Origin of the sequence: Streptomyces sp. NPDC093801, assembly GCF_040701585.1 — a bacterium.
Taxonomy (GTDB): domain Bacteria; phylum Actinomycetota; class Actinomycetes; order Streptomycetales; family Streptomycetaceae; genus Streptomyces.
Window position 1 is genome coordinate 56,393 of the sequence record NZ_JBFBDP010000029.1, and the last position, 54,736, is coordinate 111,128.

Genomic DNA, 54,736 nt, shown 5'->3' on the forward strand with positions numbered 1-54,736 from the left:
CACCCACCTCGCGTACGCTCCGGAGATCGCCTCCGCGATGCTCCAGCGCCAGCAGGCCGGTGCGGTCGTGGCGGCCCGCAAGCAGATCGTCGAGGGTGCGGTGGGCATGGTGGAGCTCGCCCTGACCCGGCTGGCCGAGGAGGAGATCGTGGACCTGGACCCGGAGCGCAAGGCCGCCATGGTCTCCAACCTGATGGTGGTCCTCTGCGGCGACCGCGCGGCCCAGCCGGTCGTCAACACGGGCACCCTCTACCAGTGACCCCCGTCGGCGGCCCCCGGCCCGAGGACGCGGACCCGGCGGGCGAGCCCAAGCCCGCCCGGGCCGGGCGGCAGGCGCGCAAGCAGGTGCTGCTGCGGCTCGACCCGCAGGTGTACGACGCCCTGGCGCGCTGGGCCGGCGAGGAGCTGCGCAGCGCGAACGCGCAGATCGAGTTCCTGCTCCGCCGGGCCCTGTCCGAGTCCGGCCGCCTCCCGGGCGGCGCCGCCCCGATCCCGCCCCGCGGCCGCCCCCGCACCAACCGGGACGCCTGACCGTCCCACCCCGGCTCCGGGCCCGGGCGCGACCCCGCGCCCGGGCCCCTTTACGTCCACCCTCGCCCCCACCTGCGGAAACGAATCGGCCCGAGATCTATACACCATGCGTATACACCCCGTGTATAGTCGCCGCCATGTCCATCGGCCACACCCTGCTCGGCCTCCTGGAGGCCGGCCCGCGCCACGGCTACGACCTCAAGCGCGCCTTCGACGAAACCTTCGGCCACGACCGGCCCCTCGCCTACGGGCAGGTCTACTCGACCATGTCCCGCCTCCTGAAGAACGGCCTCGTGGAGGTCGACGGGATCGAGAGCGGCGGCGGTCCCGACCGCAAGCGGTACGCCATCACCGACGCCGGGATCACCGACGTCGAGCACTGGCTCGCCGAACCCGAGAAGCCCGAGCCCTACCTCCAGTCCACGCTCTACACGAAGGTGGTCCTCGCGCTGCTCACCGGCCGCAGCGCGAACGGCCTGCTGGACACCCAGCGCGCCGAACACCTGCGCCTGATGCGCATCCTGACGCAGCGCAAGCGCAAGGGCGACCTCGCCGACCAGCTGGTCTGCGACCACGCCCTGTTCCACCTGGAGGCCGACCTGCGCTGGCTCGAACTCACCTCGGCCCGCCTGGACCAGCTCGCCCGGGAGGTGCGCCGATGACCCCGGCGGGATCCCTCCTCATAGGCACCGGCCTGCGCAAGGCGTACGGCACCGCCAAGGCCCTCGACGGCGCCGACTTCTCCATCCACCCCGGCGAGGTCGTCGCCGTCATGGGCCCCTCCGGCTCCGGCAAGTCCACGCTCCTGCACTGCCTCGCCGGGATCGTCGCGCCCGACTCCGGAACCGTCACCTACGACGGCCGCGACCTGACCGCGATGGGCGACGCCGAGCGCAGCGCCCTGCGCCGCAGCCAGTTCGGCTTCGTCTTCCAGTTCGGTCAGCTCGTCCCCGAGCTGACCTGCGTGGAGAACGTCGCCCTGCCGCTGCGCCTGGCCGGCGTCCGGCGCAGGGAGGCCGAGGCGACCGCCCTGGGCTGGATGGAGCGGCTCCAGGTCGAGGACATCGGCGCCCAGCGCCCCGGCGAGGTCAGCGGCGGCCAGGGCCAGCGCGTGGCCGTGGCCCGCGCCCTGGTCACCCGGCCCCGGGTGGTCTTCGCGGACGAGCCCACCGGCGCCCTGGACTCCCTCAACGGCGAACTGGTGATGCAGCTGCTCACCGAGGCCGCCCGGGCCGCGAGCGCCGCCGTCGTCCTGGTGACCCACGAGACGCGGGTGGCCGCCTATTCCGACCGGGAGATCGTCGTGCGCGACGGACGGTCGCGGGACATGGAGCACGCCCTGTGAACATCCTCCGGACCTGGGCCCGGGACCTCGCGCTCGGGGCCCGCTTCGCCTTCGGCGGCGGACGCCGGGGCTGGACCCGCACGCTGCTCACCGGCGTGGGCGTGGGCCTCGGCGTCGCACTGCTGCTGATCGGCACCGCCGTGCCGGGGGCGCTGACCGCCCGCCACGAGCGCGAGGACGCCCGCTCCCTCCTGGGCGCCACCACGGCCGACGCCCCCGGCCGGGGCACCCTGCTGGTCGCCCGCGTCGACCAGACGTACCAGCGGCAGGAGATCAGCGGCCTGATGCTGCGCGCGGAGGGCCCCGACGCGCCCGTCCCGCCGGGGCTGAAGTCCCTCCCGAAGGCCGGCGAGATGGCGGTCTCCCCCGCCCTGGAGAGGCTGCTGGCCTCCTCCGAGGGGGCGGAGCTGCGCGAGCGCCTCGGCGCCCGGATCACCGCGACCGTCGCCGACCGGGGCCTGACCGGCCCGGCCGAACTCCTCTTCTACCTGGGCGGCGACTCCCTCCGGAAGGGGGGACCGGGCGAGCACCGGGTCCAGCGGATCACCGCCTTCGCGGGGGATCCGGAGCCCCGGGACCCCGACCCGGTGCTGATGCTGCTGGTCGTCCTGGCCTTCGTGGCGCTGCTGGCGCCCGTCGCCGTCTTCATCGCCGCCGCCGTCCGCTTCGGCGGGGAGCGGCGCGACCAGCGGCTCGCCGCGCTGCGCCTGGTGGGCGCCGACGGCCGCACGGTCCGCCGGATCGCGGCCGGCGAGGCCCTGTCCGGGGCGCTGGTCGGGCTGGTGCTCGGCGCCGGCTTCTTCCTGGCCGGCCGCGGCCTCGTGGGATCCCTGTCCTTCCGGGAGCGCAGCGTCTTCCCGCAGGACCTGCACCCCTCGCCGTGGCTGCTCCTGCTCGTGGCGCTGGCCGTCCCGGCGGCCGCCGTGGCCGTCACCGTCCCCGCCCTGCGGCGGGTGGTCATCGAGCCGCTGGGCGTCGCACGGACGGCCGCGCCGCGCCGGCGCCGCGTCTGGTGGCGGCTGCTGCTGCCCCTGGCCGGGCTCGGCCTGCTCATCCCGCTGGGCAGGAGGAGCGAAGGGCACCGCGGGTTCGACCGGTGGCAGGCCGGCGGCGGCGTACTGCTGCTGCTGGTCGCCGTCACCGTCCTGCTGCCGTGGCTGCTGGAACGGGTCGTCGGCCGGCTCTCGGGCGGACCGGTCTCCTGGCAGCTGGCCGTCCGCCGGCTCCAGGTCGACAGCGGCGGCGCCGCGCGCATGGTCAACGGGATCGCGGTGGCGGTGGCCGGGGCCATCGCCCTCCAGATGGTCTTCACGGGCGTCGAAGAGGACTACGAGCGGCCCACCGGTCAGGACCCCGGCCGCGCGGCCGTGTCCGTCGTGATGCACATGGGCACCGAATCCCGCCTCGAAGCGCTCGCCGGGGAGCTCGCCGCGGCTCCGGGCGTCGTCCGCGCCGTCCCGCTGACCGACTTCCAGGCGGCGCGCAGCACACCGGCCGACGGCGAGACCATCCGCGGGACCGTCGGCACCTGCGACGCGCTGCGGGAGGTCGCCGACATCGGGGCCTGCGCCGAGGGCGACGCCTTCGTCCTGTCGGGCGGCGGCCTGTCCCCCACCGGTGAACCGCTGGCCCCCGCACCCGGCGAGCGGCTCTACGCGGGCAACATCACCTCGTACGGCGCCCGGGAACTGCCCGAGCAGAAGCCCGTCGAGTGGACCGTCCCCGCGGGCGCCCGCACGGTGCGGCCCGTCCCGGACCCGGCGGGCAACCTCCGCGAGGGACTGCTCGTCACCCCTTCGGCCGCCCCCCGCGACATGGGCAGCTGGCCGTCCGCCCAGGTCTACCTCCAGACCGACGGGTCCCGGCCCGACGCCCTCGACCGGATCCGCACCGCGGTGTTCAGGGCGGAGCCCCTCGCGACGGCGACGACCCTGAGCGGGAGTACGGAGGACACCTCGTACGCGACGATCCGGACCGGGCTCTTCTTCGGCGCCGCGGGTCTGCTGGCGCTCATCGGCACGAGCCTGCTGGTGTCGCAGCTGGAGCAGCTGCGCGAGCGGCGGCGCCTGCTGGCCGCGCTGGTCGCCTTCGGCACCCCGCGGGGCACACTGGGGCTGTCCGTGCTGTGGCAGACGGCCCTGCCGATCGCGCTCGGGCTGTCGCTGGCGACCGGTACGGGCCTCGCCCTCGGATCGGCCCTGCTGTGGGTCGCGGGCCGGCCGGTGCACGTGGACTGGGTCTCCGTGCTGTCCCTGGCCGGGGCCGGCGCGGGCGTGGTCGCCCTGGTCACCCTGCTGAGCCTGCCGCCCCTGCTGCGCCTGATGCGTCCGGACGGCCTGCGCACGGAGTGACCCCCGCACCCGTGCGGGGGGGGGGGCGACCCCACCCGTGCGGGCGCGGCCGCGCCCGCTCCCTCCGGGGCCCGCCGCTCAGTCGGTGGGCCACACCGGGAGCGGGCGCACCGCCTCGCGCAGGGCGCCCGCGATGGCCCGGAACTCCTCCTGGCGGGCGGTCCCGGTCCGCATGGCCAGCGCGATCCGCCGCGAGGGGGCCGGCTCGGCGAAGTACCCCGTGGCCAAGGCCTCGTTGCGGGCCGTCTCCAGCCGCAGCGCGGTGCGCGGCAGCAGCGTCACCCCGAGTCCGCCGGCGACCAGCTGGACCAGCGTGGAGAGCCCGGCGGCGGTGGTGGTGACGTCCGCGCCGGCGGTGCGCCCGGCCTCCCGGCAGATGTCCAGGGCCTGGTCGCGCAGGCAGTGCCCCTCGTCCAGCAACAGCAGCTGGAGCCCCCGCAGTTCCTCGCGCGGGATGTCCCTGCGGCCGGCCAGCGGGTGCTCGCGGGGGGCCAGCAGCACGAAGTCCTCGTCGAAGAGGGGCAGTTCGCTCACACCCGGCACGCCCAGCGGCACCGCGAGCAGCAGCAGGTCCAGGCGTCCGGCGGCCAGCCCCTCCAGCAGGGAGGCCGTCTGCTCCTCGTGGACCTGGAGGTCCATGCGCGGGTAGCGCCGGTGGAAGAGCCCGAGCACGGTCGGCAGCAGGTACGGGGCCACGGTCGGGATGACCCCGAGGCGCAGCACGCCGGTGAAGGGGGCCCGGACCGCCTCGGCCTCCTCCAGCAGCCCGCCCAGCGCGTCGAGCACGCCCCGCGCCCGGACCGCGATCCGCTCGCCCGCCGGGGAGAGCAGCACCTTGCGGGTGGTGCGCTCCAGCAGCTGCACCCCGAGGGCCTCCTCCAGCGCGGAGACGGCCCCGGAGAGCGCGGGCTGGCTCATCCCGATCGCCGCGGCGGCGTCCCGGAAGTGCAGGTGCTCCGCGACCGCCGCGAAGGCGCGCAGCTGCGCCAGCGTCGGCTGCTTCTGTCCTCTACTACTCACAGCCACTGATAGGTACCTCCGATCACCCACCACAAGACTAGCTATTTCCCTAATCAATGCAGCTGTGCCAGCATGTGAGATCAGTCCAACCCCCTCGGAAAGCCCCCAAAAGGGTCACTTTCCATTCCGCAAGGAGAGTTCGTGCTCACTGTCGGTGACAAGTTCCCCAGCTACGACCTGACCGCCTGCGTCTCGCTCGAAGCCGGCAAGGAGTTCGCGCAGATCGACCAGAAGACCTACGAGGGCAAGTGGCGCGTCGTCTTCTTCTGGCCTGCTGACTTCACCTTCGTGTGCCCCACCGAGATCGCCGCGTTCGGCAAGCTGAACGACGAGTTCCTCGACCGCGACGCCCAGATCCTCGGCGTCTCCGGCGACTCCGAGTACGTCCACCACGCCTGGCGCAAGGACCACGCCGACCTGCGCGACCTGCCCTTCCCGATGCTGGCCGACTCCAAGCACGAGCTGATGCAGGCCTGCGGCATCCAGGGCGAGGACGGCTTCGCGCAGCGCGCCGTGTTCGTCGTGGACCCGAACAACGAGATCCAGTTCTCGATGGTGACCGCCGGTTCCGTGGGCCGTAACCCCAAGGAGGTCCTGCGGGTCCTCGACGCCCTGCAGACCGACGAGCTGTGCCCCTGCAACTGGAACAAGGGCGACGACACCCTGAACGCCGGCGCCCTGCTGGCCGGTGAGTGACGGATGTCCCTCGACACCCTCAAGTCCGCCATACCGGACTTCGCCAAGGACCTGAAGCTGAACCTCGGCTCGGTCATCGGCAACCAGGACACCCTCACCCAGCAGCAGCTGTGGGGCACCGTCCTGTCCTGCGCGATCGCCGCCCGCTCCCCGCGCGTCCTGCGTGAGCTGGAGCCCGAGGCGAAGGCCGCACTGTCCCCGGAGGCGTACGCCGCCGCCAAGTCCGCCGCCGCGGTCATGGCGATGAACAACGTCTTCTACCGGACCCGGCACCTGCTCTCCGACCCGGAGTACGGCACGCTGCGCGCGGGCCTGCGGATGAACGTCATCGGCAACCCGGGCGTGGAGAAGGTGGACTTCGAGCTCTGGTCGCTCGCGGTCTCCGCCATCAACGGCTGCGGCCAGTGCCTGGACTCGCACGAGCAGGTCCTGCGCAAGGCGGGCGTGGACCGCGAGACGGTCCAGGAGGCCTTCAAGATCGCCTCGGTGATCCAGGCCGTCGCCGTCACCCTCGACGCCGAAGCGGCCCTGGCCGCCGAGTAGTCGCCCGTACGGGTGGACCCCGTGCGCCCCTCCGCGCCCCCGCGGCCTTCCCGGCCGCGGGGGCGCGGTGCGTGCGCGGGGGCTACGTCCCGAGCCGGGCCATCAGGGCCCGCGCGTCCTCGACCATCGCCGCCTTGACGGCGTCCCCGTCGACGTCACTGGCGCCGCCGTCCCGGCGGCCCCACCAGTGGACGGTGACGGTGAAGACCGCCCCGCCGTCGAGCACCTGGAGCCGGGGCGCCTGCACCCCGCCCGAGAACAGCGCCCGCTCGCCCAGCCCGGACACCCGCTCGGCCTCGGTGGACGGCGAGCTCCCGAACGGGTCCAGCATCGGATCCGCGCCGAACTCCGTCTCGGGGTCGGCCTTCTTGTGCAGCTCGACCAGCACCTCGGCCTCATGGCTGAACTCCTGCTCGCCCCTGGCCCCGGCGGCGAAGCAGTACGACCAGTCCAGCGCGGGCCCCTCCCCATGGCTGGGCATGCCCACGCCCAGGCTGCCGAGGGCGGCACCGACCGCCTTCAGCGGGGTCTCCGTGCACAGCTGCTCGCTGTGCCGGTAGCGGATCGGGGGCCCGGCCACGACGTAACGTTCCTGCACGACCAGGGCGCCGGCGAACACCGCCGAGGCCGCGACCGCCCCGCCCAGCGCCCAGCGCCAGGGGGCCGCCCGTAAGGACCGGGCGGGCACGTCCCGCTCGGCGCTGCCGGCGGTGCCGGCGGGCACGTCCGCAGCCCACGCTCCTTCGAGCTCGGGCTCGCCGATCACTCCCCGCCCTCCCACGGGGACGACAGCGCCGCCGTGGAGCCGTGCGGTCCGGGACCGGCCGCGCCGGGGGTGAGGCGGCGTTCGCGGGAGTACGCGCGCAGGTAGACGACCACGGTGTTGGTGACGGCGACCAGCGGCACGGCAACCACCGCGCCCCCGATGCCGGCGATCATCCCGCCGGCCGCGACCGACAGCACCACGGCGAGCGGGTGGACCCGTACGGCCCGGCCCAGGATGAAGGGCTGGAGCACGTGCCCCTCGATCTGCTGTACGGCCAGGACCACGAGCAGCACCATCAGCGCGGTGAAGGGTCCCTGGGTCACCAGGGCCACGACCACCGCGAGGGCGCCGGAGACCACCGCGCCGACGAGCGGGATGAAGGCGAAGAGGAAGATGAACACGGCCAGCGGGACCGCCATCGGCACCTTGAGGAAGTACAGGCCGAGGCCGATGAAGACGGCGTCGATCAGCGCGACGAGGACCGTGCCGCGCACGTACGCGGTCAGCGTGCGCCAGGCCCGCGGACCGGCGCCGGCGACGCCGGGGCGGGCGGGGGACGGGACCAGGCCGAGCACCCAGTTCCAGATCTTCTGGCCGTCGTAGAGCAGGAACAGCGTCGAGAACATCGCGAGGAGCATGCCCGTGAGTACCTCGACGAGCACCGTCACGCCCTGGAGGCCGGCAGAGGTGATCTCCTCGGTGTTGGTGCCGATGGTCTCGCTGAGGTTCTTCGCGATGTCGTTGATCTGCTTCTCGGTCACGTGGAACGGACTGTCCAGTGCCCAGCTCTTGAGTTCGTTGATGCCCTCGCGCAGCCGGTTGGAGAGGTCGTCGAGGTTCTCCATGACCTGCCAGACCACGAACCAGCCGACCAGCCCGATGACGACGAAGCCGAGGATCGCGGTGACGGCGGTGGCCAGGCCGCGCGGCAGGCCGATCCGGCGCAGCCGGACCACGAACGGCTGGAGCAGGGCGGTGACGAGCAGGGCGGCGGCGAAGGCGAGGACGACCAGGCGGACCTCGCTGATCACCTTCATCAGCACCCAGACCATCCCGGCGAGCAGGAGCAGCCGCCAGCTGGCCTCGGCGGCGACGCGCACCCCCCACGGGATGACGGCCGCGGGGTCGGGCCGCACCGGCGGCGGGAGCTCCTCGAACGGGGCCGCGGCGGGGGCCTGCGCCTCGGAGTCCGGGACCGCCTGCGGCTCGACGTCGACCGAGGCCTCCGCCTCGACCTCCGCCCGCCGCTCGTCCAGGCGCGCCTCCATCCTGCTCAGCCCTCTGCCGAGCCGGCCGAGCCAGCCCGTCCTCTTCGCCATGTCGTTCCTTTCCCCCCGCCCTGCGGTCAGACCTCGCACGACCGTACACGCGCGGAACCCCACACCGTAGGACGGTGTGGGGTTCCCCGAGGTTGTGCGCGGGCGTCTCCGCCCGGCCTCTAGTACCAGCCGTTGGCCTGGTGGAAGCTCCAGGCGCTGCAGGGGCTGCCGTAGCGCTCGTTCATGTAGCCCAGGCCCCACTTGATCTGCGTGGCCGGGTTGGTACGCCAGTCCGAGCCGGCCGAGGCCATCTTCGAACCGGGGAGCGCCTGGACCAGGCCGTAGGCGCCCGAAGAGGAGTTCACGGCCTGGTAGTTCCAGGTCGATTCCTCGTTGATGATGTTGGAGAAGCACTGGAACTGGCCCGAGGGGACCAGCTGCCGGGCGATGTCCTTGACCTGGGCGATCGTGTAGGAGCCCTGGACCGGGAAGTCGCCGGCGTCGCGCGTGGCCGAGCGGCTGGCGATGCCCTCGGCGGCGTCGCGCTCGTCCTTGAGCTTCTTGGCGTCCGCGTCCTTCTTTTCCTGCTCCGCCTTCTCGGCGTCGGCCTTCTTGGACTTGGCGTCCTCGGCGGCCTGGATGCGGGCGGCCTCCTCCGCCGAGCGCTTGGCGTCGGCGTCGGCGGCGTGGGCGATGGCGTCGGCCTGCTGGGTCAGGGACCCGCTCTGGACCTGGGCCTGCTCGCCGACCGGAATGTCCTGGAGGAGCGTCGCTCCGGACGCGGTCGTCTCGAGGTCGTTCGAGGTGGCGGCATCGCCAGTGGCGACGCCGACGACTGCGCCGACGGTGGTGACCGCGGTGGCCGAAGCCACTGCGAACCCCCGGACCGAGATCCGGCTCACACGGTGTCCTTCCAGCAGCGTCCGCAGTGACCGCGCGGGCGCAAGAGTGCCCCTTCGACACTGGACTCCGTGGTGTTCTGGTCACTGGAGACACGGGCCCGTGGGCAACTCCCTTGCGGGGGCTGCCGCGTGAAACCGGGCGGCATACGGTCAACGGCTGTGGAGTTGTGGTGCTGCGCGCATCCCCAACTGGAGATACAGATGTGCCGTATGCGGGGCCTGACGGAAAACAGACTCTGCCGGACCTCGACGCCGCAAGGCAATTCCACGTTGCGTGGGAAACGTCACACCAGGCATGTCGCCGCTGATTTCGACAAAGACCTGTGCGGAAGGGCGCCGTCCGGCTAGGCTCCTGCACCTTTGCCGGACGGCGCCAACTCACCGTCCCGTTCTGGGGGATTTGACCCTTGCGGGCCCTCCTCGCACCCCCTGGGCGATCAGAGCGATTCGAGCATCTCCGTGACGAGCGCGGCGATCGGGGAGCGCTCGGAGCGGGTGAGCGTGACGTGGGCGAAGAGCGGATGCCCCTTCAGCTTCTCAACGACGGCGACCACTCCGTCGTACCGGCCGACCCGGAGATTGTCCCGCTGGGCCACGTCATGGGTCAGAACGACCCGCGAATTGGACCCGATACGGGACAGAACGGTCAGCAGGACGTTGCGTTCCAGGGACTGCGCCTCGTCCACGATGACGAAGGCGTCGTGGAGCGAGCGGCCGCGGATGTGCGTGAGCGGCAGGACCTCCAGCATCCCGCGGTTCAGCACCTCCTCGATGACCTCGCGCCCGGCCACCGACGAGAGGGTGTCGAACACCGCCTGCGCCCAGGGGCTCATCTTCTCGGAGGCGTCCCCGGGCAGGTAGCCGAGGTCCTGGCCGCCCACCGCGTACAGCGGCCGGAAGACCATCACCTTCTGGTGCTGGCGGCGCTCCAGGACCGCCTCCAGGCCCGCGCACAGCGCCAGCGCCGACTTGCCGGTGCCGGCCCGGCCGCCCATCGAGATGATGCCGATCTCCGGGTCGAGCAGGAGGTCCAGGGCGATGCGCTGTTCGGCGCTGCGGCCGTGCAGCCCGAAGGCGTCGCGGTCGCCCCGTACGAGCCTGACGTTGCCGTCGGCGGTGACCCGGCCCAGGGCCTTGCCGCGCTCGGACTGGAGGATCAGGCCGGTGTGCACCGGCAGTTCCGCCGCCTCCGGCACGTAGAGGCGCTCCTCGGAGTAGAGGAGGTCCACCTGCTCCCCGGAGAGGGCCAGCTCGCTCATGCCGGTCCAGCCGGCGTCGGTGATGGCGAGCTCCGCCCGGTACTCCTCGGCGAGCAGACCCACGGACGAGGCCTTGATGCGCAGCGGGAGGTCCTTGGAGACGACCGTGACGTCGTAGCCCTCGGCCTGGAGGTTGCGGGCGACCGCCAGGATGCGCGAGTCGTTGTCCCCCTGCCTGAATCCCGCCGGCAGGACGCCGGGGTCGGAGTGGTTGAGCTCGACGCGCAGGGTTCCGCCCAGATCGCCCAGCGGGATGGGGGCGTCGAGGCGGCCGTGGCGAACCCGGAAGTCGTCGAGCAGGCGCAGGGCCTGACGGGCGAAGTAGCCGAGCTCGGGATGGTGCCTCTTCGCCTCCAGCTCGGTGATCACCACGATCGGGAGCACGACCTCGTGCTCGTCGAAGCGGGAGATCGCGTTGGGGTCTGCCAGCAGGACGCTGGTGTCGAGGACGTAGGTCCGCCTGTCGGACAGGCGGCGCTTTGTGCTGGTCACCACGGAAGGACGTACCCCCTCGGAAGAGGTCGGGCCATGAAGACCGGACCGGTCAACGGCGCCTGTGCCAGGGCCGCTTTCCGGCCCTCCATTCCGTCCGTGCGAACCGCACGCTCGTCCTGGTGCAAAGGGCCTCCCGGGCGGACGGCCCTGTGCCGTCCGCTGAGACTCGACACCCGTGGATCGGGCGTCGACCTGCAAGGCTTATGCCCTTGAACGGGGGCGCCCATGCCATGGCATATGACGGACGCTCGGTGAACCCCAGGTGAAGGCCTGACGAGGGGGAAGGGTGGGACCGGAGGGGTTCCGAGGGGGTTTCGGCCGCCGGGGTCAGGTGCCGTAGCGCCGGTGGCGGGCCGCGTAGTCGCGCAGGGCGCGCAGGAAGTCGACCTTGCGGAAGGCCGGCCAGAACACCTCGCAGAAGTAGTACTCCGAGTGCGCGCTCTGCCAGAGCATGAACCCGGAGAGCCGCTGCTCGCCGCTGGTGCGGATCACCAGGTCGGGGTCGGGCTGGCCGCGCGTGTAGAGGTGCTCGGCGATGTGGTCGATGTCCAGGACCTCGGCGAGCTCCTCGAAGGAGGTGCCCTTCTCGGCGTGCTCCAGCAGCAGCGAGCGGACCGCGTCCGCGATCTCCTGGCGGCCGCCGTAGCCCACGGCGACGTTGACCAGTATCCCGCCGATGTCGTGCGTGGCCTGCTCGGCCTCCTTCAGCACGGTCTGCGTCCGGGACGGCAGGATGTCCAGGTTGCCGACGTGGTGGACGCGCCAGCGGCCGTCCTCGGCCAGGCCCCGGACGGTGTTCTCGATGATGTTGAGCAGCGGACGGAGCTCGGCCTCGGGCCGGTCCAGGTTGTCCGTGGAGAGCATCCACAGCGTGACGACCTCGACGTCCGTCTCGGTGCACCAGCCCAGCAGCTCGGAGATCTTGTCGGCGCCGGCCTGGTGGCCCTGCTCCGTCGTACCTCCGGACGCCTTGGCCCAGCGCCTGTTCCCGTCCAGGATGACGCCGATGTGCTTGGGCGACGCGTCATGGTCGAGGCGACCTTCCACCCGGCGTGCATAGAGCTTGTACACCAGGTCGCGCAGCTTCACGATCTTCCAGCCCCTCCGTGCAGTGCCCCCGTACGAATTGCGGTCTCCCCCGAGTCCCCGCCACATTACTGCGCGGTGGGATCGGGTACCCAACTCGGTAGGTCACAAGTCCGTGATAGCAAGGACAACGTGACTGATACCAATCCCTATCGGGCAGACCACTCCCGCTACGACTCCATGCCCTACCGGCGCACGGGCCGCAGCGGCCTCAAGCTCCCCGCCATCTCCCTCGGCCTCTGGCACAACTTCGGCGACGACAAGTCCCTGGAGTCCCAGCGGTCGATCCTGCGCCGCGCCTTCGACCTCGGTGTGACCCACTTCGACCTGGCCAACAACTACGGCCCGCCGCCCGGCTCCGCCGAGCTGAACTTCGGCAAGATCTTCGCCCAGGACTTCGCGTCCTACCGCGAGGAGCTGGTCCTCTCGACCAAGGCCGGCTACCTGATGCACCCCGGTCCGTACGGCGAGTGGGGCAGCCGCAAGTACCTCCTCGGGTCGCTGGACGCCTCGCTGAAGCGGATGGGCGTCGACTACGTCGACATCTTCTACTCGCACCGCTTCGACCCGGAGACCCCGCTGGAGGAGACCATGGGCGCCCTCGCGTCCGCGGTCCAGCAGGGCAAGGCGCTGTACGTCGGCGTCTCCTCGTACACGGCGGAGCAGACCGCCGAGGCCGTCCGGATCCTGCGCGACATGGGCGTCCGGCCGCTGATCCACCAGCCCTCGTACTCCATGATCAACCGCTGGACGGAGGAGGACGGGCTGCTGGACACCCTGGAGGAGGCCGGCATGGGCTGCATCGCCTTCGCGCCGCTCGCGCAGGGCCTGCTGACCGGCAAGTACCTCCGGGGCATCCCGGAGGACTCCCGGGCCGCCGCCGGCAAGTCGCTCAACCCGGCGCTGCTCTCGGAGGACGTGGTGCGGCGCCTGGGCGGCCTCAACGACATCGCGGCCCGGCGCGGCCAGTCGCTGGCCCAGCTCGCGCTGAACTGGGTGCTGCGGGACGACCGGATGACCTCGGCCCTGATCGGCGCGTCGAGCGTCCGGCAGCTGGAGGAGAACGTGGCCGCGCTGACCGGGGCACCCCTGTCGGAGCAGGAGCTGAAGGACATCGACTCCTTCGCCGTCTCCACCCCCGGCACCAACATCTGGGCCCAGCGCGGCTGACCTGCGCTTTTGCCCGCGAGGGCGGGGAAAAGAAAAACGGGCCGGTCCGTGGGGGGGATACGGACCGGCCCGAGGGGGGGGTTCCACCATAACCCTTCGTAAAGCGTCCTGCGTGCATTGGCGCAGAATGATTACGCTCCGAATCCGCCCAGCAGCACTCCGCTGAGGGTTCCGGCGGCCATGAAGGGTCCGAAGGCGAAGCCCGTCTTCCGGGTCGCGCGGCTGGTCAGCAGTGCGCCGAGGCCGTACACGGCCCCGTAGAACAGCCCGAGGAACGCCCCGGCGGCCCATACCCCCCACCCGTACCACCCAAGAGCGACCCCGAGGGGAAGCGCGAGCTTGACGTCGCCGAGGCCCATGCCGGCGGGGTTGATCAGGAACAGCGCGAGGTACGCCGCCCCGAGCGCGGCCCCGCCGAGCAGGGCCCCGCGCCAGCTGCCCGCGGCGCCGGGCAGGAGGGCGGCCACGCCGAGCAGGGCGGCGGTGGCCGCGGCCAGCGGCAGGGTGAGCACGTCGGGCAGCCGGTGCACGGCGAGGTCGACCATCCCGAGCAGCACGCACACGGGCGCCGCCCCGACGAACACCGCCGCCTCGGGCCGCACCCCGCCGGCGGCCCCGAGCACCCCGCACACGGCCGCACAGACAGCCGCGGGGGGCCACCGGGAGCCGCCGTACGCCGCCGGCCGGCCGTCGGGGCCCTGCGGCCCGCAGCGGGCGGCGCCGAACCAGCCGCCGACGGGGTGGCCGTCGGGGCAGAGCGTCCGCCACGGCTCGCCGGGCTCCACCGAGAGGCGGTACGCGGCGCGCGGCAGCCCGAACCCGACGGCCGCGCCGTACACGGCGGCGAGGATGATCACGACTACGCCCATCCGCCGACGGTAGCCCCCGCACCGCCCGACGGCACGGGCCTGTGGACCCGGCGCGTTCCGCCGCCGCGGTCGGGGGCCGGATCCCGGCGGCGGCCGGGGAGAAGCCCGGCGCGGCGGGACCGGCGGAGCCCAGGGCCTGTCGCCAAAGTCCCGCCGTCGCCCGGAGGGCGGCCCGGAGTGTGACGACAGGCCCTAGGGTGGGCCCATGGCCTACCAGGACGGCACCGGGATCCTCCGCGTCGGGCACGACACCACCGTCCCCCTGGAGGTCGCCGCCTCCTACCGCGCCCGCACCCGCGGCCTCCTGGGGCGGGACGGGGTCGAGGGGGCGATGCTCCTCACCCCCGCGGCGAGCGTGCACACGTTCCGCATGCGGTTCCCCATCGACGTCGCCTACCTCGACCGCCGCCTGCGGGTCGTCGCCGTCACCACGATGCCCCCGAACCGCCTCGGCCTCCCCCGCCCCCGCGCCCGGCACGTCCTGGAGGCGCGGGCCGGGGCGATGGCGGGCTGGGGGCTGCGCCCCGGCGCCACAGTCGCGCTGGAGCGTCTCGTCCAGCCCTAGGTCACGGCGCGCCCGGGCGGTAGGTTGGGGCGGTTGACGTGGGGTGTCAGGGGAGCGGCGGGCATGACGGAGAACGCGCGGGTCAAGGCGCTGGAGCAGATCATGCCGGCGACGCACGGCGCCGACGAGGACGTCGACTGGCAGACGGCCGAGGCCGTCTGGGGCACCCGCTTCCCGTCGGACTTCGTCGCCTTCATGGGCCGGTTCGGCGCCGGCTCGATCAACGGCGAGGCCGGCATCCTGCTGCCCCTGCCCAAGCCCGGGCTCCAGTGGGACCCCGCCGAGATGGCCGAGGAGACCGCCAACGCCCGGCAGGCCTGGGAGGCGGGGGGCGGCCGGGCCGCCTTCGACGCGGACCCGGAGTCGATCATCGCCTGGGGGGTCACCGCCGGCTCCGACATCCTGTGCTGGCTCACCACCGACCCCGACCCGGACCGGTGGCCGGTCCTCGTCGTCGGGCGGCACACGGCCGAGGCCTTCGCGGTGTACCCGTACGGCATGGCCGAGTTCCTGCTGCGGATGTGCTCCGACGAGTTCGACGTGAGCCCCGTCGGCATCACCTTCTGGGACGCCGGCCACCTCAGCTTCGTGCACTGGCGCAAGGCCCAGCGCCGCTGGCAGGAGGGGCGCAACCCCGAGACGGGCGAGCCCGACCCGTACGCCGGCGAGTTCGCCGACTAACCCGGCCGACGCCCCCGCCCCCTCAGCCCGTTTTCCGGAAGGAAACGGGCTTTTCGGCATGTCTACGCGCGTCCCATTTGAGGGGCGCATATTCGAAAACACAAACAGGGAAAAGTGTTTTTGGAGCATTGGACACAAGTGCCGACCCAATGGAAACAACTCCGCCGCCCTCAGGAGAGAATTCCGGCCATGACGGGCCGCGGCAGGACACCCCAGCCCGGAACAACTCATAAGTAATAACGGGACTCAAAAGAAAATCAGGGGTATCCACCCGTGCGACGAAAAATGTTCGGCGCGGCCGCCACGGCGACCGTGTTCGGCCTGCTCCTACCGCTGTCCGGCTGCGGTTCTTCCGACAGCAGTGCAGGTGACAGCGGTACGCTGCGCCTGGTGGCCGCCGAATACGGCGATACCGCGGCCAACAGCTCCAAGGGTTTCTGGGACAAGGTGACGAAGGATTTCACCGCCGCGAACCCCGGTATCAAGGTCCAGGTGCAGCTCCTGCCCTGGGCCGACATCGACCGCGAGGTCTCCCGTATGGTCAAGGCCGGCAATGCGCCGGACATGGCCCTCATGGGCTCCTACTCGGACTTCGCGGCCGAGGGAAAGCTGTATTCCGCGGAAGAGCTGCTCTCGATCAGCGCCGAGGCGAACTTCCTCCAGCCGCTCGCCGAGGCCGGCTCCGTCGGCAACACCCTCTACGGCCTGCCGTTCGTGGCCTCCAGCCGCCTGCTCTTCTACAACGACACCCTGTTCAGGCAGGCGGGCATCACCTCCGCCCCGAAGACCTGGTCGGACCTCACGGCCGACGCCAAGGCGCTCAAGGACAAGGGCGTGAAGTACCCGATCGCCCTGCCGCTGGGCCCCGAGGAGGCGCACGCCGAGGCGATGATCTGGGAACTGAGCAACGGCGGCGGGTACGCCGACAGCAGCGGCAACTACAGCCTGGCCTCCGACCAGAACATCGCGACCTTCCGCTGGCTCAAGGACAAGCTGGTCACCCCGGGCCTCACCGGCCCGACCCCGCCGTCGCAGTTCAACCGCGCCGACGCCTTCGCCGCGTTCCTGCGCGGTGAGGTCGGCATGGTGAACGGCTACCCCTCGCTGCTGCACGAGGCCCGCGCCAAGGGCATCACCGTCAACGCGGTCCCCATGCCCATCTCGGACAGCCTCGGCTCGGGCGAGACCCCGCCCACCGTCGGCGTGGCCGACTGGATGATGGCGTTCAAGCAGAACGGGAAGGGCGAGGAGATCGGCAAGTTCCTGGACTTCGTCTACCAGGACAAGAACCTCTCGGACTTCGCCGGCCGCTACCACCTGCTGCCCTCCACGGTCTCGGCCTCCCGCACCCCCTCGGGCGGCGGCCTCGACCGCAACGACGAGCAGTTCCTGACCGCCCTGCGCGGCGCGCAGCTCTACCCCGTCAACGACCCGTCCTGGGTGACCGTCAGCGACACGATCAAGCGCAGCATCGGCCACGCCGTCGACCCGAACGGCGACGCCAAGGCCGTGCTGGAGGGCATCGCCGCGAAGGCGGGCGAGGCCCGCCGGAAGAACGGCTGACATCCGGCCGAGACGGGACCTCGACCTCCCGTCCCGCCCCTTCCCGTACGGCAGAATGGCTCGCGGCACCTGATCCAAGGGCCGTGGCCCGGTCGCCCGACGAGCGCCCACAAGGTGCGCAGGGCGGCAAGGCCTTCCCTCCTCCCCCGCGGCTACTTGCCGCCGTTCTCCGCGGAGAACGCCTTGCGGTACTGCTCGCAGCCGGAGTCCCAGCGCAGCGTGCCGCCGACCTTCGCGTATCCGGGACGCTCCAGCGTCCACTCCACCGTGTACTCGCCGGTGTCGCACGCGATCCGCCTGTTCCCGGGCACCTTCTGACTGCCCGTCGCGGCCTGCCCGGACAGCTTCTTGTCCACCTCCCCGACCACGGCGTGCCGCGGGTCGCGCAGCACGGCGTGCAGGCCGAGGGCGTGCTTGCCGTTCTTCGTGGTCAGGCCCTTGTTCACCAGGACGTCGGAGACCGTCCAGGTGAACTCGTACGAGGGCATCCAGGCCAGCGTGTTCGGGTCGCCGACCTTGCGCTCCCACTCCGGGGCGGCTTCGGGACCGGGGCGGGTGACGGTCTCGTACTGCACGCCCGGGTGGAAGCGGACCTGCCCCTCCACCTTGTGCTTCTGGTCCTTGCTCCACGCCTTCCCGCTCCCGACCGGGTCCTGGGGGAGGTTCCCCTTGCCGTCGGCGGCGGTGGCGGCCGCCTGGCCGAGGGCGGGGGTGAGGGCCGCGACGGCGGCGGCGACGGTGAGAGCGGCGGTACGGGTGCGCTTCATACGCGGTCCAACGGGCCCCCGCGGCGCGCTGGAACGTCGTCGTGCGCGCGTTCACCCGTACGGGGGCGGGGCGCACGGCCACAGGTGACAGATTCCGGCCACGGCGGGCATATGAGCCGACCGGCTCTGGTTGTCTGTGCGCGAACGACCAAATGATCTACGGATGGTTACGGGGGATGTCATGGCAGTGACGGTGAACGGCACGGTGGAAGCGGGCTGGGAGCCGGTCCGGGAGGAGTTCGAGGCCTTCGTGGCCGCGGAGCCCCACTCCCCGGAGGCGCAGCTGGCGGTCCGTCACCACGGCCGGACCGTGGTGGACCTGTGGGGCGGCGAGGAGACCGACGGGGACACCCTGAGCGGCGTCTTCTCGATCACCAAGGGCGCCGCCCACCTGGTGGTGGCGCTGCTGGCGCAGGAGGGCGTACTGGACCTGGACGCTCCGGTGGTGGAGTACTGGCCGGAGTTCACGGGCGACGGCAAGGAGCGGCTGACGGTGCGGCAGCTGGTCGCGCACGGCTCCGGGCTGATCGCCGTGGACACGTTCTCGTACGAGCTGATGGCGGACGACGCGCTGGTCGCGGCCGCGCTGGTCGGGCAGAAGCCGCACTGGGAGCCGGGGACGGCGTACGGCTACCACGCCTTCGTGATCGGCGCGCTGACCGGCGAGGTGGTGCGCCGGGTGACGGGCCGCTCGATCCAGGAGCTGTACGAGGAGCGGGTGCGGGCGCCGTACGGGGTGGACCTGTACATGGGGCTGCCGGCCGCTCTGGAGGGCCGCTGGAAGCCGGTGCTGGAGATGCTGCCGACGCCGGCGCAGCTGGAGCTGCTGACCTCGGGCGGGCCGATGCCGGAGCTGATGCGGGTGGCCTTCAACATGCACCACGAGCCGCCGATGGACACGGTCGCGTACGCCAACCACCCGAAGGTGAAGGCGCTCGGCCCGGCCTCGGCGGGCGGCATCGGTACGGCGCGCGGCGTGGCGGCCCTGTACGCCGCCGCGATCAGCGGGCTGGAGGGGCTGCCCGCGCTGCTGAAGCCGGAGACGGCTGCCGAGGTCGCGCGGCTGCACACGCCGGGCCAGGACGCGGTCGTGGCGGAGGCGGACCACTTCGGGCTGGGCTTCGAGAAGCAGCCCGCGGTGGGCCCGGAGGCCTTCGGGCACTGCGGTGCGGCGGGCGCCAACGGCTTCGCCGACCCGGTGACGGGGATCGCGTACGGGTACACGCGCCGCCGCTTCGGCTTCCCGGGCGGGCTGGCCCCGGAGAACGGGCCCCTGACGGCGGCGGTGCTGAAGGTGGCGCGGGGGCTGTAGGGCCCGGCCGGCGGACGGGCCCGGCGACGGTCAGGCGCGGCGGCGGTAGGGCCTGGCGGTCGGGCGCGCGGCGGCGGTAGGGCCTGGCGGTCCGGCGCGCGGCGGCGGTAGGGCCTGACGGTCGGGCCAGGCAGCCGTCATGCGCGGCGGCGGTCGGGCCTGGCGGTGATCGTGCGGGCCCCGGTCGGGCGCGCGGTGGGTCGGGCGCGCGGCGGCGGTCAGGCCTGGCCGGTCTCGAAGCGGCTGACGCGGCCGTCGGAGACGGTGAACCGCCAGGCGGTGCGCATCTCGCCCCAGGTGTCGTTGCGGTAGCTGGCGACCAGGGCCCGGCCGCCGTCCGACTCGGACTCGACGTCCATGTGGCCGCCGGAGGAGAAGACCTCCCGCTCGGCCCAGTCCTGCAGGTCGCGGTCGCTGCCGTCGTCGGACATGGTCGCGCCGGGCGTCAGGGCCGCGGCGAAGGCCTGCTGGTCGCCGGCGTTGACGGCGGTGACGAAGGCGCGGACGGCGGGGTCGGTGAGCTGGTTCACGGGGATCACGGGGGCCTCCCGGTCGGGTGCGTGCGTACGGGCTGCGTGCGCGACCAGGGAACACCGTGGGCGGGGGCGGGACGCCGACCTTCACCCGTTCGCCGTGCGGCGGGCGTGTCAGGGGGCGGTGCGGACGGGGAAGCCGGTCGGCCGCCCCTGCTCCCCCAGCCAGGCCAGGACCTGGTCGAGGGCGGCGACGGTCTGGCGGCGGTCGCCGCCCCCGTCGTGGAAGAGGACCGTGGGGCCGTTGCCGATCTCGCGCTTGACGTTGGCGACGATGGCGGCGGTGCCGGGCCTGCCGAAGTCCTTGGTGTCGACGTTCCAGCCGAGCGGACGCATCCCGGCGGCCGCGGCGATGCGCCGGCTGTCGGGCGTGAAGGCCCCGCCCGGGGCGCGGTAGTACTCGACCTTCGCGCCGCCGCCCGCCGCCTCCTCGATCAGCCTCTTCGCGTCGAGGATCTGCGCCTCCTGGTAGGCGACGGGCTTGCGGGCCATGGCCGTGTCGTGGTCCATGGTGTGGTCGCAGAGCCGGTGCCCGGCGGCGACGACCTTCCTGACGAGGTCCGGGTGGGCCCGGGCCTGCGGTCCGATCATGCAGAAGACGGCCTTCACGTCGTACTTGGCCAGGACGTCGAGGACCTGTGGGGTCCAGCGGGGGTCGGGGCCGTCGTCGATGGTGATGTCGACGGCGTTCCCGCCGGCCTCCGAGGCGTGGGCGATGCCGTCGGGCACGGCGGTGGAGGGCGTCGCGCCCGGGCCGCCCGGCTTCCCGTCGGCCGGTGCGGAGCCGTGGTCCGACGCGTTCTCGTGACGGGCGGCGTGGTGGTCCTCGTCGGCGGGGAGCAGGGTGGTGACCCCCCAGACGGTGGCGGCGACGGCGGCGGCCGAGGCCGCGACGGCTATCCGGGCTCGGCGGCTGTGCTTCTGCGTGCGCGTCATGTGGATCAGGACGCCTTCGAACCTGAGAAGGTTCCTCGCAATTGCCCTATAAATTCCAGGTAATGAGGACTTTAGTCCTTTATCGCCACGGTCGGCGCGGGTGCCCCGCGGGCCCCTGGAGACACACGGAGAGGCGGGTGGGGTCCGGGAAAACCCGGGCCCCACCCGCCTCTTGGGCCGTGCGCGGTCAGTGGGCGAACGAATCCGCCGGGGAGGCCGCGGCCTTGGCGCCGCCGCCGGCCTGGGCCGGGCCCGCGCCCCGCAGCGGGACTTCCTTGACGAACCAGGCGAGCGCGAAGCCGAGGACGGCGATCGCCGCGCCGAGCAGGAACGCCGAGTGCGTACCGGCCGCCACCGCGTGCTGGTAGGCGTCGCGGACGGCCTCGGGCAGCTTGGCCAGGCTGGCCGCGTCGAGCTGGGCGGAGCCGGCGGCCTGGGCGGCCTGCGGGCCGAGGCGCTCGGACATGGTGTCCGTCACCCGGGAGGTGAACAGGGAGCCCATCAGGGCCACGCCGAAGGAGCCGCCGAGGGTGCGGAAGAGCGTGGCCGAGGAGGAGGCGACGCCCATGTCCTTCATCTGCACGCTGTTCTGGGCGACCAGCATGGTGATCTGCATCAGGAAGCCGAGGCCGGCGCCGAGGACGGCCATGTACACGCCGGAGATCAGGCGGGAGGTGCCGGTGTCCATGGTGGCGAGCAGGAACAGCCCGACGACCATGAGGGCGCCGCCGACGATCGGGAACAGCTTGTACTTGCCGGAGCTGGTGGTGATGCGGCCGACGACGAGCGAGACGACCATCATCGAGAGCAGCATCGGCAGGAGCAGCAGGCCGGAGTTGGTGGCCGAGGCACCCTGGACCGCCTGCTGGAAGAGCGGGAGGTAGAGCACGCCGCCGAACATGGCGAAGCCGACGAGGAAGCCGATGACGGACATCAGGGTGAAGTTGCGGCTGCGGAAGATGTGCAGCGGCATGACCGGCTCGGCGGCCTTGGTCTCGGCGTAGAGGAAGGCGGCGATGGCGAGGACGCCGACCACGATCAGGCCGATGATCTCGCCGGAACCCCAGGCGTACTCGGTGCCGCCCCAGGTCGTCACGAGGACGGTCGAGGTGATGGCCACGGTCAGCAGGGCCGCACCCAGGTAGTCGATCTTGCCTTGGGCCTTCTTCTTGGGCAGGTGCAGCACGGCGCTGACCATCGCGAGGGCGACGGCGCCGAGCGGGAGGTTGATGTAGAAGGACCAGCGCCAGCCCATGTGGTCGGTGATGGTGCCGCCGACCAGCGGGCCGCCGATCATGGCGAGGGCCATCACGCCGGCCATCATGCCCTGGTACTTGCCGCGCTCCCGGGGCGGGATCAGGTCGCCGATGATCGCCATGACGCCGACCATCAGGCCGCCGGCGCCCAGGCCCTGGATGGCGCGGAAGCCGATCAGCTGGCCCATGTCCTGGGCCATGCCGCTGAGCGCGGAGCCGACGAGGAAGATGACGATCGAGGTGAGGAAGGAGCCCTTGCGCCCGTACATGTCGCCGACCTTGCCCCAGATCGGGGTGGAGGCGGCGGTGGCCAGGGTGTAGGCGGTGACCACCCAGGAGAGGTGTTCGAGGCCGCCGAGCTCGCCGACGATGGTCGGCATCGCAGTACCGATGATCATGTTGTCGAGCATGGCGAGCAACATGGCGATCATGAGCGCCATCAGGACGACGCGGACGCTGCGCGGCTTCACCTCCTCCGGGGTTCCGGCCTGCTTCACTGCGTCGCTCATGTCCACTCCCCGTGACACCGAATTCTTCTCAGCCCTGCGCGGACACTTACTTGCCGCCCGGCTAGTTCACTACACTGGGGAAGGTAGACCCGTCACTAGCCGGGCGTCAAGTAAGTTCGTGGGGAGACACATGTCCAGCAGCTCCAGCGGCACCGGACCGCAGGCCAAGCGCGGGAACACGCGCCAGCGCATCCAGGACGTCGCGCTGGAGCTCTTCGCCGAGCAGGGGTACGAGAAGACCTCGCTCCGCGAGATCGCGGAGCGGCTGGAGGTCACGAAGGCGGCGCTGTACTACCACTTCAAGACCAAGGAAGACATCATCATCAGCGTCTTCGAGGACCGGACGCGGCCCATCGACGAGCTGATCGAGTGGGCGCAGGAGCAGCCCCGGACGCTGGAGACCAAGCGCGAGGTGCTGCGCCGCTACAGCGAGGCGATGGTGGCGGGCACCCAGCTGTACCGCTTCATGCACGAGAACCAGGCGACGATGCGGGAGCTCAGCATCGGGGAGATCGTCAAGCGGCGGATCTTCACCCTGGTCGAGCTGCTGCGCACGGAGGACGGCCCGCTGGCGGACCAGGTGCGCTGCGTGAGCGCCCTCTTCACCCTGCACGCGGGGATGATGTTCCTCCAGCACGTGGACGAGGCCGACCCGGAGGCGACCCGGCTGGCCGCCCTGGAGGTCGCGACCGACCTCATCACCCGCGCCCACGGCGGGGAGTAGCCCCCGGGCCCCCGCGGCCCACGAAGATCACCCCCGGGGGTGGTTTACGCCCCGATCCACTACTCTCCGTAATCACACACGCTACGTTACGTCATATCCGCCGGTCGAGAGGGTCGCCCGGCGTCTGACGGAAGGACGTAGCCGTGCACGCCACCACGCGGGTCGCACTCGCCGCCGCCACCGCCCTCGCCGCGGCGGCCGCGGCACTCGCCCCGGCCTCGGCCGCCCCCGCGGCGGCCGCCCCGGCCCGGACGCTGAACTACGTGGCGCTCGGGGACTCCTACAGCGCGGGCGCCTTCGTCCGGCCCTGGGCCGAGGACGACGGCTGCGGCCGCTCGGCGCTGAACTACCCCCGCCAGGCGGCCGGACGGCTGAAGGTGCGGCTCACCGACGTCACCTGCTCGGCCGCCGAGGTCAGAGCCGGCGCGCTGGAGCCGCAGACCGACCCGGCGGGTCCGCCGTCCGTCCCGCCCAAGGGCGGCTGGGCGCCCCGGCCGGCCCAGGTCCGGGCCGTGTCCGCCGCCACCGACCTCGTCACCGTCGGCCTCGGGGGCAACTCCGTCGGCTTCGCCGAGATCGTCCAGAAGTGCGTCGAGCGGGGGCTCGCCTCCCTCGGACTGGGCCACCCCTGCTCCTCCGCCTACTCCGGCGGCGCGGCCGCCACCGCCCTGGAGGGGCGGTTCACCGCACTGCGGGCCGACTTCACCACCCTGCTGAAGGAGATCCGCAGGCGCGCCCCGCACGCCAAGGTGGCGGTGGTCGGCTACCCGGCCGTCGTCGACGAGGCGGCCGGCTGCCGCTGGGGCAGCTGGCCCCAGCTGGGCACGGTCGCCAAGGGCGACATGCCCTGGCTGGACTCCCTGGAGCGACGGGTCAACACCCTCCTGCGCGAACAGGCCGAACGGGCCGGCGCGCTCTACGTGGACACCTACACCGGCAGCACCGGGCACGGCGTGTGCGCGGCCGGCGGGCGGCGCTGGATGTACGGGATCAAGGACGACCTGACCGGCGAGGGCCGCCAGAAGGACACCCCCTCCGACCTCTGCCGGCTGATCCCGGCCCGGGGCGAGGCCTGCACGGTCCTCCACCCGAACCTCGCCGGGGTCGGCCACCTGACCACCCGGGTCACCCGAGCCCTGACCACCATGGGAGCGGCCCGACGCTGAACCGCGGCGGCACCCGTCGCCCTCAGTCCCGCAGGCGGCGTTCGGACTCCTCGATCGGGACGTCGTTGATGCTGGCCTCGCGGCGGCGCATCAGGCCGTCGTCGTCGAACTCCCACTGCTCGTTGCCGTGGCTGCGCCACCACTGGCCGTCGGCGTCGTGCCACTCGTACACGAAGCGGACGGAGATGCGGTTGCCGGTGTAGGCCCAGAGTTCCTTGCGGAGGCGGTAGTCGAGCTCGCGCTGCCACTTCTCGGTGAGGAAGGCGCGGATCTCGGCGCGGCCGGTGAGGAAGCGGTCGCGGTTGCGCCAGACGGAGTCCTCGCTGTAGGCGAGCGCGATCCGCTCGGGGTCGCGGGTGTTCCAGGCATCCTCGGCGGCCTGCACCTTGGCGCGGGCGGTCTCTTCGGTGAACGGCGGGACCAGCATGGGAAGTTCCTCTCGCGACGACAATTCAGAGAACGCTCGTTCTCAACATAGAGAACGAACGTTCTCAAAGCAAGCCGGTCTGGACTACCCTTCACGCCATGGACGACGACGAAGCCCGCACCCGCCTCCTCGACGCGGCCGAGGCGCTGTTCTACGCCGAGGGCGTCCAGGCCGTCGGCATGGACCGCATCCGCGCGGAGTCGGGCGTACCGCTCAAGCGGCTCTACCGGCTCTTCCCCGCGAAGGACGCCCTGGTCGCCGCCTACCTGGAGCGCCGCGACCGCCGCTGGATCGGCGGCCTGCGGGAGGCGGTGGCCGCCGCCCCGGAGCCCGTACCGGCGGTGTTCGACTGGCTGGCGGCCTGGTTCTCCGAGCCGGACTTCCGCGGCTGTGCCTTCCTGAACGCCTACGGGGAGCTGGGCACGGGCCCGGCCGCCGTCCTGGACGTCGTGCGCCGCCACAAGGCGGAGCTGCGCGCCCTCCTGGCGGACCTCGCCCCCACGCCGGAGCTCGCGGAACAGCTCCTGATCCTGGCCGAGGGCGCGACGGTGGTGGCCGCCCTCGACCCCGGCCCGGCTCCGGCCCTGCACGCCCGCGCGGCGGCGGCGCGGCTCCTGGAGGCCGCCGCGCATCCGGCCGGGTGAGCGTCCGCACGGCCGGGGGCCCGGCTCAGGCCAGGGCGTCCGCGGTCAGTTCCAGGACCTGGGCCGGCCCCGCGCGGAAGGCGGGGGCGGCCGCGTCGGCCTCGATCATGTGCGGGGTGGCGTCGTGGGCGGCCAGGGCGGCCTTCGACGTCCACTCCTCGATCAGGACGAAGCGGTCCGGGTCGCCCGCCACCCCGTGGAGGTCGTACCGCAGGCACCCCTCCTCCGCGCGGACCAGCGGCGCGAGGCGCTCGTACGCGGCCTCCTGCTCCCGGCCCCGGCCGGGGAGGGTGGTGATCAGGACGACCAGCTTCACGGGCGGCTGGGGCTGGTGCGGCTGCTGCGACATGCGGTGCAGCCTAGGCGTCCAAGATCGGCCGCGGCAGGCCGATTTCGCCCTGTGAGATGGTGGACCGCGTGAACCTGGAGGACCTCGTCCGGCTGCGCCGGGCCCGTGACGCGATGGACCGCGACTACGCGCAGCCGCTGGACGTCCCCGCCCTGGCGCGCATCGCGCTGATGTCGGTCGGCCACTTCCAGCGCAGCTTCCGCGCCGCCTACGGCGAGACCCCGTACGGCTACCTCATGACCCGCCGCATCGAGCGGGCCAAGGCCCTGCTGCGGCGCGGCGACCTGTCGGTGACGGAAGTCTGCTTCGAGGTCGGCTGTACCTCGCTCGGGTCGTTCAGCTCCCGCTTCACCGAGCTGGTCGGCGAGACCCCGAGCGCCTACCGGGCCCGCGACCACGGCGACAGCGCCGCCATCCCCGCCTGCATCGTGAAGATCCACACGCGACCGGTCAGGAACGGAGAAGCCAAACCCGACGCCCCCGCGTAGCGTCGGAGCCATGGGAATCAAGCTTTCGCAGTGCTTCATCGCCGTCGACGACCACGACAAGGCCATCCCCTTCTACCGGGACGTCCTGGGCCTGGAGGTCCGCAACGACGTCGGGTACGAGAACATGCGCTGGGTGACCGTCGGCTCACCCGCGCAGCCGGACGTGGAGATCGTCCTCGAACCCCCGCTGGCCGACCCGAACGCCACCCCCGCCGACCGCCAGGCCGTCGCGGAGCTGATGGCCAAGGGGATGCTGCGCGGGGTCATCTTCACCACGGACGACGTCGACGCCACCTTCGAGCGGATCCGCGCGGCCGGCGCCGACGTGCTCCAGGAGCCGATGGACCAGCCGTACGGGGTCCGCGACTGCGCCTTCCGCGACCCGGCCGGCAACATGCTCCGCTTCAACCAGCCCCGCAAGGCCTGACCACCCGGCCCCGTACCGCCCCGGGCCTCAGGGCCGGCAGAGCCGGCCCTCCAGGGCGGCGGGCAGCGGGTAGACCCGTTCGGCGGGCAGCAGCCGCCGCGCCCTGGCGGCCTGCCCGCCCTGGATCAGCGCGGCGGCCTTGCGGACCTGCGGGGTGAGGTCCGTGATGCCGGTGATCCACTCGTCGGTGAAGGTCCGGACGAGGTGCCGGCCGACGCCGACCTGGATGCTGTAGTGGTTCAGCGCCGCCCCGCGCGCGGAGCGCTCGGGGTCCCGGCGGCCCGTCGACATCCTGTCCCGAGTGGTGTCCTTCCCCACGGACGGCGCTCCCACCGGAGTCGTGCGCAACGACGGGGACGACTTCGAGTTCGGCGACTCCGGGAGGACCGGTCCCGCGCGCTTCCTCTTCGCGGGGGAGCACGGTGACCTCTTCGCGTACAACCCGGAGGTGAACCGGACGCAGGCGATCCGGGTCGCGCACGAGGGCAGCGGCGGCGAAACCGCCATCTTCAAGGGCTTGGAGCTGGTCCGCGGGAAGAAGGACGACCACGGCCGCGAGCACGGGGAGCCGAGGGTGCTCGTCGCCAACTTCCGCGATGCGCGCGTCGACGTGTTCGACGAGGACTTCCGCCTCCTGCCACCCGGCGGAGCGTTCCGGGACCCCTCCCTTCCCGCCGGCTACGCGCCGTTCAACATCAAGGAGATCGACTCCAAGGTGTTCGTCACCTACGCCTTGCAGGACGAGGAGAAGGAGGACGACGTACCCGGCGCGGGCCACGGCTTCATCGACGTGTACAGCAAGAAGGGGCGGCTGCTGGAGCGCTTCGCGAGCCGGGGCGTCCTCAACTCGCCCTGGGGCCTGGAAGTGGCGCCCAAGGGATTCGGGAAGTTCTCCGGCGACCTGCTCGTCGGCAACTTCGGCGACGGCCGCATCAACGCCTTCGACCTGCGCACCGGAGAGTTCGAGGGCACCATCGAGGACCGGAACGGACACCCGATCTCGATCCCCGGCCTGTGGGGGCTCAAGCGCGGCACCGACAAGTCCGGCGGCCGGGAGGCCGTCTGGTTCGCCGCGGGGATCAACGACGAGGAGAACGGCCTCCTCGGCGTCCTGCGCGCGGAACGCTGACCGGCCCCTGCCGCGGCCCCGGCCCCGCCGTCCCTCCGGCGGGGCCGCCCTGTCCGGCGCGACGGGGCAGGCGGCGGGGGCGCCGTGGAAGGGCGCGGTGAAGGGGGCGGGCACCTTCGGCTCCCACGTCGTCTGGATGGACGTCGGTCTGGCGAGGGAAGCTCGACGCGCGCGGATGGCTCACACGGGGCGGCGAAGGCGCCAGCTGCCACCGGATCGGCGTGGACGCGGACGGGAACAGCTGCATCGCCGTCGCGGGACACGAGGACACTCCCCTCACCGACGGCCGCGAGGCCCTGTCCGCACTGATCCGGGACATCAAGGCGGGCAAGGCCGACCACCTGCCGGACGGCCTGCAGCGGCGCTGACCCGGGGCCGGCCCGGCCTGCCGTGAGCACTGCTCGGCCGACCCCCCAACGTCACCGGCACCCGGCCGGACCGACCGCACCGAGACACCATCGGACGAAGAGGACAGTCGGTCGGGTCGCCGACCGGGACTCGGCAGGCTGCCGTGCAGTATTCCGGGCGGGTGAGGCCGGGGGCGGGTTCGGCGTGGTCGAGCGCGTTCCAGGGCCGAAACCGGATAGGGGTCTGCCGTGACCGCCTTCCCTTCGCGCCGACGCCCGACCCTCCTCGCTCTCGCCGCAGCCGTCCTGCTGGCCGCACCGACGGCGACGGCAGCCACGCCACGGAACCCCTCTGCACACCCCCTCTCCGAAGCACCGGCCCCTGCCCGAGGGAACCCCGCTCCGCCTGCCGGCACACGTCGGCAGGTGGAGCGGTTCAAGCACCAGCTGGCCGAATCGGGCTATGTCTCGCAATCGGGGACCGAAGCCGTCTTCGACCTGAACCGCCGATTCTGCGAGGGCGCCGTCTTCAGCGCCATGTGGCCCAACTCCCAGTCGCCCTACATCGTCAGCGGCATGCCGGAGGTCCCGGGGCAGGCGCCCAACACCAACCCGCCTGCGACATGGCGTCTGCGCCAGGACGAGGCCGTCGTCCTGATCGGCACCACACCGCCGCCCGAGGAGTACTTCTCCTTCGATCTGACCAGGCTGAAGGGATCCCTGCCCACCGGCCCCCTCGTGTGGACTTCGGTGGGCGACCCCGTCAACAACGCGACCGTCCGCACACAGGGCCCGACGCCGTACAGCCGGCCGTTCGCCCTGGTGATCACCGGCAACGCCCGCACGCAAGGGGAGGTGAACAGGATGCTGGAAGCCTCCGGGCTCGGCGGGGCGACGAACAACCTCACGATCCCTCCCGCCATGTACCGGCTGGGCCTCGACCGGAAGGCCGACCAGTTCCTGCTCGGCATCCGGACCGCCGTGGCCGAGCCCGGCTTCGAGAAGGCACTCGCCGACTACCGCGCCACGCCGCCCCTCCAGATCCTGCGGGTACGTCCGCGGAGCAGCTCCGGCGACGAGGCGAAGCCCGTGTACGGCCCTGACCCCCTGCCCGTTCCTCCGCTGCGGGTGTCCGGGACCGGAGCCACCGAACTCGACCTCAATCCCACGCTGCGACTGCTGCGTCGGCGCATTATCGATGCCCACCCCGGCTACGAGGCGCGCGACGAAGTGGTGGAGCGCGGCTTCGAGGAGTCGAACCCGGGGCTGCAGGACAACCTGGTGATCGATCCGCCCGTCACGGGAGTGGGCGCCCTGTCCAACGACGCCGACGACCCCATCACGCGGAACTTCAAGCTCCCGGACGGCTCGTTCGCGGTCGCCTACGGCACCAACCACGCGGCCACCCGCCAGGCGACCTATTCGAGCATCTCCATGTACGCCGACGCCAAGGCGGCCGTCGCCCTGGCCGCTCAGGACAACCGCGCACTCCAGGGCAGCGCGCAGGACTTCATCCCCGACCAACACCACGCCGACAAGCTCTACGCCTGGACCTTCAGCCGAGCCGGCGACGCCGGACCGACCGGCCCGCACGTCACCGAACTCCCTCCCACCGGTTCCGACTTCTGCGCCCAGTACGGCACGCACCGGCCCGTCGACATGAGCACACTGCGCTTCGTCGCCCGCGCCTACATGCAACCCGCGACCCTCACCCGGCCGGCCCTCTCCGCACTCCTCCTGGACCGGCTGCTCATCTTCACACCGAAGAAGTAGGACCCCGCCCGAAGAAGTAGGACCCCGCCGAAGACCGACGACACGTGACCACCGCAGCCTCGCGGGGGGCGGGGCGGCGGGGGTACCCCCACCGCCTTCACGCGCCGGCCGGGGTCCGCGGCGGCGCTCGCGCCTCATGACGGCCGGCCGGGCGGGCCGAGCGCGGGCGGGCGGGTCGCGTCGGCGGCGGCCGAGCCGCGTAGGAGTTCGGCCAGGTCGTGGGGCTGGGCCGGCTCGCCGGTCGGGGTCGCCGCCGTGATCCGGTCCAGGCGGAAACCGCGCCCGGCCCGCCGCGTACGGCACCAGCCGATCAGGTACCAGCGGCCCTCGGCGGTGAGCAGGCCGGCCGGTTCGACGACGCGCTCGCTCGCCCGGCCCGCCGCGTCGACGTACGCGAGCCGCAGCACGGTCCCGTCGGTCAGGGCCCGCTCCACCGCGTCGCGGACCGTCCGCTCCGTCCGGGACGGCAGTGCGACGATCCGGGCGGCCAGCCCCTCGGCCGCGGCCGCGGCGGGGCCGGTCATCGACGCCACCAGCTTCTGGTAGGCCGTACGGGCCGCGCCCGCGAAGGGGGTCTCGGCGGCTGCGAGGGCGGCGGCCAGGGCCGCGGCCTCGTCGGCGGTGAAGTGGACCGGGGGCAGGGTCATGGCCGGGTCGACGGTCCAGCCCCCGCCCCGTCCGAGGGCGGCGCGGACGGGGACGCCGGAGTCCATCAGCGCCTGGAGGTCGCGCTGCACCGTCCGCGTGCTGACCTCGAACCGCTCGGCGAGCACCGCGACCGAGCGCGGCCGCGGCGCCGCCGCGCGCAGTTCCTCCACGAGGGCGTAGAGCCGGGTCGTACGGTCCATGGGCCCGACGCTACCGGCCCGCGGCGGCCAGGAACTCCCGCTCGCGCGCGAACTCCCGCTCGGTGACGGTCAGCGGGAAGAGGGTGAAGCCGTGCATCGCGCCCGCGACGACCCCGAGTTCCACGGGCGCGCCCGCCGCCCGCCAGCGCTGCGCGAGGAACAGCGAGTCGTCCAGCAGCGGGTCCTCCGTGCCGACGACGATCCGGGCGGGCGGCAGGCCGGCCAGGTCGGCGTAGAGCGGCGAGAGCTCCGGCGAGCGGCGCTCCTCCGTGCCGGTGCCGGGCGAGAAGGACTCGTAACTGCCGAGCAGTGCGTCGGTGTTGCTGAGCAGCGGACGGGAGCCGAACGCGCGCTGGCTCGGGGTCATGGACAGGTCGTACGGGCCGAAGAGGAGGTGGGCCGCCCGGAAGGCACCGTCGATGCCGTGGCGGTCGCGCAGGCGCAGCAGGGTCAGCACGCTGAGGTGCGCGCCCGCCGACTCGCCGCCGATCAGCAGCCGTTCGGTGCCGAACTCGGCGGCGGCGTGGTCGACGAGCCACCGGGCGGCGGCCTCGCAGTCGTCGGGGCCGGCGGGGAAGGGGTGCTCGGGCGCGAGGCGGTAGTCCACGCTCACGACGGCCAGCCGTACCTCCTCGGCGATCCGCCACAGCCGTTCGTCCTGGCCGTCGGCGGAGCCGAACGACCAGCCGCCGCCGTGGATGTGCAGGTACACCCCGTCGACCGGGCCGGCCGGGACGAAGGTCCGCACCCGTACCCCGCCGGCGACGACCCGGTCCCGGCCCTGCGGCAGCCGCACGGGCGGCGCGTCCCCGGCGAGCCGGTTGCGCCGCAGCCGCGCGACGAGGTCGGGGTCCAGGGCCCGCCCGCGGGCGGGGCGGTTCGCGGCGGCGGCTTCGAACTGCCGGTTGAAGGCGAGGGTCTCGGCGAGGCAGTCCTGGTCGGTGAGCGGCATCGGGGTCTTCGTCGTCATCGTCATGGGGAGAGGTTCGCAACGCCTCGCGACAGCCCCGTGTCACCCTTTTCCGGTGACCCGCGTCACATCCGTGCCGGCTGCCGGTCGCCGGTCGACGGGCCCGGTCGCGGCCGGGCGACGCGGGCGGCGATGGTCCGGGCGCAGGCCAGGGATTCGGCGCGGGTCGTGTCGACCTCCAGGTCGTAGTCGACGCCCCGGTGGACGGCCTCGGCCTGAGCGGCGGCCATCCCCCGCGGGCGGTCGCCCCGGGCGATCTCGCGGGCCGCGGCGACCTCGCCGTCGCACCGCACGCCGACCCAGAGCACGCCCAGCCCGTGCAGGGCCTTCCGCCACCGCTGCTGGGACTGCGGGCCGCCGAGGAAGACGTCGTCGACGACGATCCGGGCCCCGGCGCGGGCCATGGCGGCGATCCCCTCGGCCCAGGCGGCGTCGAGGGTGCGGAAGGCTTCGCCGACCACGACCTCACCGCCGGGCTCGAACCCGATCCCGGCGTCGGAGGCCCGCAGGGACGGCGGCATGGCGTCGACCAGCGTGTCCACCCCGAACGCCAGCCAGGGCTCCGGCAGGACGGCCTGCAGACACCGCACGATCCCGGACTTCCCGGAACTGGAACCACCGTTGAGGACGATCACCCGGATCTCGGACGTCACCGCGGTCCGGCGGGGGTCCGCGCCGCGGGGAGCGGTCGTGGGGAAGCGCAGCTCGGGGCGCTCCCAGGTCACCTTCGGCGGCGCAGGGGGGACCGTGCCCACGCGCACGGCACCCAGGCGCCGGTAGAACCGCTCGGCCGGCGGGTGCGACACGACCCGTACATGGGCCAGGCCCGCTTCCCGGGCCCGGTCGAGCATGTCCTCGATGAGGCGTCGGCCGATGCCCGCCCCCTGCGTCTCGTCCGACACGAAGGCCAGGTCGAGTTCGGCCTGTTCCGGCACCAGGGCGTAGAAGCCGAGGATCCGGCCGTCGGTGTCGTCGACGGCCGTGAAGACCTGGTTGCGGGCGATGTAGTCGGCCGTCACCCGGTAGCCGTCGATGATCGTGGCGTACGGGCCGGCGTACGCGCCCGACCCCTGGACGAGTGCGGTGAGTTCGTCGGCGTCGTGTGCGGTGGCTCGTCTGATCGTCAGGGACCGTGGCTGCATGTGCCGGAGCATAGGAGTACGCCTGCGGGACCGGCCACGACCCGGTCCGTCGTTCTCCGGAGCGGCTCGACCGTCCTTCTGGTACGCCGCCGGGCGGACTACCCGCGGCGGGGCTCGGTGAGGAGGTCCGCGAGGCGGTCGAGGAAGGCGGTGAGCCAGTCCAGGCGGGGGCCGGTGCGGGCGGTGCGGAAGCCGTGGCGGCGGCCCCAGAGGGCCGACTGGACGGCGTGGAACTGGGCCCAGCGCTGCACGCGTTCGCGGTCGAGCTCCGCGGTCTCGGCGAAGACGTCCAGGATGCGGTGGACCGCCCGGCTCGGGTCGTCCGCCTCGATGAGGGTCAGCCCGCGGGACTTCAGCAGCGTGCCGCCGTCGTACGCGGGGTCCCCCGCGCAGCCCTTGGGGTCGACGGCCAGCCAGGGCTCGCGGCCCGCGCGCAGGATGTTCCGGGCGTGGAGGTCGCCGTGGACGAGGGTGTCGGGCTGGCTGCGGCCCAGCTCGCGGACGGTCGCCACGGCGGCGTCCACGGCCCGTCGCGGCAGGCCGTGCGGCAGCTCGGCGGCGTCCTTGCGCAGCCCCTCCTCCCAGGCGCCGGCCCGCTCGCGCAGCCGGGGCAGGCCGGGCGGCGCGGGCACGGCGAGGCGGCGGTTGAGCCGGCCGGCGACGGTGACGACCTCGTCGCCGTCCTCGACCTCGGCGAGGGTCGACGGCTCGACCCGCTCCAGCAGCATCGCGAACCGCTCGTCGTCGCGCTCCAGCAGGAGGACGGCGCCGCGGCCGCGCCAGGCGGCGAACGCGTCGGGCTCGTGGACGTTGCCGGGGTGCGGGAACGACACCTTCAGCACGGCGGGCTGCGGCCGGCCCCGCACGGGGACGACGAGGCCGACGCCGCCGTGCAGGACGTCGCCGTCGGGGACGCAGCCCCAGCGCCCGAGCAGCTCCTCCACGATCCCGGGCAGCTCCCCGAGCCACCGCTCCCCGGACTCCCCCTCGCGCTCGACGGTGCTCCGTACGAATGCCTCCGGCGTCACGATCATCCCGGCACAGTACGCGGTGGCGGCGGCCCGAGGGTGCTAGCCGGGCGCTCCGCGGGGGAAGGTGATCTCGACGCGGCGGTTCTTCTTGCGGCCTTCCTCCGTGCTGTTGTCGGCGATCGGGTAGTCCTCGCTGTAGCCGCGGACGTCGTAGGTGACGCCGGGGCTGGTGACGGTCTTGGCGAGTTCCGCCTGGACGGCGTCGGCGCGCTGCTTGGAGAGCTCCTTGCCGTGTTCGTAGCTGCCCTGGTCGTCGGTGAAGCCGAAGACGCGGATGCGGGTGGCCTTCTGAGTGTTGATCTCCTGCGCGATGGCCTGGATGCGGGCGGCGGCCTGGGCGTTGAAGACGGCGCTGTTCTCGGGGAAGAGGACCTCGGACTGGAGGGCCATCATGACGTTCTGGTTGGTCTCCTGACGCCGCTGCTCACCGCCGAGGTCCTCGACGACCTCGGCGATGTCGAGGACCTTGACGGGGGCGAGGGTGCCGCCCTGGGGGATCTTGAGGCCGGGGGCGTTGGAGTCGATGGGCACGGGGGCGGCGGGAGCCGGCTCGGTGCCGGGGGGAACGGAGGGCTTGGGCTCGTCGGCGTGGGCGCTCGTCGCGCCGAGGAGGTGGGCACCGGCGATGACGAGACCGGCGACGGCTGTCGCGGCGGCGGCGCGGTGGCGTTTGGTCATGGGGTCACCCGGAGATCTTGACGGTGGCCGTGGCGAAGGTGGGCATGTTGAAGTCCACCTGGTTGGTGCCGGCAGGCGGCACGGGGAACTGGGCGAAGAAGGGCACCGACTGACCGGCTTCGATCACTGTCAGCCCTGTCGTGCACAGGCAACGCCCGTCGGTGTCCCGCAGTACGTAGTACCGCTTCTTCCCGGCCTTGTCGACGAGCGTCACACCTGCGACCGAGGCTCCACTGCTGGTGAGTTCATTGCCGCGCCAGGCGGCGGTACTGGCAAACGCCTGGCTTCCGGTGTTCTTGAACTGCCCGCTGACGGTGAGGAAGCCACCTGCGTCCCGCACGGCCGAATTGATGGTGAGGGTCATGCCCCCCTCTCCGTTGACCGAGGCCAGCACCTCGGTCGGCGTGGGCGTCGGGATGGTGCTCGGCGCCTGCTGCTTGGACGTCTGCCCTTGGGATTTCGCAGATGTCGAATCCTGTTCCGACGTGGGCTTGTTGTCGCTTCCCGTGCCGCAACCCGCCACCGTGATCGCCAGAACGACCGCAGCCACGGCAGCCGCTCCCCCGCGAACCTTCGCCGAGTGCCGAGTGCTCATCTATGCAGCTTCCTTAATCTCGCGTGCTTGTCAGTCGACCAGTCGAACCGTGAAGAGCGCCCTCGCCAGCTTGCGCAGCGGACCCGGCTTCCCCAGATCCAGAGTCAGCGGGTGACCGTCGCAGACGAACGTGACGCTTCCCGGCCCTGGCGTGGAGCTGGGACTCGGAGCAGGCGTCGGCTCGGGCGTTTGGGCCGGGGAAGTGGGAGCCGGGCTCGGGGCCGACCGCAAAGAGCACCTGGGTTTGACGGCCGCCCTGGCCGTGGCCTTGCCATGAACACCCTCGGTGCCCGGCACGACGGACTTCCCGACCGTCCCGTTCGTGGTCACCGTGACGGTGACCAGCGGGATGGCCGCCTCGCACTCGGCGGTGGCATCGTTCAGCGCGGCAAACTCGGTGGCCTTCGCACATGCCCCCCGTCCGCTCAGAAGGTCGCCGTCAACGAGCTTCTCCCAGTCGACGGGTTTGAGGCTCAGCAGGTCGAGCCCCAGAAATGCGTCGTCCCTGGCTTCACCGGCCGCCGCGAGGGCAGCCGCGTCTGCGGCGCCCTGCGCGTTGCTACGTGTCACGCCCGCCTGGCCCACCACGAAGAAGACCAGTGCGGCGAAGAGCAGTCCGACAATCGCGACGATGTAGATCGGAAAGGCCTGCCCTCGATCGTCATGCAGGTCCTGCGGTCTCACTTCCCCGCGGTGATGCTGGTGACGGCCGTGGCGATCCTGTTGGTGATGGCCTGCCCGATGCCCGTGCCGACGATCGCCCCGATGATCACCACGACCACCAGGATGATCCCCAGGTACTCGAACGCCGTCTGGCCGCGGTCGCGGCCGGGACGGGTCGCGTAGCGCTTCCGCAGCCGAGCCAGGGTGCTCTGCTTCATCAGGGGTACCTCCGCGTCCGGTGCCGCTGTCGATTTGCGGACCGTACGGGGAGTCAGCTCTCGTCACCAAGGGTCCCGGGGCCCAATTACGGACCCACTGCGCACCGCGTCTACCCATGTCCACTCACCCCCGGGCGGGCGGTTCCCAGCCAGTGGGCAATCGCTTCGCTGCGGGTCGTGCTCTGGAGTTTGGCGAAGATGCGGTTGATGTGGTTCTTCACCGTCTTCTCGCTGATGAAGCACGCCGCCGCGATCCGCTGGTTGCTCATCCCGGACGCGATCAGGTCCATGATCTCCACCTCCCTCGAACTCAGCCCGAAGAGCACGGAGTTGTGCAGCCGCTCCGGAGACTGTGCCACAGTTCGTTGCGGTTGCGAAGAGGTGCGGAGTTCCGTGAGGAGGGTGTCGGCCGCGGTTGGCGTGAAGTGGGGGCGGCCCTCGCGGACGTCGTGGACCGCTCTCACCAGGTCGTCCGGCGTGAACTCGCCGTGGACCAGGTAGCCGCCCGCGCCCAGCAGCAGCGATTCCCGGACGATTTCCGACTCCCTGCTGTACGTGAGCATCAGGACCGGCGCCAGGCGGACCAGGTGCGGCAGGGCCGAGATGCCGTCCACGCCCGGCATGCGGACGTCCAGCAGGACCACGTCCGGGGCGTGCCGGCGGGTCAGGCTGAGGGCCTCGCGGCCGTCCGATGCCTGGGCGGTCACCGTGATGTCGCCCGCCGCCTCCAGGAGGGCGGCCAGGCCGGCCCGTACGACCGGGTTGTCGTCGGCGATCAGGACGCGGAGGCCGGGCATCAGGGGCTCCCTTCCAGGGGGAGGGTCAGGTGGATCCGGGTGCCCGGGTGGCCGTCCGGGTGGGGGCCCACGCGCAGGAGGGCTCCGAGCGTCGTGGCGCGTTCCCGCATGCCGAGCAGGCCGTAGCGGCCCGGGGAGGACGCGGCTCCGGGCGGCAGGCCCCGGCCGTCGTCGGTGACCTCCAGGGTGAGGTGCGTGGGGGTGGCCGTCGCCGTGAGGGTCACCCGGGTCGCGGAGGCGTGCCGGCGGGCGTTCTCCAGGGCTTCCGAGGCGATGGAGAGGACGTGGTGGGCCGCCTCGGAGGGGAGCGCGGGGAGCGGGCCCGGGGCGTGGACGGTCGTGCCGGGGCCCGCCAGGCGGTGCAGGGCCGGCAGGAGGGGGACGTCCGCGGGGGGCTCGCGGAGGTCGGTGAGCAGGGCGCGGGACTCCTCCACCGCCCGGCGGGCCGCCACCGCCAGGAGGGCGGAGCGGGTGCGGATCGCCGCCGGGTCGTCGGTGAGGGCCAGGGCGTCCGCCGTCAGGGCCAGGCCGTGCAGGGTCTTGGAGACCGAGTCGTGCATCTCCCGGGCCAGGCGGTCGCGTTCGGCGCGGACCGCCTCGGCCACCGCCAGCTGCGCGCGGGCCTCCGTCAGCCGGACGAGGAAGTCGCGGACCGAGGAGCCGGCCGCGCCCGACAGGACGCAGAGCAGGGACAGGACCAGGCCGCCGCCCAGCGCCGCCACCACCGCGGTCTGCACCGCCGCGTACACCGCCGAGCCGCGCCAGCCGTGGACGAGGCCCGCCAGCAGCGGCGTGCCGAGGGCCACCAGGCCCAGCGGGGAGGAGGGGGTGGCGGTGATCAGCAGCAGGGTGCCCAGGGCCATGTCCGCCGCCAGCAGCCAGGGGTGGCGCAGGAGAAGGGGGCCGAAGCGCTCCCAGTCGCGGAAGAGGACGTACGAGAGCATGAAGGTGACGAGGACCGCCCCGGCCACGAGGCAGGTCGGGGCGCCGTGCGCCGTGCGGGAGAGGGCCGGCGGGGCGCCCAGGGGAATCATCACCAGGCGCAGGGCGAAGACCTGGCGGCAGAGGGACTGGAGGGCGTTCGCCCGCAGGCGCAGCGGGGAGCCGGCGGCGGGCACCGGTGCGGGGAGGGTCAGGGCGGCCATCGTCAGTCACCGCCCAGCAGGGCGCCGAAGTCCACGTTCGCTCCGTAGACGAAGCCGCAGACCAGCAGGATCAGGGTTCCGGGCAGCATGAACACGGTCACCGCGAACGTGGCCTTGGGGACGGCGCGGGCGGCGCGGCGCCGGGCGTTCTGGGCGTCCGTGCGGCGCATGTCCTCGGCGATGGCGATCAGGGTGTCGACGATGGGCGATCCGAGCTCCTCGCCCTGCTGGAGGGCCGTGACGAACTGGGCGACCTGTTCGCTGTCGTTGCGGCGGCGCAGGTCGTCGAAGGCCTGGCGGCGGCTGACGCCCATGTCCATCTGCTGGAGGGTGATGCGGACCTCGTCCGCCCAGGGGCCCTCGTACTTGGCGGCCACGCGCTCCAGCGCCTGCCGGAAGCCGAGTCCCGCGCTGACGACGACCGCGAGGACGTCGAGGAAGTCGGGGAGGGTGCGCTCGATGTCGTCGCGGCGGACCCGGATCGCGGACCACAGGCCCGCCTCGATCCAGAACAGCCCGAACGCGACCATGAGCAGGGCGACGACCAGCTGGCCGTTGAGGAGCATCGCGAAGGCGCCGAGCCCGCCGAGGAAGCCGTAGACCGCGCGCCGGGCCGCGTACCGGTCGATGGTCAGGCCGGCCGGGTTGCCCGCCCGGTCGATCTGGGCGCGCTTGCGCGCCACGCGCCGGGGGCCCATCAGCCGCAGCACCAGCGGCGCCCAGCGGATGCCGAGGCGGTCGACGAGCGAGCCGACGGCCGTCGTACGGGAGGAGCCGACCTCCAGGGCGAGGGCGAGGTCGGTCGGGAGGGCCACGTCGGCGCGGTAGAGGCGGATGCCGTGGAGGATGCCGAAGACCGAGAGGGCCGTCACGGCGGCCAGCAGGATCGGGAGGTAGGGGCTCATGGGTCTCGTCGTCCTCCCGTCAGACGTCGATCTTCGACAGGCGGCGGATGAGGACGAAGCCGAGCGTGAACAGGCCCAGGGCGATCAGGACCGCCGTCTGGCCGATCAGGGCGCCGGTCATCCGGTCCAGGGCGCCCGGCATCATCGCGTCGACCAGCAGCAGCGAGCCGAGCCCGATCGCCGGGACCAGGTAGGCCGTGACGGTGACCTGCGAGAGCTGCGTACGGATCTCCCTGCGCGTCTCCTTGCGCTGCTCCAGGGTGACCACCAGGTTGCGCAGGCTCCCGACGATGGCACCGCCCGCGCGCGCCGACAGGACGAGGGTGGAGACGAGGACGACCAGCTCCCGCGACGGCAGCCGGTCCACGATCTCCCCGAGCGACTCCTCGACGGAGTGCCCCACCGCGAGCCGGTCCGCGACCCGGGACAGCTCCTCCCCCGCCGGGGCCTCCAGCTCCTCGGCCGCGATCCCGATGGCCGTGCGCAGGGCGAGCCCGGCCTGGGTGGCGTTCGCGAGGATCCGGGCCAGCTCCGGCAGCTGGTTGACGAAGCGCTCGGTGCGCCGGGCCCGCTGCCAGGCGAGGAAGGCGTTCGCGGCCCACAGGCCGATCAGGCCGGCGACCGGGCCGAAGAAGGGCGCGAGGAGGGAGGCCGACAGCAGCCAGACCCCGGCGACCGCCATCAGCACGTAGACGAGGAACTCGCCGGGAGTGAGGTCCAGTCCGGTGGTCGCCAGCTTCAGCTCGATGCGCCGGCCGAGCCGGGTCCTGCGCAGGCGCCGGTCGACGCCCGGGAAGCGGCGCCGGCGGCCGGCCTGCTCCGGGGCGCCGTCGGAGGCGAGGCGTTCGACGAGGGCGGCGCGCTGGGCGAGGCCGGCGGAGTAGGCGTGCACCCCGAGGGAGACGAACAGGCCGGCCAGCAGGGTGGCGCCGAGGGTGAGGAGGACGAGGTGGGTCACAGGACGGTCCGTGGGGTCAGCGGGTCGAGGTGGTCCTCGGGCGGGGCGACCCCGAAGGCCTGGGGGATCGGCTGGTTGTTCATGTAGAGGCGCTCCGCGGTCCGGCGCGGCAGGGGGGCGTAGGCGAAGTAGCCGTGGACGCGCCCGTCGGCGGCCACGGGCTGGGCGACGTAGCGGCAGACGGTGGTGATCCGGAACGGTTCGCGGCCGTGCGAGTCGAGGACGGAGATCTCGGTGACGCGGCGCGAGCCGTCCCCGAAGCGGGTGAGCTGCACGATGACGTTGACGGCGCTGTTGATCTGGTCCTGGAGCGCCTCGAAGGGGATCTCGACCTCCGACATGGAGGCGAGGGTCTGGAGGCGCATCAGCGCGTCCTGGGAGCTGTTGGCGTGGACGGTGGCGAGGGAGCCGTCGTGGCCGGTGGACATCGCCTGGAGCATGTCGAGGGTCTCGCCGCCGCGCACCTCGCCGACGATGATGCGGTCGGGGCGCATGCGCAGGGAGTTGCGCACGAGGTCGCGGATGGTGATCTGGCCCTTGCCCTCGACGTTGGGCGGGCGGGATTCGAGCCGGATGACGTGCGCCTGCTGGAGCTGGAGCTCGGCGGAGTCCTCGATGGTGATGACGCGCTCGCCCTCCGGGATCAGGCCGGAGAGGGCGTTGAGGAGGGTGGTCTTCCCGGTGCCGGTGGCACCCGAGACGATCACGTTCATGCGCGCCTGGACCATCCCGGAGAGCAGGAGCAGCATCTGCTCGTCGAGCGACCCGAGGGCGATCATCTCGTGCAGGGTGAAGGCGCGCGGGAAGCGGCGGATGGTGAGGGTCGCGCCGGTGAGGGACAGCGGCGGGATGATGACGTTGACGCGCTCGCCGCTGGGCAGGCGCGCGTCGACCATCGGGTTGGACTCGTCCACGCGGCGGTTGACGGTGGAGACGATGCGTTCGATGGTCTGCATCAGCTGCTCGTGCGAGGCGAAGCGGAGGGGCAGCTGTTCGACCCGGCCGGCGCGCTCGACGAAGATCTGGTCGGGGCCGTTGACCATGATCTCGGAGATGGAGGCGTCCTCCAGGAGCGGTTCGAGCACGCCGAGGCCGAGGGCCTCGTCCACGACGCGGCGGATCAGCTGGGCGCGTTCGGCGGTGGAGAGGACGGGGCCCTCGCGGCTGATGATGTGGCCGAGCACGCGCTCCAGGCGGGCCCGGCGCTCGGCGGGCGCGAGCGCGGACATCTCGGCGAGGTCGATCTCCTCCAGCAGCTTGGCGCGGTAGGAGGGGACGAGCCGGCCGTCCTCGCGGGGTCCGTGGCGGTCGTCCGGGGTGTTGACCCGGGAACGCAGGCTCATGGGCGGGCTCCGGTCGGGTCGTCGTTGGGCATCACGGCGGTGGCCTTCGCCGGGTCCACGGAGAGGCCGGGGACGATCGAGCTGATGGGGATCGTCACGGTGGCGGTGACCGCGTCGGCGGTCTTGGTCAGGCTCACGTCGGCGGTGAGGCCGCCGCGGACGGCGGCCTGTCCGGCCGCCTTCCCGCCCGAGCCCTTGCGGGCCTCCACGCGGGCGGCGGTGCGGGCGGCGGTGTCGGCCTGTTCGTGGACGTACGCGATCCAGCCCAGCTGGATGCCGCAGAGGGCGACGAAGAGGAGGATCGGGACGAAGCCGATGTACTCCAGGGCCACCTGACCCCGGTCCCGGTCCCGGTCCCCGAACCGGAGCCGGAGCCGGAGCCGGCCGCGGCCTCCCTGCCCGTTTCGGACCTCGTCCCGGACCCCGTCCCGGACACCGGCCCCGTCCCGGACCCGGACACCGTCCCGGACCCCGTCCCGGACACCGGCCCCGTCCCGGGGGGCCCGGTCCCGTGATGGCGCCCGGGAACCGGGCCCGGTGCCGGGGCGGACGTACCGCTGGGGACCCATGTCAGTCCGCCTCCCTCTCCATCGCCGCACCCCCGGTGCCGGTGATCTCTCCGAAGTTCAGGCCGGGGTAGAGGACGGGGATCCTGAGCCTGACCGTGGCCCTGTAGACGTCGCCGGACCCGCCGCAGTCCGCGGTCATGCCCCACGCGCCCCCGATGTGCTCGGCGGCGGCCGTGCGGCAGGCGCCGTCGCCGTGCACGGCGCCCGCCCGCGCCCCCTCGTCGGCGGCGTTCCCGGCCAGGGAGAACGCGTACCCGATCAGGACGCACTCCCACACGGCCGCCACGAGCAGCAGGATCAGCGGCACCATGCCCACGAACTCCAGGGCCACCTGCCCCCGGTCACGGTCCCGCTCCCCCCGCCGGCCGCGCACCGCTCAGCCCTCCCGGCCGCGCCGCAGCCGGGCCACCGGCCCCGCCGCGCGGACCGCCAGCGCCGAGCCGGCACCCGTGCCCGCGCCCGCCGGGGCGCCGGACGCCGGCTGCGGGGCCGCCAGCAGCCCCAGCTCCCCCGCCAGGGCCCACAGGGCCTGCTTGACCGTCGAGCGGTTGTCGAGGTCCTGCACCCGGCCGGCGTCCACGACCCCCTGGAGCTCCTTGAAGGCGGCGGGGACCGGCGTGCGGGTCGGACGGGTCCTGGTGATCTTCTCGATCAGCGAGGGCTGGATCTCGGTGTGCCTGCTCCAGCGGTTGACCACCAGCGCGGTGTCCTCCGCCTTGCGCACCTGGAGCCGCTCCCACATCCGGACCATCCGCTTCGCCGCCCGGACGGCGACCACGTCCGGGGTGGTGACCAGGACCGCCACGTCCGCCTGTTCGACGGCGGTGGCGTTGGCGCCCGTCACCTGGGTGCCGCAGTCGACCACGACCAGTTCGTAGCGGGCGCGCAGGGCGCTGAGCACCTGCCGGGTGGCGCGTTCGTCGAGGTCCTCGCCGCGCTCCCCGTCCGCCGGCGCCAGCAGCAGGGCGAGGCCGCTGCGGTCCTCGTAGACGGCGTCCTGGAGGACCCGCGGAGAGATGTCCTGGATGCCGGCGAGGTCGGCGACCGAGCGGCGGAACTGGACGTCGAGGTACGAGCCGACGTCGCCGGCCTGGAGGTCGAGGTCCACGAGGGCCGTACGACGCCCCGAGGCGGCCGCGGCCAGGGCGAACTGGACGGCGGTGAAGGTGGTGCCCACGCCGCCCTTGGCCCCGCTGACGGTGACCACCCGGCCGCCCGGGCCGGAGACGGCCTCCGCGCCCCGGCCCAGGTGGCGGCGCACGCCCGCGGACCACTGGGCGGCCGCGCCGACGCGGGCGGCGAGCTCCTCGTAGTGCAGCGGCAGGCCGACCAGGCCCCGCGCGCCGGAGTCCATGGCGGCGGAGAACACCCCGGGCCCGGTGTCCGAGGAGAGCAGGACCACGCCGACGGCCGGGAAGCGCAGGGCGACCTCGCGGACGAGCTCCAGCGCGGGGACGGGCCCGATCCGCTCGTGGACGAGGACGACCTCGGGGAGTTCGTCGACGGAGTCGGCGGCGAGGCGGCCCAGGGCGTCGAGGAGGGAGGTGGAGTCGGGGACGGGTGGGGCGGGTTCGGCGTCCGGGAGCTGGCTGAGCAGGGCGACGATGGAGCGGGCGGCGTCGGGGTCGCCGGCCGCGGGGAGGATCCGAGTGGTCATCCGCGCCTCACCTGTCCCCGTCGAGGGTGTACGTGCGGTCGGTCGGGCCGGGCGCGGAGTCGGTGCCGGGGGCGACGAGGGCCAGGCGGACGTGCTCCGCGAAGGACTCGGCGTAGGCGACGCGCTGGGTGTCCTTGGTGTTCAGGGCGAAGGTGATCGGGACGGCCTCGGCCGGGCCCTTCTTGTCGCTGTCCTTGTCGAGGGCGGTGAGCTTGCCGACGCCCAGGACCCGGGCGTTGGCGACGATGATCACCGAGCGGGAGGGCTCGGACTCCTTGGCGCCCTTGAAGGTGGCGATGATGTTGACCTTGGCACCGGAGGTGATCTTGCCGGCCACTCCGGTGGCCGCGTCGATCATGATGGCGATCTCCTGCTCCCCGGGCTGGAGCTGGGGTTTGTCGACGAACATGTCGCTCTGCAGCAGGGAGCCCTTCTTCAGGGTGGTGAGCGCGATCTTGCCCTGGAGGCTCCCGAGGTCGCTGACGGCGGTGTCGGACAGCCACCGCCTGGGGACCTTGACCTCCTCGAACTGGCCCGCGGTCAGGGCGCTGTACGGCGCGATGTCGCCCTTGACGCGGTACGCGACGACCTCGGCGCCGACCTTGGAGTTGACGTCGCCGATGACCACGAGCACCCCGGCGAACGCCGCGAGGGCGCACAGGGCCGACAGGAGCAGCAGGATGACGCCGCGGCGCTGGCGTGAGTTCATGAGCCGACTTACCTCGCCGTTCTTCGTTCGTTCGGGCGGTCAGGATCCGGATCTGGTGCGGGTGCCGGAGCGGGCGGCGGGGACCTCGGGCGGTGGTGCGGCGAGCGGGGCGGCGCAGAAGCCGCAGCGGTCGCCGATGAGCTCGAAGCCGCACCAGCGGCACTGCTCGCGGCGGACCGAGGCGACGAGCTGGTAGAGGACGGAGACGTCCGGGATGGCGGCGGCGAACTCGACCAGCTTGGGGGTGGCCCACCAGCGGGGCGAGTCGGCCGGGAGCGGGTTCTCCATCACGCCCTGCACCTTCCAGGCGGGGGCCAGTTCGGCCGCGACCCAGTCGGAGGACAGCTGTCCGCGGGCGAAGGTGAGGTGGGTGGCGAAGGCGGGGCCGGGGGGCAGCACCCCGGAGTGGGCCGCCGCCGCGGAGCCGCCGAGCCGGGCCAGGTGCGGCTGCGGGTGGGCCAGTACGGCGAACTGGGCGCTCGGCGACCAGGAGCGGGCGTGGGCCTTGAGCCCGACGGGGACCCGGTCCAGCTTGGCGACGCTGCCCAGCAGGGCGCCCGCGTAGATGTAGTGGGACAGCAGCCGGGCGGCGGAGGCGAGCACGCCGGGGCTGAAGTCGCTGACGGTGAGCTGGCGCAGCTGGCGGGCCAGCACGGCCGTGCCCAGCGGTGGGAGGTCGACGTCGAGCAGCGCGATCCGGTCGGTCTCCAGGACGGCCCGGACGGTGTGCAGCCGGCGGACGGTGGCCGGGGGCAGCCACGGCGGCACGAGGGCCACGAGGTGGCCGTGCCGCTCCAGCAGGGCGGTGGTCTCGGCGAGCGCGGTCTCCAGGTCGGCCTCGCCGGGCGGGCTGAGGACGGCGGCTCCGGGGGTGTGCCGGTCGGGTGCCGGCAGCACCAGATCGGCACTGGTGACAGCGATGGCGGTCGGCACGCGAATCCCCCCGTTCACCCGGTGCGCGACGGCCGTTCCCCGGGCCGTCACGTACGCGCACGCGCACGCGGCCGTGCGCATGACCCTGCGCGACCGCAAACGTCCGACGCGCCTTCCCCCTTGCCCCAGCACCATATCCGCGTCACCCCTGGCTGGTCAGGGGCTTGGGGATTCCCGTGCCGGAAGCACCGGTCGCGGGGACGGAAAACCCGGACAACAGGGATCCGACACCCGTTCATTTCAAGCCACTTCGCAAACACCCTTGACACCAGGATTGGTCTGGACCAACTTGGCTGCGCCGGCACTTCCCCGCAGGGGACCCCGCTCCCCCGCCCCTTCGACCCCCACGCGAACCCCCTTCCGCCCCACCCCTCCACTCCCCCCACGGAGTCCACGTGAACCGCATGCGCTCCCTCGCCCTGCTGGGCGCCGCCACCCTTGCCGCGGGCGGGCTCTCCGCCCTCGCGACGGGCACCGCCCAGGCCGCCGACGTCAACGTCGCCCGCAACGGAGGCTTCGAGTCCGGCCTCACCGGCTGGTCCTGCTCCGGCGGCTCGGGCACCGTCGCCACCTCGCCCGTGTACGCCGGCTCGGGCGCCCTGCGCGCCACCCCGGCGGGGCAGGACAACGCCCAGTGCGGCCAGACCGTCACGGTCAAGCCGAATTCCACGTACACCCTCAGCGCCCAGGTGCAGGGCTCGTACGTCTACCTGGGCGCGACCGGCACCGGCACCCAGGACGTCTCCACCTGGACCCCCGGATCGGGCGGCGGCTGGCAGAAGCTGTCGACCACCTTCACCACCGGCCCGAGCACCACGCAGGTCACCGTCTGGACCCACGGCTGGTACGGCCAGCAGGCCTACCTCGTGGACGAGTTCAGCGTCTTCGGTCCCGACGGGGGCGGCGGCACCGACCCCGGCCCGAGCCTCCCGGGCGCCCCCGCGGCGCCCTCTGTCTCCGGCCAGGGCGACACCTCGCTCACCCTCGCGTGGAACGCGGTCGGCGGGGCGAGCGGCTACCACGTCTACCGGGACGGCGTCCGCGTCCAGTCGGTGACGGGCACCTCGGCGCAGGTCACCGGACTCGCCGCGGGCACCTCGTACTCCTTCCAGGTAAGCGCGTACAACGCGGCCGGCGAGGGGCCGAAGTCCGCTCCGGTGACGGGCACCACGACCGGCGGCGGGGGCAACCCGAACCCCAACCCGTCGGTGCCCCGGCACGCCCTGACGGGCTACTGGCAGAACTTCGACAACGGCGCGACCGTCCAGAGGCTCTCCGGCGTCTCCGCGCAGTACGACATCATCGCCGTCTCCTTCGCCGACGCCACGACCACGCCCGGCGCCATCGCCTTCAACCTCGACTCGGCCGGGCTCGGCGGCTACACCGTCGCGCAGTTCAAGGCCGACGTCGCGGCGAAGAAGGCGGCCGGCAAGTCCGTCATCCTCTCCATCGGCGGCGAGAAGGGCACGATCTCGGTCAATGACTCCGCCTCCGCGACGAACCTGGCGAACTCGGCCTGGGCGCTGATGCAGGAGTACGGCTTCAGCGGGATCGACATCGACCTGGAGAACGGGCTCAACCCGACGTACATGGCCCAGGCGCTGCGCGCCCTGGCGGCGAAGGCGGGTCCCTCACTGGTCCTGACGATGGCCCCGCAGACCATCGACATGCAGTCCACGCAGGGCGGGTACTTCAAGACCGCGCTGGCGGTGAAGGACATCCTCACCGTCGTGAACATGCAGTACTACAACAGCGGCGCGATGAACGGCTGCGACGGCAAGGTGTACTCCCAGGGCTCGGTGGACTTCCTGACGGCGCTGGCCTGCATCCAGCTGGAGGGCGGGCTCGACCCCTCCCAGGTGGGCATCGGCGTCCCGGCCTCCCCCAGCGGCGCCGGCAGCGGGTACGTGTCGCCGACGGTCGTGAACAACGCCCTGGACTGCCTGGCGCGGGGGACGAACTGCGGGTCCTTCAAGCCGTCGAAGACCTGGCCGGGACTGCGCGGGGCGATGACGTGGTCGACCAACTGGGACGCCAAGGCGGGTAGTACCTGGTCGAACGCGGTGGGTCCGAAGGTCCACGGACTGCCGTAGGCGGTAGGTGTGTGGGGGTGGCTGATTCGGTCCGGTGCACAGCACCGGGTACGCCTGGGGCTATTGACCGGGACATGCCACAAGAGCACGCTGTGCGCGTCCGCACGGCTACCCCCACACTCCACCCAGGAGAACGCATGCGGCTCCACACCCGCCGGAGGGCCGCCGTCACGGCCGCCCTGCTGGCGCTCGCGCTCGGCGCACCCGCCTACGGCATGAGCGCGACGGCAGCCCCGCCGCCCACCCCCTCGACGGCCACCCAGGACGAGGCGGTCGCGCAGTACGAGGTCAAGGGCCCGTCCACGGCCGCCGAGCGCACCGCCCTGCTGAGCAGCGGGGTCTCCATCGACGAGGTCGACGCCCGCTCGGTCGTGGTCAGCGCGAACCCGGCGCAGGCCAAGGCCCTGCGCGCCCGCGGCTACGAGCTGACCGCCCTGGCCGGCCCCCCGGACCGCTCCGAGCGCGGCGTCGCGACCCGCCCGATGGACTTCCCCTCGGCGGACTCCAAGTACCACAACTACGCCGAGGCGAGCGCCGAGATCGACCAGCGCATCGCCCAGTACCCCGGGATCATGAGCAAGCGGGTCATCGGGAAGTCGTACCAGGGCCGGGACATCGTCGCGATCAAGATCAGCGACAACGTCGGCACGGACGAGAACGAGCCCGAGGTGCTCTTCACCGCCCACCAGCACGCCCGTGAGCACCTGACCGTCGAGATGGCCCTGTACCTGCTCCAGGAGTTCGGCTCCAAGTACGGCAGCGACTCCCGGATCACCAACATGGTGAACAACCGCGAGATCTGGGTCGTCCCGGACCTCAACCCGGACGGCGGCGAGTACGACATCGCCACCGGCTCCTACCGCTCCTGGCGCAAGAACCGGCAGCCCAACTCCGGCTCCTCGGCCGTGGGCACCGACCTCAACCGCAACTGGGACTACAAGTGGGGCTGCTGCGGCGGCTCCAGCAGCAGCAAGAGCTCCGAGACCTACCGCGGAGCGGCCGCCGCGTCGGCGCCCGAGGTGAAGGTGGTCTCCGACTTCGTCCGCAGCCGGATCGTCGGGGGCAAGCAGCAGATCAAGGCCGCCATCGACTTCCACACCTACAGCGAACTCGTGCTGTGGCCCTTCGGGTGGACGTACAACGACACCGCGCCGGGGCTGACCGCGGACGACCTCGCGGTCTACAAGAAGATCGGCACCAGCATGGCCGCCAGCAACGGCTACACGCCGGAGCAGTCCAGCGACCTGTACATCACCGACGGCACGATCGACGACTGGCTGTGGGGCGACCAGAAGGTCTTCGCCTACACCTTCGAGATGTACCCGTCCGACACCGGCGGGGGCGGCGGCTTCTACCCGCCCGACGAGGTCATCGACCGCGAGACGGCGCGCAACAAGGACGCGGTGCTCCAGCTGCTGGAGAACGCGGACTGCATGTACCGCTCGATCGGCAAGGAAGCCCAGTACTGCGCGTAGCCGCAGCCGGGGCCGAAGGTCCGGGGCGCCCCGCCGCCAGGGGGGCGCCCCTCCCCCGTGCTCAGCCGAGGACGGCGAGGGCGTCGATCTCGATCAGCAGGCCGGCGGGCAGGCCGACGTACACCGTGGTGCGGGCGGCGGGGACCTTGACGCCCTGCTCCTCGAAGTAGGCGTTGTAGATCTCGTTCATCTCGGCGAAGTGGGCCGTGTCGGTCAGGTAGACGCGGATCATCACGGCGTCGTCCCAGCCCGCGTCGCCCGCCTCCAGGACGGAGCGGACGTTCTCCAGCGTCTGGAGGGTCTGCTCGCGCAGGGTCGGGCCGGCGACGGCGGGCGCCCGGCCGTCGACGGCGGGCAGGTAGCCCACCTGGCCGGCGACCTGGAGGATGTTGCCCTTGCGCACGCCGTGCGAGAACTTCGCGGGGGCGGCGGGGTGGGACTCGGGGTTGATGGCGGTCTTCTCGCTCACGGGATCCTCTGGTGGGTTCGTGGTGTCCGGTGCGGAGTGGTGCTCCGCACCGATGGTGTCAGCGGTACGGGGTGCGGGTGGCCGCGGTTCGAGCAGTTCGCTAGGGCGGGTACCCTCCGCACCGCACCGGCGCCGGAACCGCGCGGCATTGACCCCTCGTCGTCACCGGTGTTACACCACAGGCACCACCCGCACCACCAGGAGGCCCCATGCCCAGCGACGCCGTCCGACGCCTCGCCGCCGAACCCGTCGACCACCGCTTCAAGGGCCTCCCCCCGGACGCCGAGACCGCCGGCCTCACCGTCGGCGAGCTGGCCGCGCAGGCCAGGGACCTCCACACCGGCGGGTTCACCACCCCCGTGCTGACCCTGGACGCCGACGCGCTCGACCACAACCTCACCGTCCTCGGCACGTACGCGCAGCGCCACCACCTCGCCTTCGCCCCGCACGGCAAGACCTGCATGGCCCCCCAGCTCTTCGAACGCCAGCTGGAGCACGGCGCCTGGGGCATCACCGCCGCCGTACCCCACCAGGCACGCGTCTACCGCGCCTTCGGGATCCGGCGGATCTTCCTCGCCAACGAGCTCGTCGACCCCGCCGCCCTGCGCTGGGTCGCCGCCGAACTCGCGGCCGACCCGGACTTCCGCTTCGTCTGCTACGTCGACTCCGTGCGCGGGGTCGAACTCATGGACCGGGCCCTCCAGGGGCAGCCCGCCCGGATCGACGTCGTCGTCGAACTCGGAGCCGGCGAAGGGGCCCGCACCGGGGCCCGCACCGACGAGGACTGCCGGGCCGTCGCCGACGCCGTCGCCGCGGCCCCCGCCCTGCGCCTCGTCGGCATCGCCGGCTACGAGGCCGAGGTCCCCGACGCCGACCCGGAGAAGGTGCACGCCTGGCTGCGCCGGCTCACCGCCCTCGCCGTCGAGTTCGACAAGGCCGGGCGGTTCGCGGCCGACGTCGAGGAGATCGTCGTCAGCGCCGGCGGCTCCGCCTGGTTCGACGCCGTGGCCGACGTGTTCGGGGAACTGCCCGAGCTGTCCCGGCCCGTCCTCAAGCTGCTGCGCTCCGGCGCCTACGTCTCCCACGACCACGGCTGGTACACCCGCCTGACCCCCTTCAACCGGGTCCCGGAGGAGGGCGGGCTGCGCCCGGCGTTCCGGCTCTGGACGCAGGTCGTCTCGCGCCCGTCCCCGACCCAGGCCTTCGTCAACGCCGGCAAGCGCGACATCGCCTACGACCTCGGGCTGCCCGAGGCCGAGCTCGTCCGGGACGCGCTCACCGGCGAGGAGCGGGCCGCCGCCGGCGTGCGCGTCGTCAAGCTGTCCGACCAGCACGCCTGGCTGGAGACCGACTCCGCCGACGCCGTACAGGTCGGCGACTGGGTGGCGCTCGGGATGTCGCACCCCTGCACCATCTTCGAGAAGTGGCCGCTCATCCCGGTCGTCGGCGCGGACGGGGCCGTCCGCGAGTACGTGCGGACCTTCTTCTAGGAGCCGGGCCCCAGGAGATGGACCTCGTCATCCGGGGAGCCCGGGTCGCCGACGGGACCGGCGGGGCGTCCTACCCCGCCGACGTCGGCGTGCACGAGGGGCGGATCGCCGCCATCGGGCGGCTCCCCGGCGGCGGGCGGCGCACCGTCGACGCGCACGGGCTCGTCCTCGCGCCCGGGTTCGTCGACATGCACGCCCACAGCGACCTCGCGCTGCTCCGCGACCCGGACCACAGCGCGAAGGCCGCCCAGGGCGTGACCCTGGAGGTCCTCGGCCAGGACGGGCTGTCGTACGCCCCCGCGGACGAGCGGACCCTGGCCCAGGTGCGGACCGCGATCGCCGGGTGGAACGGGACCGGGGAGGACGTCGAGTTCGACTGGAGGACCGTCGGCGGGTACCTCGACCGGCTGGACCGGGCCCACGGCGGACGGGGCAGCGCCGTGAACGCCGCCTACCTCGTCCCGCAGGGGACCGTCCGGGCCTGCGTCCTCGGCTGGGAGGACCGGCCGGCCACCCGCGCCGAGACGGACCGGATGCGGCAGCTGGTCGCCGAGGGGATGGAGGACGGCGCCGTCGGGATGTCCTCCGGGCTCACCTACACCCCCGGCATGTACGCCTCGGGCGCCGAACTCGCCGAGCTGTGCGCGGTCGTGGCCCGCTACGGCGGCTACTACTGCCCGCACCACCGCTCGTACGGGCGCGGCGCCCTCGCCGCCTACGCCGAGATGCTCGGCCTGGCCCGGGAGACCGGCTGCGCCCTGCACCTCGCGCACGCCACCATGAACTTCGCGGAGAACGAGGGCCGCGCCCCCGAACTGCTGGCCCTGCTGGACGCGGCGCTCGCCGGGGGGACCGACGTCACCCTCGACAGCTACCCGTACACCCCCGGCTGCACCACCCTCGCCGCCCTGCTGCCGAGCTGGGCGCACGAGGGCGGGCCCGAGGCCCTGCTGGCCCGGCTGGCCGACGGCGCGACCGCCGCGCGGATCCGGTACGCGCTGGAGGCGGAGGGGTCCGACGGGTGCCACGGGGTGCCGGTGGACTGGGCGACGGTCGAGGTGGCCGGGACCCGGGACCCCGCCCACGCGCACTTCGTCGGCACCCGCCTCCACGGCTGGGAGGACGCGCGCCGGCTCCTGCTGGGCGACCGGCTGGGAACGACCGTCCTCCAGCACGTCGGGCACGAGGGGAACGTCCGGGCGATCATGCGCCACCGCGTCCACACGGGCGGCTCGGACGGCATCCTGCACGGCGCGAAGCCGCACCCGCGGGCCTACGGCACCTTCCCGCACTACCTCGGCCGCTACGTGCGCGAGCTGGGCGTGCTCTCGCTGGAGGAGTGCGTCGCCCACCTGTCGGGCCGGCCGGCGGCGCGGCTGCGGCTGCCGGACCGGGGGCTGGTGCGCGAGGGGTACCGGGCGGACCTGGTGCTCTTCGATCCGGAGACGGTCGCGGCCAGCTCCACGTACGAGGAGCCGCGCAGGCTGCCGACCGGGATCCCGCACGTGCTGATCGACGGACGGTTCGTCATGCGGGACGGGCGCCGGACGGACGTCCTGGCCGGACGGTCCGTCCGCAGAACGGCCGTTGGGGCGTAGGAACCCCTCCGCCGGCCCGGGCGTTCGCCCCCGCAGGCACCGGCCGGGCGGCACATACGATGAACGGCATGGCCGCCTTCGTCCTCCCCGCCCTCCTCTTCCTCGCCCTGTGCGTCAGCGCGTTCAAGGACCGCCGCCGCTTCCGCAACGCGGTGCTGTTCGGGCTGACCTTCCTCACGTTCTCGGCCGCCCTGCTCGTCCAGGTGACGGCGCTGCCGGGGTGGGCGGCGCTGACGATCATCGGCCTCGCCTTCGCCGCACCCACGCTCGGCACGATGGCGATCGGCGGCTTCCTGATAGCCAACGGCGTGACGATGATCCGCAAGGAGGGCCGCAGTCCGGCCAACCTGCTGTCGATGCTCGCGGGGCTCGGGATCTTCGGGATGATCGCACTGCTGGTCGTCGTCCCGATGTTCCGATCCACCCTCCTCAACGGCATGGCGGCGACCCTCACCCTGGTCGTCGCCTACGTCGCGTTCCTCTTCCTCTGCTTCCTCGGCTACGCCTTCCTCTACGGCCGGATCAAGGTGCGCGGCGACGTCGACCACGTGGTGATGCTGGGCTCCGGGCTGATCGGCGGGGACCGGGTGCCGCCGCTGCTGGCCTCGCGGCTGCGCAAGGGCAAGCAGGTCTACGAGGCCCAGCTGGCCCGCGGCTCGCGTCCGCCGATGCTGCTGACCTCGGGCGGCAAGGGGTCGGACGAGCGGGTCGCGGAGGCCCGGGCGATGGCGGACTGGCTGATCGCGGAGGGGGTTCCGGCGGAGCACGTCACACTGGAGGACCGGTCCCGGACGACCGAGGAGAACATGCTGTTCTCGAAGGAGATCATGCTGGCGCACGACCCGGGCTACCGGTGCGTGGTGGTCACCAACAACTTCCACGCCTTCCGGGCCGCGATGCTGGCCCGCAAGACCGGGGTCGACGGGCAGGTCGTGGGCTCGCCGACGGCCCGCTACTTCCTGCCGAGCGCCATGCTGCGCGAGTTCGTCGCGGTGTTCTGGGAGCACCGGAAGGTCAACCTGTGGATCTGCGGGCTGCTGATCGCGGCCGGGGCGGCCGCCACCCTCACCGCCGTCTGAGGCGGGCGGGCGGACGGGGCGCCGGGCGGCCCGGGGTCCCCGAGGTGCGTTCTTGGTTCCGGGGCCGGAGGATGGGGGCCTGGGGCACCGTAGGAGGTATCCGATGGACAGTGAAACCAACGAGCAGCCCACCCGGTCGGACCGGCTCTTCACCGGCGGTGAGCGGCCGTACGACCCCGAGGACCTGGTGATGGCGACCGGCCACGACCCGACTCCGGAGCGGGTCGAGAAGGCCCGGAAGCTGATCGAGGAAAAGGGCCCGTCCGTCATCGAGCGCTACCTGCCGTAGCCGGCGGCCGGCCGGACGCGCTGTTGTGGGCCACGGCCCGGGGTCGCACCCCGGGCCGTGGCCCGTCCGTGACCCTCTGCGAAGCTGAGGCGCACGTTTCAGCACCGGAAGGGACCGGACCGACATGCCCCAGGTGAAGCTGACCACCAGCCTCGGCGCCATCGTCATCGACCTCGACGCGGAGCGGGCACCGGCGACGGTGGCCAATTTCCTCGCGTACGTGGAGAGCGGCCACTACGACGGGACGGTCTTCCACCGGGTGGTCCCCGGGTTCATGAACCAGGGCGGCGGGTTCACCGCCGACATGCGGCAGAAGCCGGTGCGGGAGCCGGTGCGCAACGAGGCGGACAACGGGCTGAAGAACACCCGGTTCGCGGTGGCGATGGCCCGGACCAGCGTCCCGCACTCGGCGACCTCCCAGTTCTTCGTCAACACCGCCGACAACCCGGCGCTGGACCACACCGCGCCCACCGCGACCGGCTACGGCTACGCGGTCTTCGGCATGGTCAGCGAGGGGCGGGACGTCGTGGACTCCATCGCCGCGGTCCGCACGGGCCGGGCGGGCGGGCACGGTGACGTACCGCTGGTGCCGGTGGTGATCGAGCGCGCGGCCCTGGTGGGCTGAGCGGCGGAGGTGCGCCGCGGGCGCGCCGCATCCAGAATCGGTGAAGGCTCGTTAGCCGTAGGGGGGACGCCCTACGGAGGTCAGATGAACAGCGTCGCCGTCGCCGTCGACTGGGAGCACCCCACGGACCCGCGTCCGGGGCCGCGCCTCGAACACGTGCGGACGTACGTGTCGAGCGGGGGCACCGACGGGCACCTGTGGCACGGGGTCCCCACCCTGCTGCTGACCACCCTCGACCGGGCCTCCGGCCGGGCGGTGCGCACCCCGCTGATCTACGGGCGGGACGCGGGCCGGCTGCTGGTGGTGGCCGCCGGCACGGGCGGGCCGCACCATCCCTCCTGGTACGGCAACCTCGTCGCGCATCCGGAGGTCCGCGTCCAGGTGGGCACGGCCGCCTTCCCGGCCTGGGCGCGGACGGCGGACCCGGAGGAGCGGGAGACGTACTGGGAGGCGATGACGGCGCTGTGGCCGCTCTTCGACGACCACCAGGCGGCGGCCCGGCCCCGGGAACTCCCGCTGGTGATCATCGAGGGCTGAGCGGGACGGGGGCCGGGCGGCGGAAGCCCTTC

61 protein-coding genes and 2 pseudogenes (2 of these 63 cut by a window edge) are annotated in these 54,736 nt (G+C 72.7%); 28 read left to right on the top strand and 35 right to left on the bottom strand.

The genetic code is table 11. From position 1 onward, the window contains the following. The 5 genes from AB0469_RS29820 to AB0469_RS29840 form a co-directional block, all read left to right on the top strand. Positions 1–259: the 3' portion of an SPFH domain-containing protein gene (locus AB0469_RS29820; protein WP_366454549.1), read on the top strand. It extends 656 nt beyond the left edge of the window; 259 of the gene's 915 nt are visible here — the last part of the coding sequence; its start codon lies beyond the left edge, outside the window; it ends in the stop codon at positions 257–259. After that, the gene (locus AB0469_RS29825) at positions 256–531 is read left to right on the top strand and encodes a hypothetical protein (protein WP_366454550.1); all 276 of its coding nucleotides are present in this window, start codon (positions 256–258) and stop codon (positions 529–531) included. Before AB0469_RS29820 ends, AB0469_RS29825 begins: the two co-directional genes overlap by 4 nt. A 137-nt stretch (positions 532–668) precedes the next feature. Further along, positions 669–1,193 carry a PadR family transcriptional regulator gene (locus tag AB0469_RS29830; RefSeq protein ID WP_366454551.1) on the top strand — a complete coding sequence of 175 codons (525 nt, stop codon included), beginning with the start codon at positions 669–671 and terminating at the stop codon, positions 1,191–1,193. Continuing rightward, positions 1,190–1,876 (top strand): ABC transporter ATP-binding protein, encoded by a 687-nt coding sequence (locus AB0469_RS29835; RefSeq protein WP_366454552.1) that lies wholly within the window; start codon positions 1,190–1,192, stop codon positions 1,874–1,876. Before AB0469_RS29830 ends, AB0469_RS29835 begins: the two co-directional genes overlap by 4 nt. After that, positions 1,873–4,227, top strand: coding sequence for an FtsX-like permease family protein (locus tag AB0469_RS29840; RefSeq protein ID WP_366454553.1), 2,355 nt, complete (start codon positions 1,873–1,875; stop codon positions 4,225–4,227). Before AB0469_RS29835 ends, AB0469_RS29840 begins: the two co-directional genes overlap by 4 nt. A gap of 78 nt (positions 4,228–4,305) precedes the next feature. Here the strand turns inward: AB0469_RS29840 and AB0469_RS29845 are convergent, their stop codons facing one another. Then, complete coding sequence (locus AB0469_RS29845; protein WP_366454554.1) at positions 4,306–5,253, bottom strand: hydrogen peroxide-inducible genes activator; 948 nt, start codon at positions 5,251–5,253, stop codon at positions 4,306–4,308. A gap of 135 nt (positions 5,254–5,388) precedes the next feature. Here AB0469_RS29845 and AB0469_RS29850 point away from each other — a divergent pair, with 135 nt between their 5' ends. Both AB0469_RS29850 and AB0469_RS29855 read left to right on the top strand, forming a co-directional pair. Next, the gene (locus tag AB0469_RS29850) at positions 5,389–5,943 is read left to right on the top strand and encodes a peroxiredoxin (protein ID WP_366454555.1); all 555 of its coding nucleotides are present in this window, start codon (positions 5,389–5,391) and stop codon (positions 5,941–5,943) included. 3 nt (positions 5,944–5,946) lie between these two features. Then, positions 5,947–6,486 (top strand): alkyl hydroperoxide reductase, encoded by a 540-nt coding sequence (locus AB0469_RS29855; protein WP_366454556.1) that lies wholly within the window; start codon positions 5,947–5,949, stop codon positions 6,484–6,486. A gap of 82 nt (positions 6,487–6,568) precedes the next feature. Here the strand turns inward: AB0469_RS29855 and AB0469_RS29860 are convergent, their stop codons facing one another. The 5 genes from AB0469_RS29860 to AB0469_RS29880 all read right to left on the bottom strand — a co-directional run bounded on the left by AB0469_RS29860 (position 6,569) and on the right by AB0469_RS29880 (position 12,256). Then, complete coding sequence (locus AB0469_RS29860; RefSeq protein WP_366454557.1) at positions 6,569–7,252, bottom strand: hypothetical protein; 684 nt, start codon at positions 7,250–7,252, stop codon at positions 6,569–6,571. Next, positions 7,249–8,571 carry an AI-2E family transporter gene (locus AB0469_RS29865; protein ID WP_366454558.1) on the bottom strand — a complete coding sequence of 441 codons (1,323 nt, stop codon included), beginning with the start codon at positions 8,569–8,571 and terminating at the stop codon, positions 7,249–7,251. The genes AB0469_RS29860 and AB0469_RS29865 overlap by 4 nt, the downstream gene beginning before the upstream one ends. 119 nt (positions 8,572–8,690) lie before the next feature. Then, complete coding sequence (locus AB0469_RS29870; RefSeq protein WP_366454559.1) at positions 8,691–9,413, bottom strand: transglycosylase SLT domain-containing protein; 723 nt, start codon at positions 9,411–9,413, stop codon at positions 8,691–8,693. A gap of 437 nt (positions 9,414–9,850) precedes the next feature. After that, on the bottom strand, positions 9,851–11,167 hold the full coding sequence (locus tag AB0469_RS29875; protein WP_366454560.1) for a PhoH family protein: 1,317 nt from the start codon (positions 11,165–11,167) through the stop codon (positions 9,851–9,853). Between the two features lie 327 nt (positions 11,168–11,494). Beyond that, positions 11,495–12,256 carry an isoprenyl transferase gene (locus AB0469_RS29880; protein ID WP_366454561.1) on the bottom strand — a complete coding sequence of 254 codons (762 nt, stop codon included), beginning with the start codon at positions 12,254–12,256 and terminating at the stop codon, positions 11,495–11,497. Between the two features lie 129 nt (positions 12,257–12,385). On the opposite strand from AB0469_RS29880, the gene mgrA reads away from it, so the two are divergent. After that, on the top strand, positions 12,386–13,423 hold the full coding sequence (gene mgrA / locus AB0469_RS29885; protein ID WP_366454562.1) for an L-glyceraldehyde 3-phosphate reductase: 1,038 nt from the start codon (positions 12,386–12,388) through the stop codon (positions 13,421–13,423). 131 nt (positions 13,424–13,554) lie between these two features. Here the strand turns inward: mgrA and AB0469_RS29890 are convergent, their stop codons facing one another. After that, positions 13,555–14,292, bottom strand: a complete 738-nt coding sequence (locus AB0469_RS29890) for an A24 family peptidase (RefSeq protein WP_366454563.1) — start codon at positions 14,290–14,292, stop codon at positions 13,555–13,557. Between the two features lie 205 nt (positions 14,293–14,497). On the opposite strand from AB0469_RS29890, the gene AB0469_RS29895 reads away from it, so the two are divergent. The 3 genes from AB0469_RS29895 (at position 14,498) to AB0469_RS29905 (ending at position 17,101) form a co-directional block, all read left to right on the top strand. Further along, positions 14,498–14,857, top strand: a complete 360-nt coding sequence (locus tag AB0469_RS29895) for a DUF192 domain-containing protein (RefSeq protein WP_366454564.1) — start codon at positions 14,498–14,500, stop codon at positions 14,855–14,857. 63 nt (positions 14,858–14,920) lie between these two features. After that, positions 14,921–15,538 carry an SMI1/KNR4 family protein gene (locus AB0469_RS29900; RefSeq protein ID WP_366454565.1) on the top strand — a complete coding sequence of 206 codons (618 nt, stop codon included), beginning with the start codon at positions 14,921–14,923 and terminating at the stop codon, positions 15,536–15,538. Positions 15,539–15,811: 273 nt separating this feature from the next. Continuing rightward, complete coding sequence (locus tag AB0469_RS29905; RefSeq protein WP_366454566.1) at positions 15,812–17,101, top strand: extracellular solute-binding protein; 1,290 nt, start codon at positions 15,812–15,814, stop codon at positions 17,099–17,101. Positions 17,102–17,253: 152 nt separating this feature from the next. On the opposite strand, the gene AB0469_RS29910 is transcribed toward AB0469_RS29905, so the two are convergent. Further along, the gene (locus tag AB0469_RS29910; RefSeq protein WP_366454567.1) at positions 17,254–17,868 is read right to left on the bottom strand and encodes a hypothetical protein; all 615 of its coding nucleotides are present in this window, start codon (positions 17,866–17,868) and stop codon (positions 17,254–17,256) included. A 181-nt stretch (positions 17,869–18,049) separates the two neighbouring features. Between AB0469_RS29910 and AB0469_RS29915 the strand changes: the two genes are divergently transcribed. Further along, a complete protein-coding gene (locus AB0469_RS29915; RefSeq protein WP_366454568.1) occupies positions 18,050–19,180 on the top strand; it encodes a serine hydrolase domain-containing protein in 1,131 nt (376 codons plus the stop codon). Between the two features lie 218 nt (positions 19,181–19,398). Here the strand turns inward: AB0469_RS29915 and AB0469_RS29920 are convergent, their stop codons facing one another. From AB0469_RS29920 to AB0469_RS29930, 3 genes are all read right to left on the bottom strand, one after another. Then, complete coding sequence (locus tag AB0469_RS29920; RefSeq protein WP_366454569.1) at positions 19,399–19,719, bottom strand: nuclear transport factor 2 family protein; 321 nt, start codon at positions 19,717–19,719, stop codon at positions 19,399–19,401. A 108-nt stretch (positions 19,720–19,827) separates the two neighbouring features. Next, positions 19,828–20,649 (bottom strand): polysaccharide deacetylase family protein, encoded by an 822-nt coding sequence (locus AB0469_RS29925; protein ID WP_366454570.1) that lies wholly within the window; start codon positions 20,647–20,649, stop codon positions 19,828–19,830. A 187-nt stretch (positions 20,650–20,836) separates the two neighbouring features. Further along, entirely contained in the window at positions 20,837–22,414 is a 1,578-nt protein-coding gene (locus tag AB0469_RS29930; protein ID WP_366454571.1) for an MDR family MFS transporter, read from the bottom strand. 130 nt (positions 22,415–22,544) lie between these two features. Between AB0469_RS29930 and AB0469_RS29935 the strand changes: the two genes are divergently transcribed. Next, entirely contained in the window at positions 22,545–23,138 is a 594-nt protein-coding gene (locus tag AB0469_RS29935; RefSeq protein WP_366454572.1) for a helix-turn-helix domain-containing protein, read from the top strand. Positions 23,139–23,281: 143 nt separating this feature from the next. Then, entirely contained in the window at positions 23,282–24,304 is a 1,023-nt protein-coding gene (locus AB0469_RS29940) for an SGNH/GDSL hydrolase family protein (protein WP_366454573.1), read from the top strand. 22 nt (positions 24,305–24,326) lie between these two features. On the opposite strand, the gene AB0469_RS29945 is transcribed toward AB0469_RS29940, so the two are convergent. Beyond that, on the bottom strand, positions 24,327–24,731 hold the full coding sequence (locus tag AB0469_RS29945) for a nuclear transport factor 2 family protein (RefSeq protein ID WP_366454574.1): 405 nt from the start codon (positions 24,729–24,731) through the stop codon (positions 24,327–24,329). 98 nt (positions 24,732–24,829) lie between these two features. Here AB0469_RS29945 and AB0469_RS29950 point away from each other — a divergent pair, with 98 nt between their 5' ends. Further along, the gene (locus tag AB0469_RS29950; RefSeq protein ID WP_366454575.1) at positions 24,830–25,375 is read left to right on the top strand and encodes a TetR/AcrR family transcriptional regulator; all 546 of its coding nucleotides are present in this window, start codon (positions 24,830–24,832) and stop codon (positions 25,373–25,375) included. A gap of 25 nt (positions 25,376–25,400) precedes the next feature. On the opposite strand, the gene AB0469_RS29955 is transcribed toward AB0469_RS29950, so the two are convergent. After that, complete coding sequence (locus AB0469_RS29955) at positions 25,401–25,724, bottom strand: putative quinol monooxygenase (RefSeq protein WP_366454576.1); 324 nt, start codon at positions 25,722–25,724, stop codon at positions 25,401–25,403. 68 nt (positions 25,725–25,792) lie between these two features. Here AB0469_RS29955 and AB0469_RS29960 point away from each other — a divergent pair, with 68 nt between their 5' ends. Both AB0469_RS29960 and AB0469_RS29965 read left to right on the top strand, forming a co-directional pair. Continuing rightward, on the top strand, positions 25,793–26,212 hold the full coding sequence (locus tag AB0469_RS29960) for a helix-turn-helix transcriptional regulator (RefSeq protein ID WP_366454577.1): 420 nt from the start codon (positions 25,793–25,795) through the stop codon (positions 26,210–26,212). Positions 26,213–26,222: 10 nt separating this feature from the next. Continuing rightward, positions 26,223–26,639 carry a VOC family protein gene (locus AB0469_RS29965; RefSeq protein ID WP_042820205.1) on the top strand — a complete coding sequence of 139 codons (417 nt, stop codon included), beginning with the start codon at positions 26,223–26,225 and terminating at the stop codon, positions 26,637–26,639. 27 nt (positions 26,640–26,666) lie between these two features. Here AB0469_RS29965 and AB0469_RS29970 read toward each other — a convergent pair. Next, positions 26,667–26,912 (bottom strand): annotated as a pseudogene (locus AB0469_RS29970) (DUF4291 family protein); the annotation flags it as partial. 28 nt (positions 26,913–26,940) lie between these two features. Here AB0469_RS29970 and AB0469_RS29975 point away from each other — a divergent pair. From AB0469_RS29975 to AB0469_RS29985, 3 genes are all read left to right on the top strand, one after another. Beyond that, entirely contained in the window at positions 26,941–27,768 is an 828-nt protein-coding gene (locus AB0469_RS29975) for a TIGR03118 family protein (protein ID WP_366454578.1), read from the top strand. Between the two features lie 221 nt (positions 27,769–27,989). After that, positions 27,990–28,136: a hypothetical protein gene (locus AB0469_RS29980; protein WP_366454579.1), complete on the top strand. Its 147-nt coding sequence runs from the start codon at positions 27,990–27,992 to the stop codon at positions 28,134–28,136. A gap of 405 nt (positions 28,137–28,541) precedes the next feature. Beyond that, the gene (locus AB0469_RS29985) at positions 28,542–29,888 is read left to right on the top strand and encodes a hypothetical protein (protein WP_366454580.1); all 1,347 of its coding nucleotides are present in this window, start codon (positions 28,542–28,544) and stop codon (positions 29,886–29,888) included. A gap of 134 nt (positions 29,889–30,022) precedes the next feature. On the opposite strand, the gene AB0469_RS29990 is transcribed toward AB0469_RS29985, so the two are convergent. From AB0469_RS29990 to AB0469_RS30080, 19 genes and pseudogenes are all read right to left on the bottom strand, one after another. Beyond that, a complete protein-coding gene (locus AB0469_RS29990; RefSeq protein WP_366454581.1) occupies positions 30,023–30,736 on the bottom strand; it encodes a WYL domain-containing protein in 714 nt (237 codons plus the stop codon). 10 nt (positions 30,737–30,746) lie between these two features. Beyond that, positions 30,747–31,712, bottom strand: a complete 966-nt coding sequence (locus tag AB0469_RS29995) for an alpha/beta hydrolase (protein ID WP_366454582.1) — start codon at positions 31,710–31,712, stop codon at positions 30,747–30,749. Between the two features lie 59 nt (positions 31,713–31,771). After that, positions 31,772–32,341 (bottom strand): chloramphenicol phosphotransferase CPT, encoded by a 570-nt coding sequence (cpt, locus tag AB0469_RS30000; protein WP_366454612.1) that lies wholly within the window; start codon positions 32,339–32,341, stop codon positions 31,772–31,774. 129 nt (positions 32,342–32,470) lie between these two features. Continuing rightward, a pseudogene (locus tag AB0469_RS30005) lies at positions 32,471–32,860 on the bottom strand (GNAT family N-acetyltransferase); the annotation flags it as partial. Between the two features lie 86 nt (positions 32,861–32,946). After that, complete coding sequence (locus tag AB0469_RS30010) at positions 32,947–33,882, bottom strand: aminoglycoside phosphotransferase family protein (RefSeq protein WP_366454583.1); 936 nt, start codon at positions 33,880–33,882, stop codon at positions 32,947–32,949. Between the two features lie 36 nt (positions 33,883–33,918). Next, positions 33,919–34,557: an OmpA family protein gene (locus AB0469_RS30015; RefSeq protein WP_366454584.1), complete on the bottom strand. Its 639-nt coding sequence runs from the start codon at positions 34,555–34,557 to the stop codon at positions 33,919–33,921. 4 nt (positions 34,558–34,561) lie between these two features. Next, a complete protein-coding gene (locus AB0469_RS30020) occupies positions 34,562–35,152 on the bottom strand; it encodes a hypothetical protein (protein WP_366454585.1) in 591 nt (196 codons plus the stop codon). 30 nt (positions 35,153–35,182) lie between these two features. Then, complete coding sequence (locus AB0469_RS30025) at positions 35,183–35,836, bottom strand: pilus assembly protein TadG-related protein (protein WP_366454586.1); 654 nt, start codon at positions 35,834–35,836, stop codon at positions 35,183–35,185. Beyond that, the gene (locus AB0469_RS30030; protein WP_366454587.1) at positions 35,833–36,033 is read right to left on the bottom strand and encodes a hypothetical protein; all 201 of its coding nucleotides are present in this window, start codon (positions 36,031–36,033) and stop codon (positions 35,833–35,835) included. Before AB0469_RS30030 ends, AB0469_RS30025 begins: the two co-directional genes overlap by 4 nt. Positions 36,034–36,143: 110 nt before the next feature. Further along, positions 36,144–36,830 carry a response regulator transcription factor gene (locus tag AB0469_RS30035; RefSeq protein WP_366454588.1) on the bottom strand — a complete coding sequence of 229 codons (687 nt, stop codon included), beginning with the start codon at positions 36,828–36,830 and terminating at the stop codon, positions 36,144–36,146. After that, entirely contained in the window at positions 36,830–37,975 is a 1,146-nt protein-coding gene (locus AB0469_RS30040) for a histidine kinase (protein ID WP_366454589.1), read from the bottom strand. Before AB0469_RS30040 ends, AB0469_RS30035 begins: the two co-directional genes overlap by 1 nt. A gap of 2 nt (positions 37,976–37,977) precedes the next feature. Beyond that, positions 37,978–38,880, bottom strand: coding sequence for a DUF5936 domain-containing protein (locus tag AB0469_RS30045; protein WP_366454590.1), 903 nt, complete (start codon positions 38,878–38,880; stop codon positions 37,978–37,980). A gap of 19 nt (positions 38,881–38,899) precedes the next feature. Then, the gene (locus AB0469_RS30050; RefSeq protein WP_366454591.1) at positions 38,900–39,838 is read right to left on the bottom strand and encodes a type II secretion system F family protein; all 939 of its coding nucleotides are present in this window, start codon (positions 39,836–39,838) and stop codon (positions 38,900–38,902) included. Next, positions 39,835–41,181 carry a CpaF family protein gene (locus AB0469_RS30055; protein ID WP_366454592.1) on the bottom strand — a complete coding sequence of 449 codons (1,347 nt, stop codon included), beginning with the start codon at positions 41,179–41,181 and terminating at the stop codon, positions 39,835–39,837. Before AB0469_RS30055 ends, AB0469_RS30050 begins: the two co-directional genes overlap by 4 nt. Further along, positions 41,178–41,513, bottom strand: coding sequence for a TadE/TadG family type IV pilus assembly protein (locus tag AB0469_RS30060; protein ID WP_366454593.1), 336 nt, complete (start codon positions 41,511–41,513; stop codon positions 41,178–41,180). The genes AB0469_RS30055 and AB0469_RS30060 overlap by 4 nt, the downstream gene beginning before the upstream one ends. A 238-nt stretch (positions 41,514–41,751) precedes the next feature. After that, the gene (locus tag AB0469_RS30065) at positions 41,752–42,123 is read right to left on the bottom strand and encodes a TadE family protein (protein ID WP_366454594.1); all 372 of its coding nucleotides are present in this window, start codon (positions 42,121–42,123) and stop codon (positions 41,752–41,754) included. Between the two features lie 3 nt (positions 42,124–42,126). Next, the gene (locus AB0469_RS30070) at positions 42,127–43,407 is read right to left on the bottom strand and encodes an AAA family ATPase (protein ID WP_366454595.1); all 1,281 of its coding nucleotides are present in this window, start codon (positions 43,405–43,407) and stop codon (positions 42,127–42,129) included. Positions 43,408–43,414: 7 nt separating this feature from the next. Next, positions 43,415–44,116, bottom strand: coding sequence for a Flp pilus assembly protein CpaB (gene cpaB, locus AB0469_RS30075; protein ID WP_366454596.1), 702 nt, complete (start codon positions 44,114–44,116; stop codon positions 43,415–43,417). Positions 44,117–44,155: 39 nt separating this feature from the next. After that, positions 44,156–45,049, bottom strand: coding sequence for a hypothetical protein (locus AB0469_RS30080; RefSeq protein ID WP_366454597.1), 894 nt, complete (start codon positions 45,047–45,049; stop codon positions 44,156–44,158). Between the two features lie 404 nt (positions 45,050–45,453). On the opposite strand from AB0469_RS30080, the gene AB0469_RS30085 reads away from it, so the two are divergent. Both AB0469_RS30085 and AB0469_RS30090 read left to right on the top strand, forming a co-directional pair. Then, the gene (locus tag AB0469_RS30085; RefSeq protein WP_366454613.1) at positions 45,454–47,142 is read left to right on the top strand and encodes a glycoside hydrolase family 18 protein; all 1,689 of its coding nucleotides are present in this window, start codon (positions 45,454–45,456) and stop codon (positions 47,140–47,142) included. A gap of 137 nt (positions 47,143–47,279) precedes the next feature. Continuing rightward, complete coding sequence (locus tag AB0469_RS30090) at positions 47,280–48,617, top strand: M14 family metallopeptidase (protein WP_366454598.1); 1,338 nt, start codon at positions 47,280–47,282, stop codon at positions 48,615–48,617. 61 nt (positions 48,618–48,678) lie between these two features. Here AB0469_RS30090 and AB0469_RS30095 read toward each other — a convergent pair whose 3' ends face one another. Continuing rightward, complete coding sequence (locus AB0469_RS30095) at positions 48,679–49,086, bottom strand: RidA family protein (RefSeq protein WP_366454599.1); 408 nt, start codon at positions 49,084–49,086, stop codon at positions 48,679–48,681. Between the two features lie 209 nt (positions 49,087–49,295). On the opposite strand from AB0469_RS30095, the gene AB0469_RS30100 reads away from it, so the two are divergent. From AB0469_RS30100 to AB0469_RS30125, 6 genes are all read left to right on the top strand, one after another. Further along, positions 49,296–50,576, top strand: a complete 1,281-nt coding sequence (locus AB0469_RS30100; protein ID WP_366454600.1) for an amino acid deaminase — start codon at positions 49,296–49,298, stop codon at positions 50,574–50,576. 17 nt (positions 50,577–50,593) lie between these two features. Further along, complete coding sequence (locus AB0469_RS30105; RefSeq protein ID WP_366454601.1) at positions 50,594–52,174, top strand: D-aminoacylase; 1,581 nt, start codon at positions 50,594–50,596, stop codon at positions 52,172–52,174. Positions 52,175–52,242: 68 nt separating this feature from the next. Further along, positions 52,243–53,253: a YdcF family protein gene (locus AB0469_RS30110; RefSeq protein WP_366454602.1), complete on the top strand. Its 1,011-nt coding sequence runs from the start codon at positions 52,243–52,245 to the stop codon at positions 53,251–53,253. 103 nt (positions 53,254–53,356) lie between these two features. Beyond that, on the top strand, positions 53,357–53,542 hold the full coding sequence (locus AB0469_RS30115) for a hypothetical protein (protein WP_365153951.1): 186 nt from the start codon (positions 53,357–53,359) through the stop codon (positions 53,540–53,542). 124 nt (positions 53,543–53,666) lie between these two features. Next, positions 53,667–54,167, top strand: a complete 501-nt coding sequence (locus tag AB0469_RS30120; RefSeq protein ID WP_366454603.1) for a peptidylprolyl isomerase — start codon at positions 53,667–53,669, stop codon at positions 54,165–54,167. A gap of 84 nt (positions 54,168–54,251) precedes the next feature. Continuing rightward, positions 54,252–54,704, top strand: a complete 453-nt coding sequence (locus tag AB0469_RS30125) for a nitroreductase family deazaflavin-dependent oxidoreductase (protein ID WP_366454604.1) — start codon at positions 54,252–54,254, stop codon at positions 54,702–54,704. Here AB0469_RS30125 and AB0469_RS30130 read toward each other — a convergent pair. Continuing rightward, on the bottom strand, positions 54,691–54,736 hold the end of the coding sequence (locus AB0469_RS30130) for a DUF4386 domain-containing protein (RefSeq protein ID WP_366454605.1). It continues 629 nt past the right edge of the window; only the last 46 of its 675 coding nucleotides appear in the window; the start codon falls outside the window, past its right edge; its stop codon occupies positions 54,691–54,693. The two genes, AB0469_RS30125 and AB0469_RS30130, sit on opposite strands and share 14 nt — an antisense overlap.

Coding starts and splice junctions, on each gene's coding strand:
- AB0469_RS30105 (WP_366454601.1), top strand. CDS start 50,594: ATGGACCTCGTCATCCGGGGAGCCCGGGTCGCCGACGGGACCGGCGGG.
- AB0469_RS29930 (WP_366454571.1), bottom strand. CDS start 22,414: ATGAGCGACGCAGTGAAGCAGGCCGGAACCCCGGAGGAGGTGAAGCCG.
- AB0469_RS29865 (WP_366454558.1), bottom strand. CDS start 8,571: ATGGCGAAGAGGACGGGCTGGCTCGGCCGGCTCGGCAGAGGGCTGAGC.
- AB0469_RS29910 (WP_366454567.1), bottom strand. CDS start 17,868: ATGAAGCGCACCCGTACCGCCGCTCTCACCGTCGCCGCCGCCGTCGCG.
- AB0469_RS30010 (WP_366454583.1), bottom strand. CDS start 33,882: ATGATCGTGACGCCGGAGGCATTCGTACGGAGCACCGTCGAGCGCGAG.
- AB0469_RS29935 (WP_366454572.1), top strand. CDS start 22,545: ATGTCCAGCAGCTCCAGCGGCACCGGACCGCAGGCCAAGCGCGGGAAC.
- AB0469_RS29990 (WP_366454581.1), bottom strand. CDS start 30,736: ATGGACCGTACGACCCGGCTCTACGCCCTCGTGGAGGAACTGCGCGCG.
- AB0469_RS30115 (WP_365153951.1), top strand. CDS start 53,357: ATGGACAGTGAAACCAACGAGCAGCCCACCCGGTCGGACCGGCTCTTC.
- AB0469_RS29835 (WP_366454552.1), top strand. CDS start 1,190: ATGACCCCGGCGGGATCCCTCCTCATAGGCACCGGCCTGCGCAAGGCG.
- AB0469_RS30020 (WP_366454585.1), bottom strand. CDS start 35,152: ATGAGCACTCGGCACTCGGCGAAGGTTCGCGGGGGAGCGGCTGCCGTG.
- AB0469_RS30110 (WP_366454602.1), top strand. CDS start 52,243: ATGGCCGCCTTCGTCCTCCCCGCCCTCCTCTTCCTCGCCCTGTGCGTC.
- AB0469_RS30045 (WP_366454590.1), bottom strand. CDS start 38,880: ATGAGCCCCTACCTCCCGATCCTGCTGGCCGCCGTGACGGCCCTCTCG.
- AB0469_RS30070 (WP_366454595.1), bottom strand. CDS start 43,407: ATGACCACTCGGATCCTCCCCGCGGCCGGCGACCCCGACGCCGCCCGC.
- AB0469_RS30030 (WP_366454587.1), bottom strand. CDS start 36,033: ATGAAGCAGAGCACCCTGGCTCGGCTGCGGAAGCGCTACGCGACCCGT.
- AB0469_RS29895 (WP_366454564.1), top strand. CDS start 14,498: ATGGCCTACCAGGACGGCACCGGGATCCTCCGCGTCGGGCACGACACC.
- cpaB (WP_366454596.1), bottom strand. CDS start 44,116: ATGAACTCACGCCAGCGCCGCGGCGTCATCCTGCTGCTCCTGTCGGCC.
- AB0469_RS29955 (WP_366454576.1), bottom strand. CDS start 25,724: ATGTCGCAGCAGCCGCACCAGCCCCAGCCGCCCGTGAAGCTGGTCGTC.
- AB0469_RS29925 (WP_366454570.1), bottom strand. CDS start 20,649: ATGACGCGCACGCAGAAGCACAGCCGCCGAGCCCGGATAGCCGTCGCG.
- AB0469_RS29995 (WP_366454582.1), bottom strand. CDS start 31,712: ATGACGATGACGACGAAGACCCCGATGCCGCTCACCGACCAGGACTGC.
- AB0469_RS30040 (WP_366454589.1), bottom strand. CDS start 37,975: ATGGCCGCCCTGACCCTCCCCGCACCGGTGCCCGCCGCCGGCTCCCCG.
- AB0469_RS29945 (WP_366454574.1), bottom strand. CDS start 24,731: ATGCTGGTCCCGCCGTTCACCGAAGAGACCGCCCGCGCCAAGGTGCAG.
- AB0469_RS30125 (WP_366454604.1), top strand. CDS start 54,252: ATGAACAGCGTCGCCGTCGCCGTCGACTGGGAGCACCCCACGGACCCG.
- AB0469_RS30120 (WP_366454603.1), top strand. CDS start 53,667: ATGCCCCAGGTGAAGCTGACCACCAGCCTCGGCGCCATCGTCATCGAC.
- AB0469_RS30015 (WP_366454584.1), bottom strand. CDS start 34,557: ATGACCAAACGCCACCGCGCCGCCGCCGCGACAGCCGTCGCCGGTCTC.
- AB0469_RS29915 (WP_366454568.1), top strand. CDS start 18,050: ATGGCAGTGACGGTGAACGGCACGGTGGAAGCGGGCTGGGAGCCGGTC.
- AB0469_RS29950 (WP_366454575.1), top strand. CDS start 24,830: ATGGACGACGACGAAGCCCGCACCCGCCTCCTCGACGCGGCCGAGGCG.
- AB0469_RS29890 (WP_366454563.1), bottom strand. CDS start 14,292: ATGGGCGTAGTCGTGATCATCCTCGCCGCCGTGTACGGCGCGGCCGTC.
- AB0469_RS29965 (WP_042820205.1), top strand. CDS start 26,223: ATGGGAATCAAGCTTTCGCAGTGCTTCATCGCCGTCGACGACCACGAC.
- AB0469_RS30055 (WP_366454592.1), bottom strand. CDS start 41,181: ATGAGCCTGCGTTCCCGGGTCAACACCCCGGACGACCGCCACGGACCC.
- AB0469_RS29855 (WP_366454556.1), top strand. CDS start 5,947: ATGTCCCTCGACACCCTCAAGTCCGCCATACCGGACTTCGCCAAGGAC.
- AB0469_RS29830 (WP_366454551.1), top strand. CDS start 669: ATGTCCATCGGCCACACCCTGCTCGGCCTCCTGGAGGCCGGCCCGCGC.
- AB0469_RS30035 (WP_366454588.1), bottom strand. CDS start 36,830: ATGCCCGGCCTCCGCGTCCTGATCGCCGACGACAACCCGGTCGTACGG.
- AB0469_RS30085 (WP_366454613.1), top strand. CDS start 45,454: ATGCGCTCCCTCGCCCTGCTGGGCGCCGCCACCCTTGCCGCGGGCGGG.
- AB0469_RS30100 (WP_366454600.1), top strand. CDS start 49,296: ATGCCCAGCGACGCCGTCCGACGCCTCGCCGCCGAACCCGTCGACCAC.
- AB0469_RS29900 (WP_366454565.1), top strand. CDS start 14,921: ATGACGGAGAACGCGCGGGTCAAGGCGCTGGAGCAGATCATGCCGGCG.
- AB0469_RS30090 (WP_366454598.1), top strand. CDS start 47,280: ATGCGGCTCCACACCCGCCGGAGGGCCGCCGTCACGGCCGCCCTGCTG.